We start from the raw sequence: 51981 nt of genomic DNA, 5'->3' as shown, positions 1-51981 counted from the left end.
CTATGGCAGTAAGCGGTATATCGAATTCAGCAATGCCAAAGAATTGCGGGATGGGAAATATGCACGGAGGGACTAGGAAAACATCGTTAGATCACCAACATACTGAAACAGTGCATCAGCAGCACAAACCAGAGAAGCAAGATCAATATCGCGGACAAAACATAGATACTAAAGCTTAAAAGTTTAAATACCCTTGATTGTGAGGCAGGGATAGGTAGCCAGTCGTCAGATTTCAGTCGACGGCTGGTTACGCATTCCTGACTGGTTGTTTGACTAACAAACAAAAAGAATAGCATCTACCCTGTATTGGCTAAAGGTGCTATTCCCGGTTTTCTATATCAATACACATGGACTTTATAATATTCCTTTCAATTTTGCTTTTTTGGCAGCTTCTCTACCGGTATGAACCTTTAATTTTCGAATCACTCGGTTTACATGCTTTTTGGCCGTACTTTCCGTTATATGCAAATGTTCCCCAATTGCGGAACGGGTATGACCATTATGAATAAAACGGAGGATTTCAACTTCGGTTCGCGTCAAATTTTGGCGCATTTCTTGTTGCTTCATTCGAACAAATTCGGATCGAAGCACGCCTGCAGCCGAAGCATGAATGGAGGATAGTCCCGAATGTGCAGCTCGAATAGCCTCCGGAATATCTTCGAGCGCCGTTTTGACAATATAATTGAAAGCACCGTTGCCGAACGCCTCGGAAACGATCTCTGCCTGGTCTAATACCGTAAGCATGATGACTTTCGCCTTACTCATGCAGACAATTTCGAGCGCTGCGTCAAGCCCGTCTGCTTTTTTCCCATCCAACACCACATCCAATAGTACCACATCAATGTCTAACATACTGACAATGCGAATTGCATTGACTTTCGTCCGAGCCGTTCCGACCAAAAACAAATCCGGTTCTCGATTCACCGTTTCGGATATATATTCGTTCCACACCGGATCGTCTTCCACCAATAATACTTTGATCTTGCTCATGGTCTCCCTCCCATCGGTTCAATGGCGGTGAATGACGAATGACTCTTTGGATGGGAAAATGAAGCGTAAATGTCGTACCGATTCCGATTAGACTTTGTACCTCGATGGATCCTTGATGGTGACGCATGACTTCATGACTGTAGAATAAACCCAATCCATCGTTCTCTTCGTTCGACTTGGTTGTAAAATGAGGTTCAAAAATATACGGCATTGCTTCCGGAGCGATGCCGCAACCGGAATCACGAACAGAGATATCCAGCGTTTCTTGCGACAGACTCGACGTTATTGTCAGACACCCTCCTTCGGACATCGCTTCAATGGCATTATAGAAGAGGTTCTTCATGACTTGCTGCACGTGAACAGAATCACAACACAAAACAATCGATTCATCCAATTTTTTTCGGACGATAAGATTCTTGCTGCAAAATTCTCCCGTCAAGCTATTCAATAGTTGCTCAACGAGTTCATTTATAATGCATGACTGCTCGTACAATACCAACTGTTGTGATGAATTACGAAAACGGAAAGCTATTGCCATAATCCGCTCGGTAGCATCGATCAAATGAGATGTATCCCGATACAATTCCTGTTGCTTGGTCCGTTGGGCAAGATAAAATATACGTCTGGCTGCAATCTGTATTTTTCCAAGTTCACTTTTTAAAGCATGATAGAATTGAAATGTAAGCGGAGTCTCCCCATATGGCTCTGGGGATGTGGAATACTTCTCCAATCGGATTCGGACGCCCAATACACCGTAACGTACAACAAATACAAAAAAGAAAATGCACACGGCTGCTAAACCAGCACGTTTGGTATCAAAGGGCGGGTGGAATTGGAGCAAAGGCAGAATATAATCGAAAAGCAGTACAAAACCGATCGACGGTACAACAATCCAACAGACCACACGGTGTTGCTGCCTGATCCTCTTATCAACTTCACGGTATGCCAACCTCAAGCATGGCACTGCTGCGGTAGCGTAATAAATCATTGCCCAGAACGGTATCGGTCGTGTATCACGTGAAGCCTCTGAAGGTAGAAGAAACATGATCAGAACCGGTATCAGTGCCCCGACGATTATGGAGCGCTTCCAACTCTTTCGCCGTTGAAACCACCCCGCATAGCTCAAGCTGAACATCAATAATGAATAGGGAGGCAAGTATAAGGCTAAGAAGTAAAAAAAACCTTTTACCCACTCTAATCCGGCTATAATTGGACCGTTTGCCAAGGGGACAATTACGGGAATTATCTTCTCATCTATGGCGATAGTCAACTCTCCGAGTACAGAGAAAAAAGCGACTGAACCGGCCCAACGATTTGGCTCTCTTGTCGGATGGGCGAATAGCAGAATGGCGGTCATCAGCAATAATGACAGTACAAGCACCACTTCAGTTCCCTCCCTCGATGAGGTTCCTCGGCTTATTCGGAATCGGACATAGACGACAAAAAAGACACGTACCCTAAACGTGCCTTTTCTCCGGAAGCCAGCCTTTTAGGGTAACCCGGCGATCATAGCCTTACGGCCGCAGACCCGTGGCTTTGCGTCCCCGTCTTTCGAGCGGGTTTGCCATTTTTCCTTCAGCTCATATTTATTTGGACAACCAATAGGAGAATAGTTCATAACCCATTCGTCCATGGCGATGTTCGAATCCCTCACCTGACCTCATAATGTCATTTAACAGCCACCAGGTACTACCTACATAGATTTGACATCAGATCCCTCCTCTTTTTCAGTCTTTCTATAGAAAAGTACTAGAAGCACAGTTTCGACCGAAAAACGGACCTTTGTCCTAATAACCGAGCCGAAAAATATGGTCCAAATTCCTGTCTAATCCTCGCTTTATAGACATATTATACTAGAAGATTCCAGCTTTTGCGAGAATATAGTTGCTAAAACTTTCCTTATTTATTTTCATTTTGGGTCACATTCATTCGAATTGGAAATATAGGTATCGAACAGCAGTGTCTTTTAGTTTTTTGTAACATGTGCAAACGTTCATACATAAATTAGAAGCAAAGAACGTCACCTGCTTTTTAACCCCTCGCCCTTTTGGCTTGGGGCTCTTTGTTTTTTCTGTAACAGGCCATCCGTACGCAAGTTTCGAATAGTCCCAATATCTTGGGTTGATTCGCCGACCTGTAGGCGTCAGCGAATCTGAATTATGTATCAAATAAATCATAAAAAGGGCGTTTGACTATAGGCATTCGCCGGATACGGACTAGGTATCTAACCATAGAATAATGTTGTAAAACAACTCAAACGGGAGAGATCGACCGGAATCAAGTTCTGAGTTGGCCTACAGTTACAAGTTTACTGAAGAAAGAATTGCGTATCGCAATATTTAGGCTGAGGATGTTTAAAAGATCGGAAGATTACAAAAATAATCAAAGTAAGCACTAGAGCCCCCAACTTCGAGAAGTTGGGGGTACTTTTTGAGTCTGGACTAACTAAAAGGAACTTATGATCTTACTATCAGTAAATGATAGTCAGGCGACTCCTCTGTTTTAAGAACCTCTTGAATAATTGGACTATTAGGGACATTAGTGAAGCCCAATTTCCTTGCCAATCCAATACTCGCATCCGTGTTGGCATTTTCGATACAAATTCGGTCAAAACCTTTGTTTTGGGTATAATTTTTTAACCACTCGATCACTTTTGTCCCAATCCCCATCCGCTCAGAGACCAATGAAATAACACCAATCTCCGCTCCCGTAACGACAGCAAAACAACATGATCATTATTCCAAAAATAGAGAAAGCAACCGTGCCGCATAAAACCTGTAAAGGTTGTATCGCTTCAAGAAATCGGGTCTTAATGAATAAGTTTCGGCTCCTTAGGTATATGCGAACAAGCGTTGTACTCCCTGCTTATTATTTACTTTAAATGCGAAGAAAACCCTGATCATTGAATTTTTCAACGATCAGGGTTTTTGTTTTAAGTATATGGTACCGGTGAGAGGACTCGAACCTCCACGGGTCTCCCCACTCGATTTTGAGTCGAGCGCGTCTGCCATTCCGCCACATCTACTCCCTTAGTACCTGCTGTTCTTTTATCAGAATTGTTGCCTTCTTCAAATTGATCGCTTACTTCTCCCAAATTATGCCCTAGCGTTTTATAGCCCCTCACTACCTCGATTTAGTTACTTCTAAATTCTCTACTTAATTAAGTTTCTCCAGTAAATAGGAAAAACAGGAGTGCGAAAATGCCGAAAAGACAGAATACCCATAATCGGGAAAGATTCTTCAAAAAAAGAAAATTCCACCTTCTCCATAATCTCTTTCATCTCTTCACAAACCATGGCTCGGTACTGTTCAAAACTCTCGGGCAATTTAATCGTCGTCAGCATTGCCCCAGAGTCGAATAGAGCATTCGATTTAAACATGTGCTTCTCTGAAAGCTCATCTGGAAACCATATTTGAAGATCTACGTTTTTAAAAATCTGATGAATCATGTCACGTGCTTGAACATATTGTTCTGGCACATCAAGTACGACTGTCCATTCTAGCAATATCGGTAATAAAGTGGACGAGGACGGCTCCGCACTCTGCAGTCCCAACTCAACTTCTATTAAGTCATCGTAAGAATCGCTTAGTAGTGGGAACCTTCCAAGTAGTTGATATCCACGACCAATATGCACGAACAATTGATTAATCCACGTCTTCGTTGCACCTAATTGATTTGTCCTGTAAAGTAGGATAAGTGCGGTTGAAATTTCATTGACGTGGGAATCGTATACCGGGAACCGACTGATATTATTATTCTGTATAAGTTTTTGCAAGACATACGCAGCTTTTTGAGCTACTTCTTGAAAATGGTCATTCGGCTCATCCTGTCCAAGTGAATCTTCTGCATATACAAAATCTAATCCGATTGACGCAATGATTCCAATTTGTTCAAATACTAACAATGGATATTCAATCCGCTCCGATCCGTACCCGCTAAGCCCATCGCGAACTAAGCAATGTGGGAGGATCTTATCCAGATACTCATTATTGATTTGACGGCGGGTCTCATCGATCGCAAAAAAAATTTCCCAGAGCTTTTTGTTATCTTTCAAGCCTTCTTGGTGTATCCATTCCCACATACGCAATATTACCCGCTCAGCAGCAAAGACAGCATGCTTAAGATTTCTAGCTTCCCGACTCCAGTGATATACAAGGTTTAAACATAAATGGAGGCTGCGAAGAATCTTTAATGGTTTATTTTGAGATTGCAACGTATCGTTGAATAAAATTTCCTCGACCATTTCATAAAAGTGAGACAAATCGTACTCCACCAAATCAAGAAAGGCTAACGTTTTCCGCATCTGCTTTTGAAGCGATTCCGGTATTACAAACTCATTTAGCAAGTAACGAACAACTAAGGAAGATAGTACATCACCACCCCAAAAATCGAATTCTATCTTGCCTACAACGCTATGATCGTTGATGTAATTAATCCAATTGATAGCCACATCCTGTTTCATATCTCCATTTGTACATATGACAATTTTTTTGGGGAGATCTCGGAATCGGTCATCCAGCATGCTCCGCATGTAGACATCAAAAATTTCGTTCAGTGTGGGCCGAACAGCCTGGGGACCGGTATCCCAATTATTGCGATCAATATCCTTTTGTTTTATGACAAAAAGAAATAGCTTCTCTCGCTGATCCTCAGGATCAATACCAATTGCGGATTGATCGACTCCATATTGCCGAACTCCGCGTTGGGGTTTGAAAATAGGCTGAATATCCATTGAGAGCAGAAGATCGGGAAGGAGATTGTCCAATTCGTTTGACTCTCTTAGCATAGACAAGTATTCACGGACTATAAGTCTCATTCTATATCCTCCCTTCTGCAAAGCCGCCAATCCGCTCTAGTCATGACTTGACCTATTGGGTCCAAATATTCACCTTTAGGAAATTCTATAGCCACCGAGAACTCAGAAAGCCCTGTTTTATTTGTCAGTTTCCCCTGTACTCTAGAGAATGAGGACCTTCCACCCTTCAAAACTACACGATGGACAAGCTGTAATAAAATTGAATTCTTATTGGTGCCTTCTTCGATCTGACGGCTCATTTGTTTTGATTGCATTTTCTCGAATTTTTTCGCCCTCCCTTCTGGCGGGAAGAACTCTTTTATTTTCGGGAGACCACTCAAATCCTGCAGATAGCTGTCCAGGTCGCTAAGGATGACACTTGCAACTTTTCTTTCCGTATCCGTGTATCCGTGCCATTTTCTGTTTTATCAGTAAGAATCTCACGAGTAGCCCCCGGATAATTATATGCTATATAATCCCTGAACGCGGCTCTTACCAACATATTGATCGTTTCATCCTCAGGTGTTCTTTGTAACACAGAGAATGTGAGATGGCATAAATTTTTATTATCTGCGACGAACCCCAAAATTTTCATTAGCACATACTTGGTGTCTTTAAAAGTCCATTCGCTGATGATTTCTGGATCCAAATGTAAAGTCACACCGTGCACAGTTAAATGATGAAGCATTTCTTGAATATGCAGATGGAATCGCTTGTCATCCGCAATAAACCAAGACGATAGCAATTTCTCAAACCATGGCTTGTTCTCTTTTACTAGTGATAGAAGTAACATGTCAAAGAGCTTAGCAAGAGATTCTTCTCGTTTCGGAGCCTCGTGCTCTAATATCCAGTTCTCTAGTAATTTTTTTACGCAATCTAAATTACTTGAAGCTAGGCGAGTTAGGATAAAATCTAAGTTATTAATAATATCTTTTTGTTCCACCTTCACTTTTGTCAACTGTAGTAATGTTTCCTGAAACCACGTTTTATCCAATTGATCTTTATTATAATTAAACAAAATAAGAGCTACTTGGGCCTGAACCTCTGGCAAAGACTCTGTAGATAATATTTGTATGGCAAGCTGTGCACGTTCCGACAAGGGGACAAGTTGCCCATACGCATATGCCAAGGCTTGACGCACTTGAATATTTGGTTCGTCTTTAAGTAGTTTATCAAACTTCACTAACGTGTTATTTATTTGATCGTCATTAGTTTCGCTGTAAGGAAGGAGTCCTAATATGCGCACGCCAGCATCGACTAACGATTCCTGATGAGAGTCCACAAGATTCAATGTTTTGCTAAACACACTTTGAATTCCTTCACTTCGAGCAAGACCAACAGCAACTGCTGTAATGAGCCAAACGGACTTAAAGTCAGGAAATGTCGACCAAGTTTCCCATAACTCTCGACCAATATCAGGATAATTTGTAGCTAGTATTTCCACACCTTTAGCAAGGACCTTTATATAGGGAATTTGAGTATCGTGCAGATCTTCCAAAAAGTTTATAATACGCTCTGGTTTCAAGTGTAGGTAAGGCAGCACATTAGATACGGTTTGCAATAGCAACCAATGGTCTCTTTCCGTATCAGTCTTTAGAATTAAGACAAGTGACTCCAAAATATCTTTTCCATAATGACGCTGCAATAGTATCAACAGCATCACTTCTATATACTGCAGCTGTTCGAACGACACGTATTCTAATTGTAAAGAATCAATTTCATCCCAGAACTCTTCTTTATACACCCATACTACCTCAAGACGTGATAAGATCAAAGATTTTGCCCAAAAATACAAAAAATATTGAGAGTCCGTAAACGATATAGCATCATCAGATGTCTTTACAAGGATACCTTCTTGAATAGCATAAATTATCTCATTGCTCTTTAATTCATCTGACCAAGATACACTAGGAGATTTAGCATGGTAAATACGTTTTGCTATTTCACCTAGTACCACTTCACCTTCTGGATTAGCCGCAGAATATTTTTCTAGAGTTACGAGCTTTGTCTCATCTATTTCTAACACAAGCTCCCCCTCCCCTTTTAAGTATTTACCTCAAATTAATAGTTCTATGTAAATGAATAAAAACCTGTGGAAGAGGACTTAAAATTGACGAATGTCAAAAATACTTTTTACTTTTAGAATTTTCAATTTTATTACGCTATACGTTAATTACGTTAGGATACTTTTAATCTTACATTAATTCCGTCATAATTCATGCGCTTGACTGTTGATTCAATAGGAGCTATGATCCTTTCAGCAGCCTCGTATATCTTGTGAAAATCAGGTGCACATATCTTTTTCCGCGTATTACCTTCAAGAACCTGATTCGTATATCTTGGCTGAAAAAATTCAAGTTATGCGAAGACAAAGCGACAAAAGCGAAGTGGGGAATTAGTGAAAAGCCTTATGTGATAAGGGTTACAAGTATTTCTGAAGGGCCGGAAAATGGCTCGTATAATACGGTGTTATGTGAAGTTCCTGACCTCTTGAATAAACTTCGAATTTATTAATATGCATTTATATCGTTCTACTCCAGGATATTTCTCTCCCAAAGTCGTAATGTAAAAGCCAATCTTTCTATAAAAATCTACTGCATCCTTATCGGTTTCGGCTTCTATTCTTCTTATATGATTCTCTTTCAAAAATTCCATTATTAATTTAGTGCCTAATCCTTGTCTTCTATTACTAGATTTTATTGCTATATGTTTTAATTCAACTTCGTTATCTGATTGAAAAACGATTCCGAGTAACCCAACTAATTTTTGGTTCTCAATTCTTCCTAGTAATATTCTAGATTGATCATTCTTATATTGTTCATATTCCTGAACTACTCGTTCTTCCTCTGAGAACATGCATTCAGCTAATAAATTTATGATTTCCTTTCGATCATTGTAATCTTTTAGATTAATCATTGATTTGGATTTCACCTAATTTCATTTTTCTTTTCTCTCAGGAATTTCGCATAACGTTGTTGTATTCACGAACCCGAGAGGCTTAAGGTCCGCTAGGACCGGGTGGCTCCGCCACTTAGCCTCACAGGGTTGTCTGCAGAATCCACTTCCTCGAAATGCCCCTTGCAGACCAAGGGCTGTAAGGCCCGAAGCGTGAATACTGTGTTATGCGTAGTTATTGGCCTCTTCGAATATTCCCCCGTTTCCTTACTCTTCTTTGTTTTTTATCTGTCTACTTTTGTTAGTAATTAAGAATGGTGATTTCGTTTTAAATTTATCTTTAAAGTATGCAAAAGAAGATATAGCATAAATTACTGTGATAAATCCGAGCACAACTTCCAGTAAAACCAATAACCTTGGAAGGCTTCCTACTGGGCTTATATCACTAAAACCAACAGTAAATATAATAGTACTGAAATATAAAAACGAAATGAGCTGACTTAACATTCCTTCTCCTACATTACCTTGAAAAGCAGTATTTCCTGAAACTCTATATACGATTGTATAAATTAAAGCAAAATATATGCACGAAGATGCAGCGGCATACCCAATTCTAAATAGTGCTTTTGTTACATTATCATCAATAGATGACTGAGCAATTCTTTCAAATATATATAGAATATAGAACCCAGTAATTATGAAACTAAAAATTAACACACAAAAAATGGTTTGATTTATATTACCCGCAAATATATCGATAACTGAACCGAAACTAACTAAGTTAGCAAAATAAATTAATAATGGAAGTAGAATAGGAGTAAAAATCAAGGCCCTAGCAGAAAGAAAGCGTTCCAGTTTATTAAAAATAAATATTACAAGCATTAAAAGTAGCAAAGCTAGTATTGTTTGAAAAAATCCCACAGTTGACACCTACTTTATATTCTTTGATCTTCCAATAATTACGCATAACGTTCCCGTATTCACGACGCCCAGCGAATGCTGGGTGTGTCCGGCTCTGCTTCTACTTCCACGAAATCCCTCTGCCGGACCGAGGGCGTATGCCCGATGCGTGAATATAATGTTATGTGATGTCAGCATCTTCTTCGAACTACTTAAGTCGGTTCTTTGATTTCTTTGCGATGGTTTTAAACTCTTCGTATTTCTCTCTCGATGCTTTAATTTTACTCTCAACAACATACGGGGCAGCAGCTGCTAAGTTAGGTAACTTCTCATTTATGTAACTGTATAATGATCTTTTCTCACTATCGGTTGGAACTATTGGAGCAACAGGTATAGGTAATGGTTTATCATCTACTTCTACTTCTTCGAGTAAACTCGGCATTCCAAAAGCAAAGAAATTATGAAAAGCTCTTTTCCTATCTACTTCTGTTTCTTCATAATTACCATTGGAATCTAATCGGAATCGGTCAAATTCGACCGTAAGCAATTGATGTGGCTTCCTGTCTTTATTTTTGTAAAATAAAATGACCTCAAGTACATTCTGATTTGCTAATTGAGGTACAGACTTATATTTGTGATTTTTGGGTTGAGAGATCTTTATAATCTTATCTCCATTAGAAGAAATGAATAAATATCTGCATCCAGTCATTCATACCACTCTTTCAATTTTTTATTTATGCTGATTTCACATAACTCCCTTATCTCTGCACGTCACAAATACCATCTTGACCTGGGGATTTGCGTAATCGATTACATCTCCTTAATTATACCTCCATTCCTTAATTCTGTAAGTTGTAATTTATCCTCCTCCCGGAGTCTGCTATTCCCCCCTTCGATCACGTAAAATCCGATCAAGCGGACTCTTAATCCGTTTCAGATTCTTGGTGCTGACGTGAGTGTAGCGTTCGGTGGTGGAGGGATTGGCGTGGCCCAGCAGTTCCTGGATATAGCGGAGGTCGGTGCCGTTCTCAAGCAAATGGGTGGCGAAAGAGTGCCGAAGGACGTGAATGCCTACCTGTTTCCGGATGCCGGAGGTTTGCAGGGCTTCCTGAAATACCTTTTGCAATGAACGTTCATGCAAGTGGCTCCCCGAATGCTGCCCCGGAAACAACCACATCGAGTTGGAGAGTCGCTCCGCTTCTACGTATTTTTGGATCATGTCCCAAGCCGTTTGCGATAGTAAGGTATGCCTGTCCTTTTTGCCTTTTCCTTGCCGGACTCGAAGGATGCCGCGTTCTGGGTCGATATCCGTGACTTTCAGCCGGACGACCTCGCTCACGCGCAGCCCTGAGGCGTAAGCCAGATACAACATCGTGCGGTGCTTCAGATTCGTCGGCGCTTGGATAACGCGGAGTACTTCCTGCTCCGATAGGACATAGGGCAGTTTTTTCTCTTTTTGGGGTCGGATATATTTCATCTGTTCGGAAGGTTGCTTGAATACCTCGACGGCCAGGAAACGCAAAGCACTGATGGCTTGGTTCACATAAGCAGGAGAGTGCCCTTGCTCAAGGAGCTGCAAAGCATACTGTTGTGTACGGGACGAGTCGATGATCGCGGACGTCATTTTCTCATCCTTGAGGGTTCCTGGGCTTTTCATCTTCAAATGATCAGCCAAGTTCTGTAAATATCGCCGGACATGCCCCCTGTAGGCCTTGCTGGTTTTGAGGCTGTATCCCTTCAGCTTGAGCGTGGTGAGCAGCTTTTGATCCAGGGCCTGAATGAGTTTTTCATTACTGGATAGCTTTGACGACACGGCTAACCCGTCCATTCGAATCTCCGCTTCCGGAAAGCACTCTGCGAATTGCCTGATTTTCTCCTCTGTGCAAGGAAAACGCCAGAACTTCCCATTAGGATCCCACTTCCCTCCCCCAACCGCACGCAGCTTACCTACATCCTCTTTCGAGAAATCCTCCAATTTCACGGAAACCTGATCATGTTCGATCCGATGAATATGAATGTACATCCCTGATCCCCTCCATTATTCTGTCTAGCTCGAAAAAAAGAGACAGCCCCTCCCGGGGTCTGTCTCCGATTCTTTCGGATGAATGGCGTTACTTTATCGGTATGAATCCATTAGATTCTATTACTGCATAAACCACATTTTAAACATATGCTTCGTGGTCGCCTTGTTCATTTCGGCGATGGAGGTGGTCAGCGGGATGCCTTTCGGGCAGGCGCGGACGCAGTTTTGCGAGTTGCCGCAGCCTTCGATGCCGCCGGGTTCCATCAGGGCCTCCAGACGCTCTTCGGCGTTCATCTCGCCTGTTGGATGCGCGTTGAATAAGCGCACTTGGGAAATGGCTGCCGGACCGATGAAGTCCGTCTTCTCATTGACGTTTGGACAAGCCTCCAGGCAGACGCCGCAGGTCATGCACTTGGACAGTTCATACGCCCATTGGCGCTTCTTCTCCGGCATCCGCGGCCCGGGTCCCAGATCGTACGTGCCGTCGATCGGGATCCATGCTTTCACCCGCTTGAGCGCATTAAACATCCGGCTGCGGTCGATCACCAGGTCACGCACGACCGGGAACGTCCGCATCGGTTCAATGCGAATCGGCTGTTCCAAATTGTCGATGAGTGCCGCACAAGCCTGGCGCGGTTTGCCGTTGATCACCATCGAGCAGGCGCCGCACACTTCCTCCAGACAGTTGGACTCCCAGCAAACCGGCGAGGTATGCTCGCCCTTCCGGTTCACCGGGTTCCGCTGGATTTCCATCAAGGCGCTGATCACGTTCATGCCAGGGCGGTAATCCAGCTCGAATTCTTCCGTATAAGGCTTCGAGTTCGGATCATCCTGGCGTGTAATGATGAATTTAACTTTTTTGGCCGTTTGTTGTTTGGCCGATACATCCGTTTCCGCCATTGCCATGGGTATCCCCTCCTATTTGTCCTTCGAGTAGTCGCGAATCCGCGGTGGGATCAAGGAGACGTCGACCGGTTCGTACGAAATTTCCGGGCCGTCCGGCGTCCACTTCGCCATTGTCGTCTTCAAGAATTCCTCGTCGTTCCGGTTCGGGAACTCCGGTTTGTAATGCGCGCCCCGGCTTTCGTTACGCAGCAGCGCACCCTTCGTCATGGCTTCGGCCAGCTCCAGCATATTCCACAGCTGACGGGTGAACGCCGCTCCCGTATTGTTCCAGCGGGACGTATCGTTGATGTTGATCTTTTTGTAACGTTCTTTGAGTTCTTTGATTTTGCCTATGGTTGCTTCCAAGCGATCGTTGTGACGAACGACGGTCATGTTCGCGGTCATCCATTCGCCCAGTTCTTTGTGGATGACATAGGCATTTTCCGTGCCATCCATCGCCAGGATCCCTTCGTATTTCTCTTCTTGGGCCTTGCGGTAACTTTCGAAAATGCTTGGGCTCAAATCCTCTGCCGATTTCTTCAGGCCGCGAAGATATTCCACCGCTTTCGGTCCGGCCACCATGCCGCCGTAAATCGCCGACACCAGCGAGTTGGCGCCAAGACGGTTCGCCCCGTGATATTGGTATTCGCATTCGCCAGCCGCAAACAGGCCAGGAATGTTGGTCATTTGGTTATAGTCGACCCACATGCCGCCCATGGAGTAATGGACTGCCGGGAAAATTTTCATCGGAATCTTGCGCGGGTCATCACCCATGAACTTCTCATAAATCTCAATAATCCCGCCGAGTTTCACGTCCAGCTCTTTCGGATCTTTGTGGGACAGGTCGAGATACACCATGTTCTCGCCGTTAATGCCCAGCTTCAGGTCCACGCACACATGGAAAATTTCCCGTGTCGCAATATCCCGCGGTACAAGGTTACCGTAAGCCGGATATTTCTCCTCCAGGAAGTACCACGGTTTGCCGTCCTTATACGTCCAGATCCGTCCGCCTTCGCCGCGTGCAGATTCCGACATCAGACGCAGCTTGTCATCGCCCGGAATCGCCGTTGGGTGAATTTGAATGAACTCACCGTTAGCGTACGTGACGCCTTGCTGATACACGGCACTGGCCGCGGTCCCCGTGTTGATGACCGAGTTCGTCGTTTTACCAAAGATAATCCCTGGGCCACCTGTCGCCAAAATGACCGCATCGGAAGGGAACGTGGTGATTTCCATCGAGCGAAGGTTTTGTGCGGTAATGCCGCGGCAGACGCCTTCATCGTCCAAAACAACAGACAGGAACTCCCAGTTTTCATATTTCGTGACCAGGCCGGCCGCTTCATGACGGCGTACCTGCTCATCCAGCGCGTACAGCAGCTGTTGTCCGGTCGTTGCTCCGGCAAACGCCGTGCGGTGATGCTTCGTCCCGCCGAACCGGCGGAAATCAAGCAGCCCCTCCGGCGTGCGGTTGAACATGACGCCCATCCGGTCCATCAAGTGAATGATGCCAGGTGCAGCTTCGCACATCGCCTTCACCGGCGGTTGGTTGGCCAGGAAATCCCCGCCGTATACGGTATCGTCAAAATGCTCCCAAGGCGAGTCGCCTTCGCCTTTCGTATTCACGGCCCCGTTAATGCCGCCTTGCGCGCACACCGAGTGGGAACGTTTTACCGGCACAAGGGAAAACAGCTGTACCGGCACGCCTGCTTCGGCTGATTTGATCGTAGCCATCAAGCCGGCCAAGCCGCCGCCAACGACGATTAAGCTTTGTTTAGCCATTTGCTTTCAACTCCTAAAAGTTTTGTGAGCGATACTTCAACGGAAATGCTTCGTACAAAACTTGCACCGGAAGCATTCGCTTAGTTTTGTGAGCGTTACTTCAAACGAGTCATCTACGAACAAAGCCTAAGCCATCCAAGCCTTTGCCGTCTCCAGCAAGGCAGTGCCTTCGGCTTGGAATTCCGAGCCGCGGAATGCGATCAGCGACCACACGAACATGATAGCAACGATCGCGAACAAGCCCATGCAAATATAGGAGGACACACGTTGCGACCGCGGGCCGACTGTCACGCCCCAGCTGACGAGGAACGACCACAATCCATTCGTAAAGTGGAAGGCCGCCGACACGACCCCAATGATATACAACGTGAAGAGAAGCGGGTTGCTGACGATCTCATGCATCAAGCCGCCCAATTCCTCATGCTCCACATTGCCCAGCGCTACCTGTACACGGGTCTCCACCACGTGCCAGATCACGAACACAAACGCGATAACGCCGGTAATCCGCTGCAACAAATAACGCAGGTTGCGCTCGGTTGGGAACCGCCGATTGTTCGGCTTCGCCTGAAACGCAATATAAAGCCCGTAAACCCCGTGATACAAGAGCGGCAGCCAGATCCCAAAAATCTCCAAAACCAAGACGAGCGGCAGGCTGTTCAGGAACGCGACAGCTTCCCTAAAGCCTTCGCTCCCGCCTTCCACCGCCGAAAAGTTGGTGATCATGTGCTCCAGCAGGAAAAATCCCAGCGGAATGACGCCCAGCAGCGAGTGCAGTTTTCTGGAATAAAACCCTTTCATAAATGCGTATACCCCTTTCTCATTCCATCATCCGTTTCAACTTGCGCAATTTCACTCAAGATTCGACCTTACGGGGGCGCGGAGGTTGAATATGATAAATACCACACCGCAGTCGGTAAAACCCCTTTGTACCTCCAGTTACTTGTGAACAACTTGTGTCACTTTTCATGTTACTCCTTTTTATCTTATAATGGAATTGCAATATATTTATTAATCATTATAACAAATTCGCATAAGCTAACCTGTCGAATCTTGTCCTTCACCCAGAAAAAGGAGGTAACCCATGCTGGAAGAGTTGCTGGTGTTCACCACCGTCGTGGAGCAATCCAGTTTGAACAAAGCATCCAAGCTGTTAAACCTGTCCCAGCCTGCCCTTTCGCGCAAAATTGCAAAATTAGAAGAGGAGTGGGGGGTCTCCCTGTTTCACCGCAAAGGGAAAAGACTCGAGCTGACCCGCGTCGGGCAGGAAGCTTACCAATATGCGCTGGAACAGCGGCAACGCCACCAGAACTTCCTGCAGACCGTGTCCCGAATCAAGGCAGCGGAGCGCCGTATCGTCACGTTAGGCGCCAGCCTGACGACGATCCAAACCACCCTGCCGCCGCTCGTGACCTCATTAATGGAGAAGTTTCCAGATATCGAATTGAAGCTCGTTACCGGCAAAACCCATGAAATCGTCTCTTATGTCCGCGAGAAGAGAGTGGACTTCGGCGTCGTGGCCTCCCTGGTAAATGAGACGGGCTTGAAATGCTTGCCGCTGTTCAAAGACCACCTCGAGTTGGTCGTTCCCAAAGGGCATGAGCTAGCCGCCGCCGGGCAGAAGCGCCGTCTGATCATGGACGATCTGAACGGTCGGCCGATGATCGTATTTTCCAAGGGAACTTGGTATCGCCGGCTGATCGACGACCTGTTTGGACGCTACAGCATCGTGCCCGATATTCGCATGGAAATCGATTCGTTTGAAGCGATCGTCCGCCTGCTGCCGATCTGTAAAGCAGCCGCGCTATTGCCCAAATCGTACCTGCGTATGCCGCTGCTGCGGGATAACGGCCTGCTGACCGTGCCGATTCCAGAACTGGCCCAGACACGGCGCGAAACCTGTCTCGTATATGGCGACAAATCGGAGCTGACGAGCGAAACGAAGGAATGGATCACGCAAATCCGCGAAACCCTCGTGAAAGAATTGCCGCTCTAACGCCACCATGATCCACCCGAACCTAAACAGCTATTCGTTACACCAAAAAAGCTGCCGCTCCTTCAGGCTAAAACCTGGATTAGCGGCAGCTTGTCTATTTTAAATGAAGTATCGCAAATAAACGTAGAGGCTGGAGATCAAAATGGTGACGATCATCAGCGGCAGCCCGTATTTCAAATATTTTAGGAAGCTGATCGGTTCCCCTTCCTTGGCGGACATCCCAGCAGCGATCAAATTGGCGCTGGCTCCGATTAATGTTCCGTTTCCACCGAGACAAGCGCCAAGCGATAGGCTCCACCATAGCGGCTCCAGGTGCTGAATCCCCATTCCGCCCATGTCTTGGATCATCGGAATCATCGTCGCCACCAGCGGAATATTGTCGATAAACGCCGACGCCAAAGCACTCAGCCAGAGGATCAGCATCGAGGTGGTTAGCGGATCGCCTCCAGTCAGGCGCATCACCTCTTCGGCCACTCTCGTAATGATTCCCGTTTCAACCAACCCTCCGACCAATACGAACAAACCCACGAAAAAGAAGATGGTGGGCCATTCCACCGAACGGAAGGCTTGTTCCATCACGTGCTCGCCGGTCATGAGCAGCAGCAAGAAGGCGCCAGCCAGCGCAATAGTAGCCGTTTCCAGATGTATGTATTGATGAAGGAAAAAGCCCAACAAGGTCAACCCCAAGGCGATCAGGCATTGGGTGAGCAGCTTTTTCTCCGTAATCAAGCCCTCCAGACTGATCTCCATCAAGCTCTGTTGATGAGCATAAGCCTTTTTCAACTCTTTGCGGAAGATCACGATCACAAGCGGCAGAATCACTGCCAAAATGATCAACACGACTGGCGTCAAATTTTGCATGAAGGCTACGAAGGTCAGTTCCTTCACGGCGCTGCCAATCATAATGTTGGGAGGGTCTCCGATTAAAGTCGCCGTCCCGCCGATATTCGTGGCAAGAATCATAGAAAAGAGGTAAGGGAACGCCTGAACCCTCAACCTCCGCGTAATGCTAAATGCCACCGGGACCATCAAAATAATGGTCGTTACGTTATCCAGGAATGCCGAACCTATCGCGGTGATCAGCGCCAGCAACCACAGCAGAGTGATCGGATTGCCTTTGGCCAGCTTGGCCGTCCATATGCCGATGTACGTGAATAAACCGGTCTTGGCTGTCGTATTCACGATGATCATCATCCCGATCAAGAGTCCCAGCGTATTAAAATCAATATGATGCACTGCGCTCTCCTGATCAAGGATGCCAAAGATTATCATGAACGCCGCACCAGCCATAGCCAGCACCGTTCGGTGAATTTTCTCAGATATAATGAGTGCGTAGGTCAGCAAAAAAATGATTAAAGCCCAAATGGCCTGTTGTTCCATACTTCTCTCCGTTCCATGCTAGTAAGCCATCTTACCATCTTATTAAGGATTGATGATTGATTCAAATTGCTCGATATTTTTCTTTGCTCCTATAATAACCATAATGTCGCCTTCATTTAACTGATCCATCGCAGTGGGAGCAACCAAAATACCGCCATTGCGGTGAATCGCCACGATGCTGCAGCCAAAGCGTGCCCGCATATTGAGGTCACCTATGCTTTTATGGTTCAAGCAAGTGGGAACTTTCATTTCTACGATGCTGTATTCCTTCGACAGTTCAATATAATCCAGCAAATTTGGAGTAACCAGCTGATGGGCCACACGAACCCCCATGTCGCGTTCTGGATAAATCACCCGATCCACCCCCAGCTTCTCCAGAGCTCGGCCGTGCAGAAGCGAGATCGCTTTGGCAACTACCGTTTTAATGCCAAGATCTTTGAGGAGAATAGCTGCCAGGATGCTCATTTGAATGTCGGTGCCAATCGCTACGATCCCGCAATCGAAATTACGAACCCCCAGCGACTTCAGCACCTCTTCTTCTGTAGCATCGGCGACAACCGTATGCGTGAGCCGATCGCTAAGTTCTTCCACGATCTCTTCATTCCGGTCGATGCCCAGAACCTCATATCCTAACTCCATCAATTCCAAGGCCAGACTCGAGCCGAAGCGCCCCAAGCCGATGATCACAAACTGCTGCTTTTTCATTTTTGCCCGTTTTCCCCTTATCCAATAATGATTTTGCCTTCTGGATGGCGGTACAGCTCTTTTCCTTTCTTCGGACCGAGCGCATAAGCAAGCGTCAGCGGCCCGAGCCGACCGGCGAACATGGTGAAGCTGATGATAATTTTACCGATAACCGTTAGTTTCCCCGTCAACCCCATCGTAAGTCCGACCGTGCCGAAAGCCGAAGTGGTTTCAAACAAAATCGATAAAAAGCTCGCGTCCTCCGTGGTAGACAATACCATTGCCACTGCTAAGACCAGGAATAAGGCAAGCATCGTGATCGTAAGCGCCTTAAAGACCCGTTCCCCGGCCATCCGGTACCTGAACAGGACTAGGTCAGTCCTTCCGCGAATCATCGAACCAACCGAGCCGACCAGAATCGTAAATGTGGTCGTCTTAATTCCGCCCCCCGTAGAGCCTGGGGAGGCCCCGATAAACATCAGGATGATCATGAAGAATTGCGTTGCCTGCCGTAATGACCCAATATCCAGCGTGTTGGCTCCCGCCGTACGCGGCGTCACCGATTGGAAAAACGAACCCCAGATCTTGCCGCTCCAACTGAGCTGAGCAAGCGTACGCGAGTTCGTGAACTCAAAGATGAAAATGACTAACGCCCCGATCACGATCAGCACCGACGTCATCGACAATACCACCTTCGAATGCAACGACAGCTTCCGCCGCTTCCGAAACTCGAATACGTCGGACAGTACGATAAATCCGATCCCGCCCGAGACGATCAGAAACATCGCAACGAAGTTCACGATCGGATCAGCAACGTACTTCGTGAAGCTTTGATATTCACCAAACAGGTCAAACCCTGCATTATTGAACATCGAGACCGCGTGCCAAACTCCGAAATACAGCGCCCTACCAATCGGCATATCGAATGACCATCGAATCGCAAACATCAGCGCCGCACTGGATTCAATAACGAGCGAATACAACAGAACTTTGCGGATTAACCGTACGATTCCTTCCACAGAGTTTTGGTTCATCGCTTCTTGGAGGATGAGACGGTCTTTTAGCGATATTTTTCGTTTCAGGACAAGGGAGAACAAAGTGGCCATGGTCATAAACCCAAGCCCCCCAATCTGGATCAGCAGGACGATCACGACTTGTCCAAAGGTTGAAAAATAGGTCCCGGTATCAACCACGACCAACCCCGTAACACAGGTTGCTGAAGTAGCCGTGAACAGTGCGTCGACGAACGGGAGTGTTTCCCCGGTCGTACTGGAAATCGGCAGCATGAGCAGTAGCGCACCCAGCAAAATAATGATCGCAAACCCAGTCACCAATATCTGCGGCGGAGAAAGGTTAATTTTCTTGGTATGCAACGCGTTCACCTCATCATCGTTCTGAAAAAAACACAAAAGAAAAAAAGCACTGGAAATCCAATGCCTTTCGGTGTTTGGTTCCTGATGCACAGGCCTACGAGGTTAGCTGACGGATTCGGACATGCCCAGTTGCCCTATTCGCGGAACATATCCCCTTGCTGGGAGTTGAAGCTCCGTGAAATTCACCCCAAAATATACGGTTCCCCCGTTTTCATTGCGAAATTCGGCCAATCTTTTCAATTGTTTTCAATCATTTTTCGTCAAATGGATTATATCCCTTATTCCGTCCCGCCACAAAGCTCTATTTTCAAGAAAAAGACCAGAAAAGGACGAAATCAGGGATTGTGCAGATTAAGTTCGCCCCCAATCTAAATGATGCGTAGACTTGCCGAAGTTTTTGCCGTTTCTCGTCAATTTTGCCCTCCGTCTGGCGCAGGGGGGATAGCTGTGTTATCTTTACTTTGACGTACTTGAGGGAAAAACATACCTCATAATATAAGAAGAGTACGTGTTCCCGATTTCATTCAACTTAATAACAAAGGAGTTTTGCGAGTGAGTTCCCCTTTGACGTCAAATGGCCGCCGCAGGATGAAGACCAAAAATCTGTGGCTGCTGGCCGCCCTAGGATTCATTGTGTTCGTCGCCGTTCAACTGTTTCCGACCACCGATTCGGAGTCCTTGCAGCTGCAGCAAGCAAATGAGGTGATCAGCAAACCGGAAGCAGCTGCCCATGCAAGTGAATTTGTCCAATCCGTACTTGGGATCGACCTGCCGAATCCCACGAAGGATAAAGCATTGATTACATACGAAACGCGTTCCGATCTGTTTGGTTACTTAACCAAAGCCGATCTGCTCGCCCCATACTTAAAAACGTATGACAAGCAATTTCCATATGACGTATTTCGCGTCCGTTACACGGACCCCACCGAATCGTTAAGCGCCGTGACCGTGGATGTCCATATGACCACCGGTCAAGTCGTCGGCTTCGAGGAGATCAGTTCCTCCAGCAACGCCACCAAGCAGATGATGCTTAATGTAGGATCGGAAACCACCGATTCCATGAAGGCATGGGAGGGGGATTTAACGTTAGCGGAGAAAGAAGAGCTGGCACAGCCTTACCTGAACGCCTTTGGATTTAAACCAAGCGATCTGGAGCTGGCCTCCGGTGAAGGGGATGTGGGCCTCCTCTACCATATCAATGGCTACACGTTAGGCGAATCGCAAGCGGAAATCAAGCTCAGCTTCGAATACGGCAAGGTTTCCTCGTTGGAGAGCTATTTTACCGTACCGCAGGCTCATCAGGACTACGTCGCCGGACAGACGAAAATCGCCAGCTGGCTCACCTATGCCGGATACGCCCTGTTGACGTTCGTGCTGGCGATTCTGGCGATCGTCTACAGCGCGCTGACGCGGGCCCATACCTCGTTTAAGCGGGGTATTTTCCTGGCTTCGGCTTACTTCGTGCTATCCACGATTGGAACGATCAACATGATCCCCGTGTTCCAAAAAGACGGTCTTGAATCCGGCGTGCTCATCTTTGGCCTCTTCTTCCAAGGTCTGGTGACGTTGTTCCTCGCCGCTTCCGTGTACTTCTCGCTGGTGGGCGGCGATGGACTGTGGCGGAAGAACGGCATCAACTTGTGGGCGCGATCACGGGAAGAAGGGTACGGCCGTTCCATCCTGACCTCCGTGGCTGACGGGTATGCCTGGGCATTGATCCTGTTAGGCGTTCAATCCGTTGTTTTCTTCATTTTAGAGCAAACGATTCATACCTGGTCCACGACCGATGCGACGCAATCGCCTTACAACATGGTGTACCCGCTATTGTTTCCGCTGCTGGCTTGGGTGGCAGGGATCGGAGAAGAAGCGGTGTATCGCTTGTTCGGGATCCCAATGCTGAAGAAAATGTTCCGCAGCACCTTTGTCGCCTGCCTGCTGTCGACCTTAATCTGGGCGTTTGGCCACACGTTGTATCCGATTTATCCGGTCATTTCGCGCCCGATCGAATTAACCTTTATCGGACTGCTGTTCAGCTTCGTGTTCCTGCGCTACGGCTTCGCGACCGTTGTCTTCTCGCACGTCATCTTCGACAGCATCCTGATGTCGCTGAGCCTGATGTTTATGGGCGGAGCGCTGAACATCGTCGCCGGGTTGTTCTACATCGCCTTGCCGGCGATCGTTGCGTATGTGATTTACTTGTTTAACCCGCCAAGCAAGGAGCGGAAGACCCCGACGCCGCAACAAAAAGAGGAGCCGTATGTTATGACTCCTCTGGCGGATCTTCGTCCCGAAGGGCATTAAGGATTTGACGGGCTAATTTATCCCCGATAGAAAGAGGCCGAAAGTCTTCGACGGAGGCCTCTTTAATTTTTTTCAGCGATCCAAAGTGCTTAAGCAGCGCCTTCCGGCGTTTCTCCCCGATGCCGGGGATCGAGTCCAGCCGTGAGGCGACCATCGACTTGGCCCGCTGTTCGCGATGGAACGAAATGGCGAAGCGGTGCACCTCGTCCTGAATCCGCTGCAGCAGGTAGAACTCCTGGCTGTCGCGCGGCAGATAAACCGGCTCCGGCGGATCAAACGCCATCAGCTGTGCGGTTTTATGCTTGGCGTCCTTCACGAGGCCGCATACCGGGATGTGTAGGCCCAGCTCGTTCTCCAGCACATCGGTAGCCGCAGAGATCTGCCCCTTGCCTCCGTCGACCACGATTAGGTCAGGCCGCGGTAAATTCTCCTTCAGCACCCGCTCATAGCGACGGCGGATGACCTCGCGCATCGTCTCGTAATCGTCCGGGCCCTTCACGGTTTTTACTTTATATTTGCGGTATTCCTTCTTGGCCGGCTTGCCGTCAATGAACACCACCATGGCTGAGACCGGGTTCGACCCTTGGATGTTGGAGTTATCAAACGCTTCGATCCGCGACACCGACTCCAGGCCAATCGCTTTGCCGAGGTTCTCGGCCGCCTTCGAGGTGCGTTCCTCATCCCGTTCGATCAGGCGGAACTTCTCGTCCAGCGTCACGCGCGCGTTCTCCTCGGCCATTTTGGTCATTTGCCGCTTTAAGCCGCGTTGCGGCACCAGCGTCTTCACCCCCAGCCATTCCTGCAAGGCGGTTGGAGCATCGAGCGCGCCGGCCTCCTCTTGATCCTCCGGCTTCTCCGGCAGCAGAATCTCCTGCGGCAAAGCCGGGTTATCGCTGTAATACTGCGTCACGTAGGACATAAAATCGCCGTAGGCGTCGCCGTAAAACGGAAAGACCGACGCATGCCGTTCGATCATTTTTCCCTGACGCATGTACAGAATCTGTACGCACATCCAGCCCTTGTCTACGGCATACCCAAACACGTCGCGGTCCTTCGCATCGGTCACCGTAATCTTCTGCTTCTCCATCAGCGCATCGATGTTGATGATTTGGTCGCGCAGTTCCTTGGCCCGCTCGAATTGCAAGGCTTCGGCCGCCTCGTGCATTTTGCGCTCCAGCTCTTTCTTGATCTCCTCATGCCCGCCGCTAAGGAACGAAACAATTTCTTGAGTCATCTTCTCGTACGTTTCCTTCTCCACCTCATGCACGCAAGGCGCCAAGCACTGGCCGATGTGATAATACAAGCACACTTCCTTCGGCATCACATTGCATTTGCGCAGCGGATACATGCGGTCGAGCAGCTTCTTCGTTTGCTGAGCCGCGTAGGCGTTCGGATACGGACCAAAATATTTTGCTTTATCTTTAAGCACCCGCCGGGTCACTTCCAGCCGGGGATGCGGTTCATTCGTAATTTTGATATAGGGGAAAGTCTTGTCATCCTTCAGGAGGATATTGTAACGCGGATGATGTTCTTTAATCAGGTTACATTCCAGGATCAGTGCTTCCATATTGCTCGCGGTCACGATGTATTCGAAGTCGCGGATCTCGGATACGAGCAGCTGGGTTTTCCCGTTATGGCTGCCTGTAAAATAGGAACGGACCCGGTTCTTCAGCACCTTGGCTTTGCCGACGTAAATGATCTTACCGTCTTTGTTCTTCATTAAGTAACAACCCGGGGAATCGGGCAGCAGCGCCAGTTTATGTTGGATTCGCTCCATCGCTTTCTCGTAACTTAACGTTTCATTGGCCGATGTGTCCAAGCTTCCTCCTCCTTTCTCCACGCCAAGTTAACGCAGAAAACGCCTCCGGCCCAAACCGGAGGCGTCATCCAAGGCGTCAAGCGACGCGCCTGATCGTCTGGATTATTGATGTTTAGCGATCAGGTTCTTCAGCGTATCCTTCGAGTTCAATCCGACGATTTTATCGACCGGTTGACCGTCTTTGAACAGGATCAGTGTAGGAATGCTCATCACGCCGAAACGGGAAGCTGTTTCCGGGTTATCATCCACGTTCAGCTTGGCGATCTTCACGGAGTCACCTACTTCTGCATCCAGCTCCTCCAGAATCGGAGCGATCATTTTGCAAGGGCCGCACCATGGAGCCCAAAAATCAACAAGAACCGGACCTTGTCCTTCGATTTCAGCATTGAAGGACTGATCGGATACGTTCACGATAGCCATGATAATTTCCTCCTTATTTGGGTTGCCCGGCCTGGCACTTTAGTGACACAAGCGCGAACAACTGGATAGTTAGACAAAAAAATTGGAGCAGTCAGCCCAAAAAGCTGTTGCCGAACTCATTATACCACACTACACTGAAAAAAAGAAAGTGTATGGTAACGCCTTCTTTACAAAACGAAAAAAGTTTGGTTATACTAAGAATAACCTGAAAACGGATTGTCTATGACATATTTCATTGACGAGACGATAATTTCCTGAGGAGGCCCGTCGCCATGGATGCTAACACGCATGCGAACGATCCGCGGCAGCATATCAACGAAGAACCCCGCAACGATCTGTTTGATTTGATGAACGGCTTTTTTGGCATGTTGACGTTTATGATCGTGATTTTCTTCGGCATGGTCATCATTAAATTTATCGCCAGCTAGGCGGTAACCAGACCTCGAATTAACGAAAGAGCCAGGCGATCCCCCGATAAGGGATGTGCTCGGCTCTTTATCTTTGTCCGCAGTATTCCGTTATTAGGCTTGGCCGCGCTTATTCGTCCCATTCACCTGAACAACGTTCACGAACGGGGCAATCCGATCCATTAACCGTTGGCCCTTATGCCGCTCTTCCCCGTCCTTGCTCGTAAAGCTCAAATGCTTCTCCAACGCACTCAAGGAATAGTTTGACGTGTAGAACGTGGGCTTCCGGTTCATCCGATAATTCAAAATCGCGCCCATGACATGGTCGCGCACCCACGGATTCAGGTTCTCTGCACCGATATCGTCAAAGATCAGCAGATCCACCTGCTTCATCATTTCCACCGTTTCGCGCAGCTTGTCGCTGTCCTGCAGCATGCTCTTCAGCTCTTCCACGAATTCCGGCATATAAACGATGGCGCCGGAGTAACCTTCCTTGGCCAGTTCGTGCAGCAAATAGCACATCAAGAACGTTTTGCCGGTGCCAAACGGACCTTCCAGATACAGCCCTTTCGTTTGCAGGCCGGATTCCTTCGTTTCATTAATATAGCGGAACACTTGCCCTACCGCCGGCGCACGCATGGCATCCTTCGTCATGATTTCCACTTCGTCATAACCGGCTTCCAGCGCCCGCTCATCCACATAAAAGCTATGAATCCGTTTCTTGACGGACAATTCGCGCTCATATTGCAGTTGCTTGGGGCATGGCACCTGACGATCTACAAGCTGCGGGCTCCCGCCCACCTGCTCGACCGTCAGCTTCGTGAAATGGCCGGGGAAATCGTTGGGACATTGCTCCAAGCCCGGGCAGTTGGCGCAGTGCTTGCTGTCGTTGATGTATTGATACAGCTTGGCCATCCCGCGCGTCAGCTGCTCCTGTTCCAGCTCCGGATGTTGGTCCCGGAGTTCCCTTACCAGCGGGTCATTCATCAGACGTGCGGTCAGCTCCTCGGAGCGTTGTTTGAATTGCGTGCTTTTCATCTGCGTAAGCAGTTCCCCAAGTGATTCCATTGGTTGTGTCACCTTCCTTCCCCAAGCCTAAACGGATTCAGACTTCTTTTTTATGCTTTCCGGATTGCATGCGTTCCGCCATCTTAATCAGCTCAGCAAATTCTTCTTCCGATACGGCGGTCTCCTGGCCAGTCCGTTCCACAATCGGGATTTCCGGCTTCGGCTTCGCTCCCCGGCTGCCGTAGGTTCGCGCCCGTCCTCCACCGGAGGCGGCGCCGCCCGCCTTCTCCTTGACCTTCTCCTTCACCTTCGATTGGTCGCGGATATATTGTACGGCCTGCTCATACGTGTTGATCTGCTTAAGCAGCATGTTGGCTGCGATCGCATCGATGAAATTGCGATTGATCCGCTGCTCCCCGCCAGAAGTGAGCAAAGACATCAAATAATGGATCAGTACGTTGATTACTTCGCCGGGCAGCTTGTAGTTCAAATCGATTTTCTCAAAAATGTCCAGCAGGTTGTCCGGAATCGATCCCGGAAAGAACGTCTTCAGTAACCGGGTATACGGCTCATTGCGAAGCATCATATTATATTGGTGAATATCGCATTTGCTTTGGAATTGCGGCGGTACGTCAACGTAATACTCCATCTGTACCGCAACCTCCTCGGCCACGTTCCCCGCTTGAGCGGAAGCGGCCGCCGCTTTCGGATCCTCGCCGCGCAACGCGACGATTTTGCCGTAAGCTACCTCGCGTTCCTCCTGACGGCGCTTGCCTTGGCGGAACTGCAGGTTGGCCTTGTGCTGGAGTGCATCCAGCAGAATCCCGCCGCCCGGATCAAAGACGCCGTCTTCATCCAGCAGCCGGCAAATATCCTGGACGCTTAAATCGTACTTGCGGGCAACATAATTCACCACGCCCATCCCTTCCGGGTCAAAGCGAAGCGCCTCAACGAAGGAGCGATTCTGGGACTCACGCGGAAAACGCAGGATGATGTCCGCATAGTTGATCGCATCCTCTTCCAAAGCCAGCTTGAGCCCCGGCTGCCTGGCGATCGACGTCTCGGCAATCGCCTGCTCCAGCTCGTAATCAATGGAATGGGTGTTCAGCTCAAAGATCTCATAGAACGGAACCGTAATATTTTCCTTATTCAGGCCAACCCCTGACCACGCCTCCGGTTCTCCGCGGAACAACTGCTCCCGCAGAGACAGGACCGCGAATTTCCCGATCTTGTCTCGTAGCAGCAAAGTCAGGTGCTGAGTCCGGAAAAATTCCGCCGGCGCCAGCGGTGCCTGAAGCTCATATTCGTAGATATAATCGTCGCTGTCCGGAACATAGAGCCGGTTCGTCTGAAGCAGCCCCACCGCCTCCAACCGGGAAGTCTGCTCGATGAGAAACTTCCGCCCTTTCTCGCTTGGATCGAGGCCAAGAGTCAGGAACAGCTTCCGCTGCTGCTCGACGTCCGAATATCCAACCTGCTCCTGGGGAACATGCTCTACCAGCAGCCGGTACAGCGAAATCGCGAACGCCCCGACCATCGGTTGATAGATCAAACCTAGCATTTTGCCATCGACGGGACTGAGTCCGAAGTCACGGTATACGCAATAACGGTGATTTTCGGTAAAATGCAGCATGTTGTTCATGCGCACGGCTTCATCGCTCCTTCCCTATCACGTACAAATAGACTTCCTCTATTTTAGCATAAAAGACGCCGTCCTGAATCGCCCCCAGCTTACAAAAATCTCCCTTTTTCTTCCTGAGCCTCGCCGGGACAATGTTTTACGCCGGAATAAGCACAAAAAAGAACCGTCCCCCTGATGGGGCGGCCCTTTACTCCCTCTTCTTTATCATCTATTTGTTATGTAAATACCACTCTTTTAAATAAGGGCGATCTCCGGCTAAAAAACGCCGAACCTCATCAATGGAGACCCCCTCCTCCTTTGCCATGGCGAGCAAAATCACCCATTCCGGGTCAACGTTTCCGGGGAACCGATCATAAGAAATAACCTGGGCGGACTTCTTCAACAACAATCTCCTCCTAAGATCATTTTTTTGGTTTTGTCCCCAGGCAGTCCAGCCATCTTAGTATTCCTACCTTAGATCTGAGACTTTGTGCCCCTGCTTTTCAACAGGTTTACCCTTATCTGGTGCTTCTGATGCCAATGGATCTCCTTAGTCAGTATGCATCTTGGTACTTATTATAACGTCTCAAATTTGAAAAGTATGTCATTCCACGTAAGTTCGGCATACCGTTTTCATCGAAAAGGTTAGCTTTTTTTGTTTAATCCCTAATGTTCTTGTCATATTGAACCACCGCTTGTCAAGTACTAGGAATTGTTTCTTATAGAGAACAATAAATCGTGAAATCCCGTGAATTAGTCAGATTTTTAAAGAAAACAATAGATAAATGTTCTTTATTAAGAACAAATCACTGGATTTACGCCTTTCCTAACGTTAACCATTTCAGGTATATTCAAATCACGGTGTTTGTTCTTAATAACGAACATATTAACGAACAGAACGGACCATACCTAGAAAGGAGCGACTATTCTGCGAAGATCCCGAGCTGAAGTAATACGTAAACTACGCAAAAAACGGAAGAAGCAAAACATGGTCAAATCGCTGCAGTCCGGATTAATTCTCTCAACTCTGCTCTTGTGGACTTCTCAGCAGGTTGGCACAACCTTCGGCGAATTCACCAGCACACGCGAAGATAACACGGAAATCAATGCGTGCCGAGTATTTCCGAGCCAGATCGAAAGCCAGCTTGCGCTTTTGGCCGAGCATCTGGATCGGGCTGCTTCCTTAAAAGGAAGACTTATCGGAGCAAGCCTAATCCGCGCTTCGATAGATACAACAACTCCGATCTCGTCTCCGGCTCTTCCGAATGCGAGTGATCCGGCCACCAGTCTTCCGCTGCCCCCGTCTTCAACCGATGCGGTGTACTCCAGCGGCGACGGACCGGTCAGCTCGGAAGGTTCCGCAGATTTCTCCGCAAGCCTGCAGCTGGACGCAGCCGAAGGCTTATCGGCACGGATTAGCGAGCTGAACGCCACAATCCAGCAGCTGCAGCAGCAACTGGCGCTGAATCAGTCCACTTGGCAAGAGCTGGTGCAGGAAATCACGGCAGCGACCGCCGTGATTCAAGGGCTACTGACTTCATTAAACGGCCTGGAGCCGAATTGTGCCGAGCTCACGCAAACTACGGTGCTTGACCGGATTGCGGATCTCCTGAAGGGCAGCGGTTTGCTATCCGGCCCGCTTCGCGGGACGTTACAGGAGATCTTAAGCTACCTGCGCTCCGTCCATCAATCTGAGTTTAGCCTCTCGACCAACGGCTTTGTTGCTATCGCTTTTGCCAGCCCGTTTTCGTCCCGGTCGGCCGATGATTTAAGTGCCTTCAGCAATCCGGTCGCCGGCGAAGAGCGCACGTACTTTGAGAGCGTACATGCTTCTCTGGAATCGGCAATCGCAGGCTTAACTGCCGAGATTTCCAGTCTCGAAGCGCAGCGGGCTCAACTGTTGGCAGAAGCGGAAGCACAGCGGCTGGCGGAGCTGGAACGATTAAAGCAGTTGGAGGAAGAACCCCCTCCGACGGTGGGCGATTCCGGTGATGGAGCAGTCCAACCTCCTGCAGAAGAAGATGGTGTTGCAGAGGATGAATCTGCAACCCTTCCGCCGGATGCGCCGGCTAGCAGCGGCACACCGGGGCTAGAACCTCTGCTGCCCCCCGAGCAGCCAAATCCATTGGACAGTCTTATCCTGACGAAACCGGAGGATGAACTGCCCATCGATTTGAACGACGACGGGGATGAAGAGGATGACGATGACGAGAATGAGGACGCGATTCCTTCAGAAGTAGGTGAATAACATGCGTATTCGTAAATGGTTAGGAAACGCGCTGACGTTCCTGATGGCGGTTGCCTTTTTTACCGTGGCAGGCTCGGTGGTCCTCTCAAAGATTTCCGGCAGCGAACCGAACTTCTACGGCTATCAGTTGAAAACGGTCTTGTCCGGCTCGATGGAGCCTTCCATCCCTACCGGTTCCGTTGCGGCCATTAAGCCGGGCGGCGATATGACCCGTTTCAACGTCGGCGACGTCATCACCTTCCGGTCAGGCGATAACAAGCTGATTACCCACCGCATCATCGAGGTGACACAGGACGAACAAAACGGCCAGGTGCTGTACCGGACGAAAGGCGATAATAACGATGCCGCCGATTCGGAATTGGTGCACCCCGCGAATGTGACCGGCGTCTATACCGGATTTAACGTTCCGTACGTGGGCTATTTCTTAAGCTTCGCTGGAACGAAGACGGGGAATGTCACCCTGTTGATCATCCCAGGGATCCTCTTGTTCCTGTACGCGGTGGTTACGCTGTGGAAAGCCATCGCCAGTCTGGAAGAAAAAAAACCGGAAAGCGAATCAATCGCAATCGGACACCAAGCACCCTGACGTCATTGACGCATCATCCTAAGCTCAGCACTAATGATTTGGTTGTTCTCCTTATGTATACATAAGGATGCTATATATAAAAAATTTATTTAAGATCAGGGAGGAATTCAGGAATGGGTATCAAAAAGACATTAGGTTTTGGGGTAGCAACTGCAGCACTCGGTTTGACATTGATCGGCGGAGGAACGTTCGCTTACTTTAGCGATACGGTCGAAACGACTGGGACGTTCGCCGCAGGTACATTGGATATCAACGCTGATCCAACAGCGATTGTAAATCTTAACAACTTGAAACCAGGTGACACGATTCCTCGTACGTTCAAGCTCAAAAATGACGGAACGCTTGACATTAAAGAAGTTCTGTTGAAAACGAGCTACACGGTGACGAATAAAGCCGACGCTCCAGACAACACGGACGATTTTGGTAAACATATTAAGGTAAAATTCCTGAACAATATCGACAAGCTGAATGACGTCATTTGGGAAACTACGCTCTATGACCTGCAAAATCAAACACCGGACGCCGTTGAAAGAGGCTTCTTCCTCGGCGAGCGCAGCGGCTTAAGAGCCGGCACTACCGACACGTTGGCCGTTGCTTTTGAATTCGTGGACAACGGTCAAGACCAAAACCAATTCCAAGGCGACACGCTGAACCTGACTTGGACGTTTGAAGCGAAACAAGGCGACGGTCAAATTAGATAATTTGAGAAATTTAAGCAGAACACCTTACCCCGATCTGGGACTAAGGTGTTCTTTGTTTGGTTGAATTTCCGACTTAACACCTTTGTCCGATCCCGGTTATTCTGATATAATGACATCAAATTATTTCTGATAGAAGGGCGACGGCTACATGGCAGAACATATTGGCGAGCGTATTCAGAAACTTCGGCAGGACCGAGGGTACTCCTTGTCCGAGCTGGCGGAGAAGGCAGATGTGGCAAAATCCTATCTCAGCAACGTTGAGCGCAATATTCAATCGAATCCCTCTATTTCCTTCATTGAGAAGATAGCCGACGCTCTTAACGTCTCGATCAACCTGCTATTGTATGGCGACCGCCCCGCACCGGAATTACTTGATCCGGAATGGTCGGAGTTGGTGCAGGAAGCTATGACTTCGGGCGTCAGCAAGAAGGAATTTAAGGAATTCCTTGAATATCAGAAATGGAAGCGAGGCCAGCAGGAATAACGGTACACAGAGAAAAAGTACACACAGAAAAAGCGCGAGACCTCAGGGTTATCCCCCGACGGTACTCGCGCTTTTTTTAAAACATTTTGTACCCGCCCAACCGCAGTTTTCGGATCGTCCATCCGCTTAGGATCGCCCCGCACAGCCCGGCGAACGCCGTCAAATAATCGACCAGCCGGAACGATGCGAGATAGGTCCCAAAGCTCTGTTCATGGTCCCACAGCGTATAGACCACAATGGGCAAAATCACGATGATAAAGACGTATGCCGGAAACCAGGTTGTTTTCATTAACATATTCAAAATGAAACCGATGCCGAACATCATCACGAAGAAGAGAACCATCAGCACCAGTACGATGAGCCAGCCCATCGATCGCTCCCCCACCCTTCTTAGAGGTAACTATAACATTCATCACACTAAATCAAGCTAGTAGTTAGTTTACTAGATATTATGTAACGAAGCAATGAACTTTACATGAAAATGGAGTGAATCGATTTGCCCCGTCTAGGCTCCTTGCGATACAATAAGATACGTATTGGCAATTCGTAAATGAGGATCAGATTGAATCTAGGAGTGATTATACATGAACGAAGCTACCCTAACCTTAGAAGGTTGGTATGCGCTTCACGATTTCCGCACCATCGATTGGACCGCCTGGAAAGCGGCGGATGACGAAGAACGCGCCGGAGCCCTGGAGGAGCTGCATACGTTCCTGAAAGAATGGGAATTGATGGAGGAATCCAAAACCGGCAGCACCGCGGTGTATTCGATCGTCGGACAGAAAGCCGATCTCGTGTTCATGCACCTGCGCGAAAGCCTGGAAGAGCTGAACGCCCTGGAGACGGCCTTCAACAAAACAACCTTTGCTGAATATACAACCAAAGCATACTCCTACGTCAGCGTCGTAGAACTTAGCAATTATCTCGCATCCGGCGGCGGTGACCCGAAGGCGAATCCGGAAGTGATGGCCCGTTTGCAGCCGATCCTGCCGAAGACCAACCATATCTGCTTCTATCCAATGAACAAAAAGCGCGATCTCACCGACAACTGGTACATGCTGACGATGGAAGAGCGCCGCGAAATGATGCGCAGCCATGGCCTGATCGGCCGCAGCTATGCAGGTAAAGTGAAGCAGATCATCACTGGTTCCGTAGGCCTCGACGATTGGGAATGGGGCGTTACCCTGTTCGCCGACGATGCCTTGCAATTCAAGAAGCTGGTCTATGAAATGCGGTTTGACGAGGTCAGCGCACGTTTTGGCGAGTTTGGTGCCTTTTACGTCGGCAATCTGCTGAATGCAGAGCGTTTGGACGAGATGTTGAAAGTGTAATTCCATATAGATAAGAAAAACGTCTATCGACGTATATTCTAGGAAGACAGACCGCGGTTAGCGGTAGTTTTTCTTGTGATATCAGGAAGCGGAAGCTCCGAAGTTTATACTTTCTGATATCTTAAAAAAGAAGGGTGTGCCAGCCTCGGGCGGCACACCCTTTTGTTCGTTTAATCTTCCCTTTCGGCCTCTGCCTCCAGCGACTTCAGGAACTCCGCGGTCGCCCGGTCGCGTTCGCGGCTCTTCTCCTTCAGCCGTTCGATGGCCGGCTGGATCAGAAGGTCCACTTCCTTCTGCACCGTATAAGCCAAATCGTAACGCTGCTGCGATTCCAGGTAAGATCCCACTTCCATCAAGGCGTTATAGCGATCCAGCTCGTCCCGCGTCAACAGCCCCCGAACCTGTACGCTGCAGTGACGCATCTTAGAAGAATCTTCCTTTCTTCAACACCAGCGGAATCCCACCGATAATGAACAGGTAACGCATATCCACCAGCTTCTTTAATTGGGCAGCAACCCAACCTTTATATTTCTTGCCAAACGCGCTGGCGATGGCTTCCCCTTTGCCCAGCGAAGCCACGGTTCCTTTATTGCTGAACACAAATTTCTTGAGCTCTTTGCCGCGAATGGCCGCCACCACGTTTTGCGCACAGGTCACCCCTTGCTGCATGGCAATTTGCGCCGTAGGTGGGTATGGACGCCCTTCCGGATTAAACATCAGCGAATTGTCCCCGATGATAAAGACGTTATCATGGCCAGGTGCCCGCAAATAATCGTCGACCTTCACGCGACCGCGCGCTGTCTCGAAGCCTGCCGCTTCGATAAGACGGTTGCCACGGATGCCGCCTGTCCAAATGACGGTTTGCGACTTAATTTCCTCTCCGGTGGCCAAGATAACACCATCCGGCGTGCATTCCTTGATCGCTACGCCAATCTTGAACTGTACGCCCTTCTTCTTCAGCACGTCCATCGCGTATTCGACCAGCTCCGGATCGAAGCCTGGCAGAACCGTTGGTGCAGCTTCAACGTTGTACACGTTAACAAAGTTCGGATCAACGTCGTATTCCTTGCACAGCTGCGGGATCCGATCAGCCAGCTCGGCAACGAATTCAATGCCGCTGAAGCCCGCGCCGCCAACGACGAAGTTCAATCGGTCGGTCCGGCTTTCGTCCATTTTGTAAAGCGCGAATTGATATTCGATATGCTGGCGAATTAAGCGAACGGAATTGATACTGCGGATCGTCATCGCATATTCCGTCAGGCCCGGGATGCCAAAGGATTCCGGTTCGCCGCCCAGCGCGATCACCAGATAATCATAAGAAAGGGTTCCGTCCTGCAGCACGACCTTCTTGTCGGCCAGACGAATCTCCTGTACATTCGATTTCACAAGGTCGATTTTAAATTCGTCAATTAATTTGGATATTGCCACTCGGGTATGTTCAATGGAATCCGTCCCGGCAGCCGGCATATGCAGATGCGTCGTGAAGTAGTGATAGTCGTGCCGATTCACCAGAGTAACGTCTGCTTCATTGTAATTCAACTCTTTCTGCAGCCGCTGCGCGGTAAGAATGCCGCCATAACCCGCACCAAGAATCACTATTTTGGGTATGGTACTCATGTAATTGTTCTCCTTCCAATATTACGCACTCTATATTTGATTAAAGCCAAAAACGCAATGTGAAAATTAACACATAAAAACCCAGTCTATACCAACTCAAACCGTTTCAGTCATCCCATTAGGTCAATCCAGAGACATTTGTCACATTTTAGTATTAGTTTAAACCTTATTTGTAGGATGAGCAAAAGTCTTCTGTCGTATAATCATAAATGTACTTTTTTCGTCACAAATATGAATGCATACATTTGAATGATATCGGCTTTTGCCTAAAAGATCAAGTCTTATTTTACCCGTAATTATAGGACTTTCAACGGATTATATTCCAGATTTTCGACAGTTTTCATCTTGCCTTTCCAAACTAGGGATACGACGATTATAATAAAGTAGAATTGACATTATAGTTGCAGAAAGAAAAAGAAACCATCTGGAGGTGTTTGACACGTGTCAACCCAAAATAACGCCGAATTCACGGATCTTCTGATTGTCGGTGGTGGACCGGCGGGCATGTTTGCTGCATTTTACGGCGGAATGAGAAAAGCTTCCGTCAAACTGATTGAAAGTATGCCTCAGCTTGGGGGGCAAGTTGCTGCCCTTTACCCTGAGAAATATATTTACGACGTGGCTGGCTTTCCTAAAGTGACCGGCCAAGAGCTGATCAACAACCTGCATGAACAATTAAAGCTTTTCGAGCCGGACGTGCGTCTGGAGGAACGGGTGCTGCAAATTGAGAAGAAAGAAGAGCGCCATTTTGTGGTGACCACCGATAAAGGTGTTCACTATGCGCGCGCCATCATCATTACCGCAGGAGTCGGCGCCTTTGAGCCTCGTCGTCTGGATCTGGAGAACGCCGCCCGTTTCGAGAAAACGAACCTGCATTATTTCGTTAGCGACATGAACCGCTTCCACGGCAAGAAAGTGCTGATTAGTGGCGGCGGCGACTCCGCTGTGGACTGGGCATTGATGCTTGAGCCGATCGCTGAGCAAGTGACGCTGATTCACCGCCGCGATAAATTCCGGGCGCATGAGCACAGCGTTGAGAAGCTGATGGCTTCCCGCGTCCAAGTCATTACCCCAACGGAAATCGCAGAGCTTCACGGTGACGATCGCATCGAACGCGTCACGCTGGCGCACGTTAAGACGAAGGAGACTCAAGAGATCGTTGTGGACGACGTGATCGTCAACTTCGGATTTGTCTCGTCGCTCGGACCGATCGCAGAATGGGGCCTTGAGATTGAAGGCAACGCTATTGTCGTCGATTCCCGGATGGAAAGCTCGATTCCAGGCATTTTTGCGGCCGGTGACATTACGACATATCCCGGCAAATTGGACCTGATTGCGGTCGGATTCGGCGAAGCACCGACAGCGGTCAACAACGCTAAGGTCTATATCGATCCGGAAGCGAAGTTGTCCCCAGGTCACAGCAGTAATTTGAAGCTGTAATTTAAGCAGCTTATTCACGTTCTTACATGTTCTAGCAAACAAAAGGGTATCTTACCTTTACGGAAGATCATATCGTAAAGGAGAGATACCCTTTGCCATATATATGCCCGTTATGCAACGGTTTGGCTTCATTAAACGCCGCCTGCCCCGATTGCGGACACATTCTAGAGAATGCTGGAAAAAAAGAAGATTACGCCGGGCCTTACAGCCCCTACGGATCCGCTGATCAGTATACCTCAGCCATCTCCGCGCGTATTCCTTCGGGCTGCGAACATGTCGTTCAGTGTCCGCATTGTCATGAAGCTTATATTTATCATGTCAACGCCTGGCAGGCGCCTTGATGGTTGGGGATAACTATATCCTTCTTATTGAAGTAAGCCAGGTTGTCCACAATTAGTGCAAAACGGACGGCGCGGTAAGCTCTAATTCGCGTTTGCGAATTTCTGCTAACAGCAGTGCGATAAACTCCCGATCCAACTGCAGTTCGGTTGCTTTCTGATAGGATTCGAGGAGCAACTCATCCGTTAACAGCGCCATTGATAACACATCCTTTCTAGTATTTTCCCCATCATAACAGGAAAAGTTTAGTAGAACAAGTGTTCTTGTTATCCACAAACCCTTGTGGAAATCCTGTGAATAACGTGTTAGTAAATATCGAAAACCGTTGAAAAAGCTAGTGGGATAATGTGGACAAAAGTTATTCACAGGACACCCGTTCCCATTTTTCACCAAAAATTTTTTTATTTTCCGACAATCCGAGCTTATTGTGGCCGCGTATTGACCTCAAAAATCCAGATCTTCCCGTTCCGATCCACGCCATAATCAAAACCAAGCTGCCCGATCCCCGGAAACCGAGCCTCTAGAATCTGTACACAAAGATTCGTTAACGTACGCATCTCCCGTCGCTTGCTGGCGGCGATTTTGCGGCCCAGTGAGCGGCTGAGCCCTGCGCGGGCACTAAGCATCGTCCCTCCCTTGGACAAGTTGGTCACGAACAGCCCAGGGCGGGCTAACCGGCCGACCATGGAGCGATAGACCCAAACTTCGTTCTCTTTAACGACCTTCACGCGATAGTCGATCGGGCGCCCGGCGATGCGGGCCAAATGAATACCTTGCTGGATCATATACTTACGTCCGACCTTCACTCGGTTTAAGGAACGAAACATCGCCTCAAAGCTGGAAAACGCGCGTGTTCGGGACAAATAGGTATAAGCATAAACTCCGCCTGCGTAAGTTACCTTAATCACACCATAACCTCCGCCGCCGCGGAGGGGTTTAATGACGACCATGCCGAACTGATGCAGCATGCTCCTTAACGAATCGGCACTGTACAATCGGGTTTGCGGTATGTGGGCGGCCACGACCGCGTTGCTGAGAAGCGCTTCGGTCTTGAGCCACTTATTGGCCAATTGTCTCCCCGCCATGACACCATCCCCTTCCTCTCACTATACGGTATAGTACTCATTTGTAGATTCGTATTCTTGGATGATTGTCCAAGGCTTAAGCCCTTTCTCCGGTAAGGCTGTCAGGCAGGCTCTTTCTATGCAAAGCGAGGGATTTCGCGTATATTAAGGGGAGACGTTAGTCTATGACTAGCAGAGGAAGGAGAGTTCACAAGCTTTGAATACAGAGGGTTCTTCATTTGAGGCAGCTCTGTTCGAGGTCCTCTATTGGTTTGCCATGATCGCCATGTCGTTGGTGCTGGCCGGCATTACCGTCGCATTGTTCCTCACGGGCATCAAAATGGCCAGGACAACGCGTAAGGGTCTCGGCATCGGCTGTATCGTCTTTTCTCTGGCAGCGGCCTGTATGGTCGTCATGATGGTGAATCGTCAATTTTTCTAAAGCAAGTCGGGAGTGCCTGACCGCACAGGAAAAGCTCGGAGCATCGCTTGCGGATGGCATCCGGGCTTTTTTCCATAAAAAAGATGGGAACCAAAACCCATTTCTGCGTATTACTACATAGAAATTATCGTTACTTGGGATAGTAGAAAGATACAGGAGGTTCTATTGGCATGGGAAGTACGCAACCTTGGGGGGACCGATTCAAAAGGTTTTTTCTAAATAACCGTTTCGTAGTGTTTTTGCTCGTCGTCTTGCTGATTGGCTTGAATATTCTGGTGTTCGCCCATATTCCGTTTGTGTTCAAACCCATTACGGTGCTGTTCAAAACCGTCTTGCTCCCGATTCTGCTCACCGGAGCGATCTATTATCTGCTCAACCCGCTGGTGGATTGGCTGGAAACGAAGCGCATTCGCCGGGTATACACGATTACCGGGTTATATTTGTTGATCGCGGGGATCCTCACGGTGCTCATTATGACCGTTATCCCGTTGGTTCAGGCACAGATTCTGAGTTTGATCGAAAATTTACCAAGATATACGTCTGAGGTGCAGCGGCAGTTCGAAAGCTTGATCGGCAGCAACTTCTTCCATCAGGTCCAAGAGTCGACCGGCTTTAATCTGGACGACCTGTCCAACACGCTGTCGGAGCGAGGGACCGCTTTGTTGAACAACGCCTGGTCCGGCATCGGCGGATTCCTTGGAGCCGTCAAGAACGTCGTCCTGGCGATCATCACCATGCCGTTCATCTTATTTTATCTGTTAAAGGACGGCAAGAAGCTGCCGGAGTTCATCCTGCGTTACGTGCCCGTTCGCTTCCGTGAACAAACGCACCATGTGATGACCGAGATGAACAGCCAAATTAGCTCTTATATCCGCGGGCAAATCATCGTCAGCTTCTGCATCGGGGCGCTGATGTATGTCGGCTTCGTGATCATCGGCCTGGATTATTCGCTGACGCTGGCGATCATCGCTTCGTTCACGAGCGTCGTCCCGTATCTCGGGCCGGCTATCGCGATTACTCCGGCGATCATTGTGGCCATCGTCACCTCGCCGATCATGCTGCTGAAGCTGATCGTCGTCTGGACGGTTGTCCAGCTCGTTGAAGGCAAGTTCATTTCGCCGCAAATCATGGGCAAGACGCTGCGCATTCACCCGATCACGATCATCTTCGTGATCCTCACCGCCGGCAATCTGTTTGGCGTCCTGGGCGTGATTCTCGCCGTGCCGGGCTACGCTGTGCTGAAAGTAATTTTCACCCATCTGTTCCAATGGTTCGAACGGCGGTCCCATTTGTATGAGGAGCCGGATGCGCCTGCCCCTGATCAGCTTGACCTTCGCGAGCCTCCAGCTGAAACGCAACCATGAAAAAAGGACTCTTCCAGATGGAAGAGTCCCTTATTATTTTCCAATCAATCGCAAGGTTGCGGCGCGCCTTCCTCGTCCTTAAAGCGGAACGATTGACCGCATCCGCAGGTGGCGATGGCGTTCGGGTTGTGGATGGTGAATTTGACGGATGGCTTGCGCTCGGCTAAAACCGCGTCAGATCAACGTTTTCACCGCGCAGGCCGGGATTGTTAATCACCGAATTGACTCGTTAATCACACGCCCCTATGGCGTATAATCTCGTTAACCGTATTGTACCCTAGTGCGGTCAAATTTCGCAATAGTAGGCGCGTTTCTTCTATAGTAAAATTCCGGATTGGCGCGCATAATTATTTACATTAATTACCACCCGAGTTAATTTTGCTATGTCGATTGTGCGGGGGCCTGATGAGCCGCCGGCGAGGGGGTGGCTTGGGGGTCAGCGGCCGGCCTTATCCGTACACGTTACGATATACATTCGTATGCAATCGCGCGGGGTTGATAATGTGTAATCCGCAATCCATTCCGTGCGCCGCGAACCCGCACCACTACGCCATTTCCGCCGATCTTGCATAAACAGGCGTTATTCACTGTATATACATTTCCAGTAGATTTCGCGTAGTGGCGCGGATTATCGTAATTTCCGCTGGTAAATTATTCATCGCGGATTGAGGCGTTTATACATCGTTTATGCAGCGTGAACAGGCGAAATATAACCGCTGAACCCCCGAGTTTGCAGAGGCGCACACGCCACGCGCCCGCTGCAGGTTATTTACGCTAAGTCCGAAAGAATCCGAAGTAAAAGCGCCTGTAATCCGCATGGTTACACGCCATCACAAGCGCAATCACTTCGGACTCATTACGCCTTAACTCGCCTTTGTACCGTCAATCATCGCGTTCAATTCGTCAATCTCCGCGCGAATCTCCTCGTCTGTTTTGCGTCGCGTCTCGACCGTATCTCGCATGTCTTCTACGACAGTTCGATCGGTGAGCAATCCGTAACGACGCATGAATAAATCGAGCGCTTTAACGGAAGGAATCCCGTTCGCTCCACCGCGGATCGCACGCATAAGTTGAACGTACACCTCCGACCGCATAGCGTCAAGGTTGCGCTCGGCCAGATAGTTCACGTATGCCGCGAAATGTTCTTGCGACTTCCACTCAAACAACGTACTCCGCGCGATCCCGATTTCGTCCGCCAGTTCTTGCATCGTCTTCTTTTTGCCGTTCTCGCCGAGCAATTCTCCCCACTCGTTCGCGACTAAAAGCTGCGCGGCTCTCCGTTGCTGTTCAGTTAGTTGCGCCTCAAGCGCTTTGCGTTGTCTGCTCATAGATATCGTCCTCCTCTATTTCTTTAAACGCTTTATCAATCGCGGCCTGTAGCGCGACCGGATCGGATAACAAGCGCTCTGCTTCCTTCCGTGCGTCGAAATCGTATTTATCGCGGTGATCGAACGCATCATGTCGTAGCCCTTCATCTTTTGTCATCAACTCAATACAAAAGTGGACGCCGCGCATCTCCTTGTTTGTGTTGATCTCGTCAATTCTTCCGGCGTCAATCAACGCATTAATTCGCTGCATGGCCGCAAGCACTCCGTCAGCTCCGAGCGCATGTAGCCCGCAGAAGAAGCCCACCGAGTGACGCAAGAGGCGCGCCATTTCACCATATTCCGCAAGCTTATCCGTATCAATCCGCATAACCTGGCCAGCCGCAAGAATCGACGCGTACTTTACTGCAATCGCTCGGAACGGTTGCAACCGCTCAACCAACGCGAGCGATAACGGAATATCAACGCATTTCTTCCGTTTTGGTGGATCGGCCGGCCGCCCTTGTTCAATACGGATTTGTCGCAGACGCTCCGTTAATGCCGCAATGTCAATGCGTATTTCGTCGTTTGTCATATGACTCTTCCTCTCCTATCCCGTCTTCTAATGTAAGCAGCGACGTTGTAATCTCGTCACTAAGCGCATGTAACACGGCTAGGCGCTTATCAACGTCTGGATGCGCCGAGAGTACCGCGGAGATAACGGTGGTCAACCCCGGCAGCGGCTGCGATAGATCAACCGTACACTCAAGTAAGTTACGTACTTGCATCGTGTCCCTCCATTAATTACGGTATATGGACCTGCGCCATCAAGTCGCCATATCGATTGTACATCTTAAGATTGCGTGTACTTGTATCGAACGTAAGATTATAACCGGCATCCTCTACGTTTGCTTTACCGCCGAGGTCCGCCTGCATGACCAGGCGATTACTAGACGAGGCTGACCCGAGGTAAGTATTAAACGGGATTATGACGCGGTTTGCGTTAACGTTAACGTCATAAGCCGCATTTAGCGATACATTAAGGCCGCTATTGATGCGGATATCGTTTGCCGCGTAGAGTTCAAGCTGTTTCGTCGCGTTAGTAAACCCGACATACGACCGATAAGGCCCGCTATCGACAAACTCAATACGCCGGTCATTCGTTTGACCGGTCAATCCGAGATAAATGTTGTTACCTACCCGAATGTCGCGCGTAATATCGATGTCCGTGTTAGACGTAATGCTGCCGCCAATAATCTGCGCGCCGTTGATTTGGCCACCGTTAATAACCGCGGCTGTGATTGTTGACGTATTGATTGACGAGTTCTCAACCGTCCCCGTCAGCGTAATCTTCCGTGCGACAACGTTCCCCTGCATATCAACCCGAAACGGCGCGCTACTAAAGTTCGCATGACCGGCCGCAATCCCATTCGGATTGATGTACGTAATGTTGTTTCCGCTGCCGATCGATAAGCCGACGCCGTTAATTTGTTGCCCGACGATCCTCTCCGCGATTACGAGCTCGGCAACCGCCTTTTGTAGCACATCGCGAGTCAGCCGCTTAGTACCTGGTCTCTCCCGTATCGTATGCCGCAGGCTCTCCCGCACACCGGCCGCATCAATCTCGTACACCGTCAAGTTGCCGCCGATCCCCTCGTAACTGATTGCGCGAAATGCGTATTTGTAGGTAAAGTTAACGTCCAAAGTCTCCCGAAATTTCGCCATCGCCGCGTCGGTCGCCTGCTGTGTCCGGATGCCGCCCGCCCATACCGCGAAGTCCATCGGACTATTAAGCGTACGCTCGACGATCTCAAAATCGTTGTGATACGGCGAGATGCTGGCGACTACCGTTTTGCCGCGCCCCTTATCGTAATAGGCAATCATTAGCTCGACGAACATGCCACGCCGCTCCTTAACTTCCGGGTGTTTGGCGGTATATTCCGCGCATTGTCGGCGCGCAATCTTCTGCAGTTTTGCGAGTGAGTGGTCCGCGGCCGCTTCGTATTCCGCCATAATCGCGGCTGCCAGTTCCATGATCCCGGAGCAGAAAATCACCTTGTCGCCGACGTGAAATAATTTTTTGCCGTCCTCGTGTAGCCGATAAGTGTTACCCCCGATTTGCGTCGATACCGCGCTGTCCGCTCCGATCCATACGCGGTCATAAGTCTGAATAGCAATTACACTGCTCAATTATTCAATTCCTCCTCCTATATCGCACAATCCAGCGAGGCACAGCGCCGCCCCGCATCGGCCGCGAGCTTTATCGTATCCGGGAACTTGCGCGGAACCCGTATATCATAGTTAATCTTCACCGTAACACCCTGACTCGCAGCAAACACGTTAATCAACCGCTCATAATGCCGCCACTGCCGGAAATGAGGCACGTTAGAGCGCATAACAAGCCGCTTTGTCTCCGGATCAACGCAGCGCAATATATCCGCGGCAATCACCGGTATCTGTTGGCGAATTGAACCGGTGTAATAGAGCGATAGCACATGATAGAGATCGTAGTATGGCCGCCCGTCCTCCGCGATTCTGCGCTTGGATAGTTCGACGCCGGCGGCGATCTGGCCCGCTTCGCCTGTTAAAATTAAAATGTGCGCGAATGTAATTTCGTCAGGTTGGTATTGCATCGCACCCTCCCTCAAAATTAAAAAGAAGCCAGCGCGTTTAGCGCCAGCCCCCTCGATACTTATTTAATTTCCGCTCGGACCGCCAAGCGCTTTGGGCTTCGGTTTCTCAACTGGTATAAATAAATAATTGCTCTTGTTCCGAAGCTCCTCGATCGCATCATCTACGCCCCACACTTTACCGTTGTCGTCGATAGCAACGCCGGACAAATCGGCGAGTTTATACGCAGCGTCTAGCGCCTCCGGTCGAACGCCGGCATTCCGCGACGCAATCAAAAACTCCGCCCGGACAAGTCGTTTATTCGCGAGTTCCAGCGCTTCCTCACTCATTCCGCGTCACCCCCTCCGGCCCCAACGTTCAACGTCGGATTTTCATCGTCTTTGTAGATCCAAGCGATATCTTCCGCTGTTTGGCGAGCGAGTTCGCCCTCCTCGTCGATAAACGGCTCCGGCGTGTGCTCCGGATGTTCCGCGAAAAATGATTCGGTATCATTGATATACCGCGCATATTCTTCGCCGAACGCCTCTTTTGCCGCGTCATTAACGATCGGGCTGCGGTGGATGCGCGAATCCTCGGCGAGCATCTGCGCAATTTCAAGGACTTCGCCGGCCCCGCGGAAATCCTCCGTCTGGTACGGTTTGAGTAGATTATCGTACATCTCACCGAGCTCGGCGCGCACAGATACTTTGATGTCACCCTTTGCGATAGTGCCGTCGCCTGGTGCCGCTAGTAATTTCGGCGCGATGTCCGCAAAGTCATCACGTACCCGCTTGGCAAGATACGGATCGTCAAGTTTATCAATAAATCCGCGTAACTTTTCAAGCGCAGACCTTTGCGATGTGGCGAACATAAGCTCCGTTTTAAGCGATCTAAGGGCGTCCTCAAAGCGGCCGAGCTTCGTCGCGTCCGGTTTCCGGGGAGGTGCGTAAAGCACCTTTTCGGCCTCGCGGATCGCCTTCCTGATATTTGCAACGTACTCCTGCTTCATCGTGTGCGACTTCTGCAGAAACTCGATCGCGTGTTTCTGACGGACTTCGGCTTTGGCCTCCTGTTTACCCTCCTCCGTGAGCCGGCGGTCTAAATCAATTTTGGATAGTGCCGCGGCAAGATCTCGCTTAAATGCCAGCATCACGCTACTTGAAGATTGTTCAATCTCACGCGCTCTTTCTAAACTTGCTTTCGCCTTATGATAAGACATATATCATTCTCCTTTAAAATTAGTTTTTACCTTGTAACCTTCCGCGGCCAACCCGTCAACAAAGTCCTGTTCCCGCGGTATAATTGCGCTCAACATGACCGGTTGCCGGGTCCGCATTGACTCCGCGCGGATTACGGCTCCCGCCTGGTCTAACGCCTCAAACGTCACCGTCGCAAACAGATCGCCCGGGCTCGTATTAATTCGGCGGCGCACCGTTACAATCTGCTTCGGCCGCTCTATTGGTTGCGGCGTGATCCGGCGCGTCGTAACACCGGTGTCCCCGCCGATTAATCCCCGCGCGGTAATCATCGTGCTAACCTCACGTTTTTAGCGGTTGGCTTGCCGCGCTTATCTTCGCCAATCTCAAACGTTACCCGGTCTCCGGTACGCAATTTGTCCGCCCCTTGTACAGCGTTGATATGAAAATGAACGTCTGAACCATCCTCGCGCCCAATAAATCCGAAGCCTCGATCGTCATAATACCGTCGGACATAGCCGCTCAGGCGCTTATCTTTCGACTTATTAGGTAATTCACTCCTAGGTGAATAACCCAAACTCGGGCCGATGCGCGAATAAACCTCTGCCATCTCCTCACCGTTAAGTCCGTCCCATGTTTTTGCTGGTTGATACAACATAATTACTCATCCATCTCCTCTTGCTCGAAGTCATCGTCCTCATCTTGCTCGTAGTCTTCCGGATCGTCCGCCCATTGCAGGCGCACGCTATCTGCCTTATCCAGACGCGGATGATACGTTAATTTACCGCTAAACCCGCTCTCCGTCGCCGTATATTCGACGCGCCCCCGAACGTTACAGTCGTAAATAACGCGATCCGGCGCTAGGCTGCGCTTTAGGACGCGGAGCATGTACTTAGCGTGCTCGTCCGCAATTTGCTTGAGCGGATACGCCTCATAATTCGCGATATTTCGGTTTAGTACCGCGCCGGCGTCGTTAACAAGCGTCGTGTGTACGCGCGTCTTATCGCGGTCCACAAAAACGTACTGATAGACTGTTACGGTCATTCCGCGTCACCTCCGGCATATTTGTGTATCCAAGTAGCGGCACCGGGTCGAATCGGCACCGCGCCAAACCTTACAGCGCACATCCGACTTGCTCATCGCCGCCAACAACGCGCAAGTACATCCGTCAACGCCGCGAAAATAAGGACAGTAACGTTTCGCATCGTCTTGTTTCTCATTCATCCGTCAACCTCCCCTCCGTGAAATCAGCGCATATTCGGTACCCTTTTCTGCAATTTCCGCATTTAGGATTTAAGCTAGGGTAATTCATCCTATCTCTTAATCTAGTGTCTACAAACCCACATCTGACGCGGATTTCAAGCGTCTAAATGCGGAATTATAGGGCGGTCTTGCGTCCCTTCCGCGCCCGATCCGACTCCCTACGCCGGGCCTCCGCACATGTCGGACAATACCGCTGCCTATTAGATCGACGCACGAATGGTAATCCGCACGTAGCGCATTTATCGCCCGGTCCTGCATCCGCGGAAAAGTATGCGTCCGATAGCGCGGGATCGGTCGGCAATACGGCGCGCTCAAAATAAAGGCAGCGCAAAGAACCCGATTCGATATACGGTCGGGCTTGCTCGTCCTCGCGGAAGAAGTTGCAGCGCGGTTGTCCGTTTGGTTCGAGTTGGCAACCGTTAGTGCCGCAGAAGTTAGCGCACTGATTACGCGCGAGTGTCTTAATTCGGTTATTCATCGCGGTAACCCCTCAAGAATTGCACGAAAGTGCGGTCAGTACAGTGATAGGAGTCCAACCACTCCCCGGCTTCGGTTGCGGCTTGTAGCACAAATAAAACAATGCCCCTAATCTCTGACTTATTAATGCCGTATTCGGTTTTAGGGGAGAACGCGTAGCAAATCTTCGTCGCCAGTAATTCAACCAGTGCAAAAAAATTCGCATCCTCCATCTTAGCGATATGATGAGGAGAGTTTGCCTCGACGTGGATAAATCTAATGATGTCTTGTAAGATATCTGCATCCTCTGCGGATGTTACAACGAAAGGCTCGATCTTTATTGGGCGCTTACCCTCCGCGTAATGAATAATGGTAATGTGTTCGTCCTCTGTAATTACTACGGCCATACTGATCATCCTTTTTGCGGCTTAGCAGTTTTGCCTTTGAATTTTTACCTGCATATTTCCCGTAGTTACCCGCTCCGTACGGCGTTCAACTTAAACCGTAAGATGTTCGGACATTTTTGCGCGACGGATCATCTCAACTGCGTTATCGTCGCCGTAAAGTTGACTGACGCGGATGCGTACTCTATCAGACACCGGCCGACGTTCTTTCTCTATTTCGCACAACCACGTAGGACTAATGCCCAACGTCTTCGCAAATTCCGGCTGTGTCATCCCTTTACTGATTCTAATCGCTCTGATCGCAAACCCGTTCATTCTGTTTTACTCTCCTTTCTTATACAATCTTCGCTTTGACCCCAAATAAAAAATCACAAGTACCGACGGGTTTTGCCCGTCTATATAGTATTGGGATTTGGTTTGATTACGCGGCTGCCTTCTTGCGCTTACCGATAAGGGACAGCGCGCGGTTGCGCTCTACTTTGCAAAAATATTTCTTCTTATATTGCGGATGCACCATAATATCACACAACTTGACGCGTCCTGGCTGCTTACTGTGTGAATAAAAGGCGTTCCCACACACGACACACGTACGCACGCGGCGCATGTCCAGCGCTTCGATCGCCGCCCGCACGTTTTCCGGTGTTCGCCGCTTTACGGTGTTACTCCGGTTCCATGCGCTTCCGTCCGCGTATTTCTGGATGAACGCCGCCGGGTTACGCTTAATCTGCGATAACATTCCGATTAGGCGGTCGGCCGCCATCGTCACCGGTTCGTCAAACAGCGCGGAATCGACGGGCCGGTCCGTGATAAACGTATCTTCGTATATGCCGCGCTCTTCCGGGTCGCCCTCGTCCGGCCGCTCCGTCAATAGCTGCGATTCTAGCGCCTGTCGACGCAGCGCTCCGCGATATTCAAACTCCGGACCGTGTACCGGATGCTCCGCTTTTCGTTCGGGGATCTCGCGTACGTTCATAATATAATCCGCGAGAATATCGCCGATCGTCTGATGAGGCGCGCCTTTCCGGATTAACGCCGGATGCGTCATCTTCCACGTCCAGAACGCCTGCCGCGGGCATCCTTTATCGAATAGCTCGTCCGTAAATTGGCGGACAAGTTCGGCGCGCCAGGCGGTTGGAACATCCTTATTTTTGATCAAAAATTTCTGCACAGCTTCGTACGTCTCTTTTCTTGTCATCATAAGACGCCTCCTTAACTGGTCAGCGATTCCCGCAAACAGGAACCGGCCGTATCTATCGTTTTTATTCTTCGAATACACTCTCTTACGCGCATAGAAATCTATTAATATATCTTCAATCCGGTCCGCGAGGTTCAATGAGCGTAAGCGAATTTAACCGAAGCGGTATATTTATTCTTGTTATTCGTTGTTGTTAAGTTCGTTCTTATTACTATCCTAATAACGGGAATTAGCCGGTTCCTGAAAACAGGAATTATGCCACCCCATTAATGGGAATCACATCGCTTATCGGGTAAAATAGCGGCAGATACATCTTCTTTTGATTCCCGTGCCACTTAGTCATTTTTGTAATCAGCAGTCCCTCGGTTTCGAGAATCCGGCATAGCGGCTTAATCCGGTCTTTGTGAATACCGGTTTCTTCTTGTATCTGCTCAACAGTCGGAAACGCCCACATATAGTATTCGTTCGCCTCGGTTCCGTTCACATACGCGTGAAGATATAAAAGGAGAATTATTGCGTCGCGTGCCGCCCTCTTTTCGTATTTCGCGCCTAATTCCGGCAACTGGACGCGGAATAAATCGTGAAGGGACGGTGAATATCCGCCCTTACCTCGTTCAAGTACGGTTTCTTTCTGTTGGATCGCAATTTGCGCCAAGTGTTTTAATTCGCTCATGGCCGCACCTCTTCTTCATAGACAAAAGAACATAAACCCATTCTCTCTATTCTCTTTAATAATTGCTCTTCGCACCAATGACATCCTAATACAATCGCCTCCTCAACATCGAAGTTGGCCGACTCGATTAGTTCATCATCAATGTTGTTAATCCTTACGATCTCTTGATACGCGTGATCGTTGACAATTTTTGCGATAATAGAACTGACGCAAGTTACTTTACCAGTTTCGTCTTCTATCCTCTCCTTTTCTACCCATTCATCAAGTGTGATGTATTTTTGGTATAAATACCTCCAACTCACCTTATCTTTACAATTTAAAATAATTGTACGTCCTAATTCTTTAGCGTAATCGATGTAATAAACATAGCCGCCCTTTAGCCAGTTCAAGTATAGATTCTTCACTTCCTCCTCCATTTCTCTGAAAAAACGTTCTCCTGGCATTTGTAATGTGTTCATAATTGTTCTTCCTCCTTTTATTGGCGTTTATCCTTTAGCGCGATCCCAGCAGTGGCATATATCGCTTTATTTGGGCCTGCCAGCGCCTGAATCCGCCTTAATGCGCTATTTTTCCGCGCAATTTCTTTACGGAGTCGCTGAATTTCTGCGACTGCTTCCTCAATGTTGTGGTATTTCATTTGCGCGTCTCCTTTAATATTGAGATACGCGGCAGCCGGCGGGACCACCGCGCTCGTTTCAATTTCGTTTAAAGTACCCACGCGTAAGGCTCGCCCATCTTCTGGCACAATTCTTCTGCGAGAGAACAATTACGTTCATAATCGCCGGTATCAAACTTTGCAACTTCGGTTCCGTCTCTTTTCGTAAGAATAACTGCTGTATCCTCTGTACTGAAATCGATCAAAATACTCGCATTTTCAATCGCCTTCGTATTTTCGTGCAGTACCATATAACCCTTCTTAGCAAGAACCTTAGCGATAAATTGTTTGAACATTTTCATCGTCTCCTTTTGAATAATTTATAGTGAGCGGAAACTCCGCCTTCACTTACTTAGTTGCCGATGAACGCCGTTTCGCACAGTTTCGGCGTCACCTTTCACTTAAAATGTTGCCGGTACCCGCTGTTTTTCACATCCCGCGGCCAACTTTTTTTTCGCGGCCATCACTTATACCGACGGAGCCCGATGTGCTTTCGCACACTTTTACATTCATAAAAACGACGACCGATACGACTTCGCACAGTCAACGTATTATTGCCGCTAAATTTTAGGTTCGCACACTTAAAGTAACGACGCTCGATTTAATTTCGTACACTTTCCGGAGACTTTTCGCCCACAATATTTTATAGAACATCCGCACACCCGCTCGCACATCAATTACGCATTTTTCTTCTCACTTAATATAAGCACAAAAACTGAGAAGTTTGGGACATCCCTCTGATATATATAAGGACAAAAGTCTATTGATTTGGGACACTCATAATACATACGGACAGAAATTTCGGAGATTGGGACGTCCGAAAAAAAAAGAAAATTGAAACCGCACGAAAATACGAACGTATATTCCTATATAAAACGCAAACGAGCGGTGCCCTATACCGGATTTAACCGGCCGCCCGCTTGCGCAATCTATATCGATAATCGCGGCTTCACGTTCCGGAGTTGCCAGCTCCGAGCCGCAGGATTTTGCGATAGAGAAGCGCCCGCCCGTCGCGCTCCTCTCCTCTAATTGTCCGGCCGATAACGGAAACGTTGGCGCGATCGTTACCGACCGGATTTCCGCCGAGCATTTGGCGCTACTCGACGATAAAACTCCCGCATGGCGATCCCACCGGTTGGCGGCCGGCAGGTACGGGATATAACGCGCGTCTCCTCCGCTTATCGACCGTTGGCGCGGTCGGCATCATCGGAGGGCGCGGCCCGTCTTATGCGAGATACTCCGCTAAGTCCCCGTCCTTATCCGCGTCGTAATACCGCCGAAGTCGCCGGAGGGCCCGAAACGCGGTTTTTTGGTGGAGGCCGACTCGTCCGGCAAGCGCGCTGATTGACTCCTTACCGTCCGTTTGACGCGCCAGGTCTGCAATAAGGGCTGCGACCGGCTCATTACTCCGATCGAGGAGTTCGCGGATAAACCCGGCCCGATCCGGTTCGGTACGGTCAGCGGTCGCGCCGAACTCCTCGTACTCTTGCGGATAGTAGACGCGACTTTGCCAGCGGGCATTTTTGCGCCATAGCTCAATCCGCTTGTATCGTAGATGTACATATAGCAGCCGCCGAAAGTCCGTAATATCGTCCCTTGCCGCGAGCCGGAGGACCACATCATCAAACGATGCGTCAGCGTCGTAAACGTCACCGGCCCCGGAGGATACGACACACCGCCGATGCCAGCGCTTGATATCGGACAATGACGCGTAAAGCTCACTAAACGTCAAGGCCGCGCACCCCTCTCCGCGAGAATCAACCGAGTCACGGCCGCCTTGTACGCCATCAGGCGGTTAAATCGCCCAGCTGGCGGCCTCTTAGCGGTACGCCCTCGAAGGAAGTCATAACGGCGCGCCCCGTAATGATTCGCCTTGCGCGTGAAATATGCGATGCGATCGGCGGTCGTTTTAGTCGACATACGGCGTCACCTCCCGAAATCCGACCGGCTCGAACTCGTCAGGCTGCGCGTCAATACCAGTTATCGCTAAGTGGTCAATTGCGCGATCAATCGCAAGGCCGCGTAACTCGTCTTTCGTGACTGGTCGCGGGGTAAATACGTTGACGGTGATCCGCCATCCGTCGCGGTCGAGAACGCAGATATAGCGGTGTTCGGTCGCAGACTTAGGCCGATAGTTCATCTGCCGCCACCTCCTCTTGCGCGATAATGAAGCCGAGGGCGCGCGCCTGGTCCGCCGTTAACGAAATCGATCCGAGAACCGCGCGATTCGATACGCCGGTCACATGTCGGAAGTGCCGCGGATTAGACGATAACTCTTGGCGCGTCCCAAGCAGGCGCGCAATATAGCGGTCGATCTGCGGCGCGTAGACATAGCGCACTTGGTACGGCATGTCGGCGAGCTTGACCGTCATCTCTTTGCGCGGCTTAGGTCCGAGGCCGAGCGCGTAGAGTTGCGAAGGGTTTGCGTCGATCGTGCCGCCGGTCCAGCGCCGGTCTACGTCCGGAAATATCGCGATAAATAGCGTTGGGTGTACGGTGATGCGTTTGGCCGCGCGGCCCACTCCGAGAGTGACTTCGATAAGTTGCGTGCGCGCGTTGCGGTAATATCCGATGGTTGCGGTTGGGGTAATAATTGCTTTGGTCATAGCGTAATAACCTCCTCTAACGAGAGTGTAACGTTCAGGTTTCTACGGATTTCTTCCGACTTTTCAACGCGTTTTTGATAATTGTCGATTAGCCCGCCGGTGTGGTCGCTCAAAAACTTGAATAGCGGGTCCATGCGGGCGATCTCGTCCTTAACTACGCGGCGACGGCGAAGGACATCTTGTAACAAGACAGCGGCTGCGAAACCAGAATCAGCGTCGAGTTCGCACTTCTCTAATTCGTGATAGATAGCGTTGATCTGGCGGTCGAGTTCGGACAGCTTGCGGTTTAGAAGCGTAAAGGCCGAGTTTACCTCATCGCGGAGAGAAATTAACGCGTCGAAATAAGTTTTAGATTTGGACATTTCGGAACCTCCCCATACTCTTATACGTATATACGATTATCTGATTCAAAGTATATACGGGTTTTAGTATAATGTCAACTATTAATTTACGAATATCCGGATATTCGGTTATAATTGTTATAGGGAGGTTTGAACGTGAGAAAAATAACGATTAGATTAAACGAGGTAATGCAGGAACGCGGATTGACCCAAACAAAATTGGCGGAATTGAGCGGAGTTAGGCAGGCTGCCATATCAGAAATGTCCCGTAATATTCGCGAACAAATCAACCTAAGGACGCTTGAAAAAATCGCCGACGCGCTAGATATTGATGACATATCCGAATTAATTACAATCGAGAAGTAACACCATTTCACTTGCCAGTGAA

The 51981-nt window shown here is 49.0% G+C and carries 59 protein-coding genes, 1 tRNA gene, 1 pseudogene and 3 riboswitches; of the genes and pseudogenes, 12 read left to right on the top strand and 49 right to left on the bottom strand.

Annotated features, from left to right (window positions below):
- Positions 1–354: 354 nt before the first annotated feature.
- The 12 genes from POTG_RS10680 to POTG_RS10625 form a co-directional block, all read right to left on the bottom strand.
- Positions 355–924, bottom strand: coding sequence for a LuxR C-terminal-related transcriptional regulator (locus POTG_RS10680; protein ID WP_232282278.1), 570 nt, complete (start codon positions 922–924; stop codon positions 355–357).
- Positions 839–2374 (bottom strand): sensor histidine kinase, encoded by a 1536-nt coding sequence (locus POTG_RS24795; protein WP_009224837.1) that lies wholly within the window; start codon positions 2372–2374, stop codon positions 839–841. The genes POTG_RS10680 and POTG_RS24795 overlap by 86 nt, the downstream gene beginning before the upstream one ends.
- A 106-nt stretch (positions 2375–2480) precedes the next feature.
- Positions 2481–2566: riboswitch (cyclic di-GMP riboswitch) on the bottom strand.
- 1365 nt (positions 2567–3931) lie between these two features.
- Positions 3932–4015 (bottom strand) — tRNA-Leu (locus tag POTG_RS10675).
- Between the two features lie 127 nt (positions 4016–4142).
- Positions 4143–5807 (bottom strand): hypothetical protein, encoded by a 1665-nt coding sequence (locus POTG_RS10670; protein WP_036644980.1) that lies wholly within the window; start codon positions 5805–5807, stop codon positions 4143–4145.
- A gap of 316 nt (positions 5808–6123) precedes the next feature.
- Positions 6124–7812 carry a hypothetical protein gene (locus tag POTG_RS10660; protein ID WP_009224834.1) on the bottom strand — a complete coding sequence of 563 codons (1689 nt, stop codon included), beginning with the start codon at positions 7810–7812 and terminating at the stop codon, positions 6124–6126.
- Between the two features lie 443 nt (positions 7813–8255).
- Positions 8256–8702: a GNAT family N-acetyltransferase gene (locus POTG_RS10655; protein WP_009224833.1), complete on the bottom strand. Its 447-nt coding sequence runs from the start codon at positions 8700–8702 to the stop codon at positions 8256–8258.
- Between the two features lie 246 nt (positions 8703–8948).
- Complete coding sequence (locus tag POTG_RS10650; RefSeq protein ID WP_036644978.1) at positions 8949–9602, bottom strand: ion channel; 654 nt, start codon at positions 9600–9602, stop codon at positions 8949–8951.
- Positions 9603–9789: 187 nt separating this feature from the next.
- A complete protein-coding gene (locus tag POTG_RS10645) occupies positions 9790–10290 on the bottom strand; it encodes a hypothetical protein (RefSeq protein ID WP_009224831.1) in 501 nt (166 codons plus the stop codon).
- 171 nt (positions 10291–10461) lie between these two features.
- Positions 10462–11604 (bottom strand): tyrosine-type recombinase/integrase, encoded by a 1143-nt coding sequence (locus tag POTG_RS10640; protein ID WP_009224830.1) that lies wholly within the window; start codon positions 11602–11604, stop codon positions 10462–10464.
- 120 nt (positions 11605–11724) lie between these two features.
- Positions 11725–12510, bottom strand: coding sequence for a succinate dehydrogenase iron-sulfur subunit (gene sdhB / locus POTG_RS10635; protein ID WP_009224829.1), 786 nt, complete (start codon positions 12508–12510; stop codon positions 11725–11727).
- Positions 12511–12522: 12 nt separating this feature from the next.
- Entirely contained in the window at positions 12523–14268 is a 1746-nt protein-coding gene (gene sdhA / locus POTG_RS10630; RefSeq protein WP_009224828.1) for a succinate dehydrogenase flavoprotein subunit, read from the bottom strand.
- 126 nt (positions 14269–14394) lie between these two features.
- Entirely contained in the window at positions 14395–15066 is a 672-nt protein-coding gene (locus POTG_RS10625; protein ID WP_009224827.1) for a succinate dehydrogenase cytochrome b558 subunit, read from the bottom strand.
- A 283-nt stretch (positions 15067–15349) separates the two neighbouring features.
- On the opposite strand from POTG_RS10625, the gene POTG_RS10620 reads away from it, so the two are divergent.
- Positions 15350–16261 (top strand): LysR family transcriptional regulator, encoded by a 912-nt coding sequence (locus POTG_RS10620; RefSeq protein WP_009224826.1) that lies wholly within the window; start codon positions 15350–15352, stop codon positions 16259–16261.
- Between the two features lie 99 nt (positions 16262–16360).
- Here the strand turns inward: POTG_RS10620 and POTG_RS10615 are convergent, their stop codons facing one another.
- Genes POTG_RS10615 through POTG_RS10605 form a run of 3 tightly spaced genes read right to left on the bottom strand, consistent with a single transcriptional unit; the run spans position 16361 to position 19707 of the window.
- Positions 16361–17641, bottom strand: coding sequence for an ArsB/NhaD family transporter (locus tag POTG_RS10615; RefSeq protein ID WP_009224825.1), 1281 nt, complete (start codon positions 17639–17641; stop codon positions 16361–16363).
- Between the two features lie 42 nt (positions 17642–17683).
- Positions 17684–18346 (bottom strand): potassium channel family protein, encoded by a 663-nt coding sequence (locus tag POTG_RS10610; protein WP_009224824.1) that lies wholly within the window; start codon positions 18344–18346, stop codon positions 17684–17686.
- Positions 18347–18363: 17 nt separating this feature from the next.
- A complete protein-coding gene (locus POTG_RS10605; protein WP_009224823.1) occupies positions 18364–19707 on the bottom strand; it encodes a TrkH family potassium uptake protein in 1344 nt (447 codons plus the stop codon).
- 67 nt (positions 19708–19774) lie between these two features.
- Positions 19775–19937: riboswitch (cyclic di-AMP (ydaO/yuaA leader) on the bottom strand.
- Positions 19938–20286: 349 nt separating this feature from the next.
- On the opposite strand from POTG_RS10605, the gene POTG_RS10600 reads away from it, so the two are divergent.
- Positions 20287–21999 (top strand): type II CAAX endopeptidase family protein, encoded by a 1713-nt coding sequence (locus POTG_RS10600; protein ID WP_036645020.1) that lies wholly within the window; start codon positions 20287–20289, stop codon positions 21997–21999.
- On the opposite strand, the gene uvrC is transcribed toward POTG_RS10600, so the two are convergent.
- Both uvrC and trxA read right to left on the bottom strand, forming a co-directional pair.
- Positions 21959–23776 (bottom strand): excinuclease ABC subunit UvrC, encoded by a 1818-nt coding sequence (gene uvrC, locus POTG_RS10595; protein WP_050769744.1) that lies wholly within the window; start codon positions 23774–23776, stop codon positions 21959–21961. The two genes, POTG_RS10600 and uvrC, sit on opposite strands and share 41 nt — an antisense overlap.
- A gap of 144 nt (positions 23777–23920) precedes the next feature.
- On the bottom strand, positions 23921–24238 hold the full coding sequence (gene trxA, locus POTG_RS10590; protein WP_009224820.1) for a thioredoxin: 318 nt from the start codon (positions 24236–24238) through the stop codon (positions 23921–23923).
- A 272-nt stretch (positions 24239–24510) separates the two neighbouring features.
- Here trxA and POTG_RS23450 point away from each other — a divergent pair, with 272 nt between their 5' ends.
- The gene (locus POTG_RS23450) at positions 24511–24666 is read left to right on the top strand and encodes a hypothetical protein (RefSeq protein WP_009224819.1); all 156 of its coding nucleotides are present in this window, start codon (positions 24511–24513) and stop codon (positions 24664–24666) included.
- A 93-nt stretch (positions 24667–24759) separates the two neighbouring features.
- Here POTG_RS23450 and dnaI read toward each other — a convergent pair whose 3' ends face one another.
- The 3 genes from dnaI to POTG_RS23170 all read right to left on the bottom strand — a co-directional run bounded on the left by dnaI (position 24760) and on the right by POTG_RS23170 (position 27677).
- Positions 24760–25713 carry a primosomal protein DnaI gene (gene dnaI / locus POTG_RS10585; protein WP_009224818.1) on the bottom strand — a complete coding sequence of 318 codons (954 nt, stop codon included), beginning with the start codon at positions 25711–25713 and terminating at the stop codon, positions 24760–24762.
- Positions 25714–25750: 37 nt separating this feature from the next.
- Positions 25751–27301: a DnaD domain protein gene (locus POTG_RS10580; protein ID WP_009224817.1), complete on the bottom strand. Its 1551-nt coding sequence runs from the start codon at positions 27299–27301 to the stop codon at positions 25751–25753.
- A gap of 202 nt (positions 27302–27503) precedes the next feature.
- Positions 27504–27677 carry an anti-repressor SinI family protein gene (locus POTG_RS23170; protein ID WP_157273400.1) on the bottom strand — a complete coding sequence of 58 codons (174 nt, stop codon included), beginning with the start codon at positions 27675–27677 and terminating at the stop codon, positions 27504–27506.
- Positions 27678–27716: 39 nt separating this feature from the next.
- A riboswitch (cyclic di-GMP riboswitch) is annotated at positions 27717–27801 on the bottom strand.
- Between the two features lie 461 nt (positions 27802–28262).
- Between POTG_RS23170 and POTG_RS24790 the strand changes: the two genes are divergently transcribed.
- The 4 genes from POTG_RS24790 to POTG_RS10560 all read left to right on the top strand — a co-directional run bounded on the left by POTG_RS24790 (position 28263) and on the right by POTG_RS10560 (position 31293).
- Complete coding sequence (locus POTG_RS24790) at positions 28263–29522, top strand: hypothetical protein (RefSeq protein ID WP_009224815.1); 1260 nt, start codon at positions 28263–28265, stop codon at positions 29520–29522.
- A gap of 1 nt (position 29523) precedes the next feature.
- Complete coding sequence (sipW, locus tag POTG_RS10570; protein ID WP_036644977.1) at positions 29524–30108, top strand: signal peptidase I SipW; 585 nt, start codon at positions 29524–29526, stop codon at positions 30106–30108.
- 113 nt (positions 30109–30221) lie between these two features.
- A complete protein-coding gene (locus tag POTG_RS10565; RefSeq protein WP_009224813.1) occupies positions 30222–30809 on the top strand; it encodes a CalY family protein in 588 nt (195 codons plus the stop codon).
- A 148-nt stretch (positions 30810–30957) separates the two neighbouring features.
- A complete protein-coding gene (locus POTG_RS10560; RefSeq protein ID WP_009224812.1) occupies positions 30958–31293 on the top strand; it encodes a helix-turn-helix domain-containing protein in 336 nt (111 codons plus the stop codon).
- Between the two features lie 76 nt (positions 31294–31369).
- Here POTG_RS10560 and POTG_RS10555 read toward each other — a convergent pair whose 3' ends face one another.
- Entirely contained in the window at positions 31370–31663 is a 294-nt protein-coding gene (locus POTG_RS10555; protein WP_009224811.1) for a YuiB family protein, read from the bottom strand.
- Between the two features lie 214 nt (positions 31664–31877).
- On the opposite strand from POTG_RS10555, the gene hemQ reads away from it, so the two are divergent.
- Positions 31878–32624, top strand: a complete 747-nt coding sequence (gene hemQ / locus POTG_RS10550; protein ID WP_009224810.1) for a hydrogen peroxide-dependent heme synthase — start codon at positions 31878–31880, stop codon at positions 32622–32624.
- Between the two features lie 170 nt (positions 32625–32794).
- On the opposite strand, the gene POTG_RS10545 is transcribed toward hemQ, so the two are convergent.
- Both POTG_RS10545 and POTG_RS10540 read right to left on the bottom strand, forming a co-directional pair.
- On the bottom strand, positions 32795–33046 hold the full coding sequence (locus tag POTG_RS10545; protein ID WP_009224809.1) for a hypothetical protein: 252 nt from the start codon (positions 33044–33046) through the stop codon (positions 32795–32797).
- A gap of 1 nt (position 33047) precedes the next feature.
- Positions 33048–34241, bottom strand: a complete 1194-nt coding sequence (locus POTG_RS10540; protein WP_009224808.1) for an NAD(P)/FAD-dependent oxidoreductase — start codon at positions 34239–34241, stop codon at positions 33048–33050.
- A 441-nt stretch (positions 34242–34682) separates the two neighbouring features.
- Between POTG_RS10540 and POTG_RS10535 the strand changes: the two genes are divergently transcribed.
- Complete coding sequence (locus tag POTG_RS10535; RefSeq protein ID WP_009224807.1) at positions 34683–35681, top strand: NAD(P)/FAD-dependent oxidoreductase; 999 nt, start codon at positions 34683–34685, stop codon at positions 35679–35681.
- A 393-nt stretch (positions 35682–36074) separates the two neighbouring features.
- Here the strand turns inward: POTG_RS10535 and POTG_RS10530 are convergent, their stop codons facing one another.
- Positions 36075–36218 (bottom strand): sporulation histidine kinase inhibitor Sda, encoded by a 144-nt coding sequence (locus POTG_RS10530; RefSeq protein ID WP_016310959.1) that lies wholly within the window; start codon positions 36216–36218, stop codon positions 36075–36077.
- A gap of 224 nt (positions 36219–36442) precedes the next feature.
- Positions 36443–37105 (bottom strand): YheC/YheD family protein, encoded by a 663-nt coding sequence (locus POTG_RS10525; protein WP_009224805.1) that lies wholly within the window; start codon positions 37103–37105, stop codon positions 36443–36445.
- Positions 37106–37301: 196 nt separating this feature from the next.
- On the opposite strand from POTG_RS10525, the gene POTG_RS10520 reads away from it, so the two are divergent.
- Positions 37302–37526 carry a hypothetical protein gene (locus POTG_RS10520; RefSeq protein ID WP_009224804.1) on the top strand — a complete coding sequence of 75 codons (225 nt, stop codon included), beginning with the start codon at positions 37302–37304 and terminating at the stop codon, positions 37524–37526.
- Between the two features lie 170 nt (positions 37527–37696).
- Complete coding sequence (locus POTG_RS10515) at positions 37697–38890, top strand: AI-2E family transporter (protein ID WP_009224803.1); 1194 nt, start codon at positions 37697–37699, stop codon at positions 38888–38890.
- A 44-nt stretch (positions 38891–38934) separates the two neighbouring features.
- On the opposite strand, the pseudogene POTG_RS24785 reads toward POTG_RS10515, so the two are convergent.
- From POTG_RS24785 to POTG_RS10415, 24 genes and pseudogenes are all read right to left on the bottom strand, one after another.
- A pseudogene (locus POTG_RS24785) lies at positions 38935–39030 on the bottom strand (iron-sulfur cluster assembly accessory protein); the annotation flags it as partial.
- Between the two features lie 723 nt (positions 39031–39753).
- Positions 39754–40218, bottom strand: a complete 465-nt coding sequence (locus tag POTG_RS10510; protein WP_009224801.1) for a phBC6A51 family helix-turn-helix protein — start codon at positions 40216–40218, stop codon at positions 39754–39756.
- On the bottom strand, positions 40193–40789 hold the full coding sequence (locus POTG_RS10505) for a hypothetical protein (RefSeq protein WP_009224800.1): 597 nt from the start codon (positions 40787–40789) through the stop codon (positions 40193–40195). The genes POTG_RS10510 and POTG_RS10505 overlap by 26 nt, the downstream gene beginning before the upstream one ends.
- Positions 40764–40982 (bottom strand): hypothetical protein, encoded by a 219-nt coding sequence (locus POTG_RS23820; RefSeq protein ID WP_009224799.1) that lies wholly within the window; start codon positions 40980–40982, stop codon positions 40764–40766. Before POTG_RS23820 ends, POTG_RS10505 begins: the two co-directional genes overlap by 26 nt.
- Positions 40983–40998: 16 nt before the next feature.
- Positions 40999–42384, bottom strand: a complete 1386-nt coding sequence (locus POTG_RS10500; RefSeq protein ID WP_009224798.1) for a hypothetical protein — start codon at positions 42382–42384, stop codon at positions 40999–41001.
- Positions 42385–42401: 17 nt separating this feature from the next.
- Positions 42402–42827, bottom strand: coding sequence for a hypothetical protein (locus POTG_RS10495; protein WP_009224797.1), 426 nt, complete (start codon positions 42825–42827; stop codon positions 42402–42404).
- A gap of 63 nt (positions 42828–42890) precedes the next feature.
- A complete protein-coding gene (locus POTG_RS10490) occupies positions 42891–43154 on the bottom strand; it encodes a phage scaffolding protein (protein WP_009224796.1) in 264 nt (87 codons plus the stop codon).
- Positions 43151–44023 carry a hypothetical protein gene (locus tag POTG_RS10485; RefSeq protein ID WP_009224795.1) on the bottom strand — a complete coding sequence of 291 codons (873 nt, stop codon included), beginning with the start codon at positions 44021–44023 and terminating at the stop codon, positions 43151–43153. The genes POTG_RS10490 and POTG_RS10485 overlap by 4 nt, the downstream gene beginning before the upstream one ends.
- A 3-nt stretch (positions 44024–44026) precedes the next feature.
- A complete protein-coding gene (locus POTG_RS10480) occupies positions 44027–44332 on the bottom strand; it encodes a hypothetical protein (RefSeq protein ID WP_009224794.1) in 306 nt (101 codons plus the stop codon).
- A complete protein-coding gene (locus POTG_RS10475) occupies positions 44329–44658 on the bottom strand; it encodes a cold-shock protein (protein ID WP_009224793.1) in 330 nt (109 codons plus the stop codon). Before POTG_RS10475 ends, POTG_RS10480 begins: the two co-directional genes overlap by 4 nt.
- Before the next feature lie 2 nt (positions 44659–44660).
- On the bottom strand, positions 44661–45044 hold the full coding sequence (locus POTG_RS10470) for a hypothetical protein (RefSeq protein ID WP_009224792.1): 384 nt from the start codon (positions 45042–45044) through the stop codon (positions 44661–44663).
- A 6-nt stretch (positions 45045–45050) separates the two neighbouring features.
- Complete coding sequence (locus POTG_RS23815) at positions 45051–45224, bottom strand: hypothetical protein (protein WP_157273399.1); 174 nt, start codon at positions 45222–45224, stop codon at positions 45051–45053.
- A 509-nt stretch (positions 45225–45733) separates the two neighbouring features.
- Positions 45734–46126 (bottom strand): hypothetical protein, encoded by a 393-nt coding sequence (locus tag POTG_RS10465; RefSeq protein WP_036644976.1) that lies wholly within the window; start codon positions 46124–46126, stop codon positions 45734–45736.
- 90 nt (positions 46127–46216) lie between these two features.
- Positions 46217–46438 carry a helix-turn-helix domain-containing protein gene (locus tag POTG_RS25355; RefSeq protein WP_009224790.1) on the bottom strand — a complete coding sequence of 74 codons (222 nt, stop codon included), beginning with the start codon at positions 46436–46438 and terminating at the stop codon, positions 46217–46219.
- Positions 46439–46544: 106 nt separating this feature from the next.
- Positions 46545–47321 carry a hypothetical protein gene (locus POTG_RS10455; protein ID WP_036644975.1) on the bottom strand — a complete coding sequence of 259 codons (777 nt, stop codon included), beginning with the start codon at positions 47319–47321 and terminating at the stop codon, positions 46545–46547.
- 250 nt (positions 47322–47571) lie between these two features.
- On the bottom strand, positions 47572–47991 hold the full coding sequence (locus tag POTG_RS10450; protein WP_009224788.1) for a hypothetical protein: 420 nt from the start codon (positions 47989–47991) through the stop codon (positions 47572–47574).
- The gene (locus tag POTG_RS10445) at positions 47988–48449 is read right to left on the bottom strand and encodes a hypothetical protein (protein WP_009224787.1); all 462 of its coding nucleotides are present in this window, start codon (positions 48447–48449) and stop codon (positions 47988–47990) included. The genes POTG_RS10450 and POTG_RS10445 overlap by 4 nt, the downstream gene beginning before the upstream one ends.
- Before the next feature lie 17 nt (positions 48450–48466).
- Positions 48467–48628 carry a hypothetical protein gene (locus POTG_RS23810; RefSeq protein WP_157273397.1) on the bottom strand — a complete coding sequence of 54 codons (162 nt, stop codon included), beginning with the start codon at positions 48626–48628 and terminating at the stop codon, positions 48467–48469.
- 68 nt (positions 48629–48696) lie between these two features.
- Positions 48697–48942 (bottom strand): hypothetical protein, encoded by a 246-nt coding sequence (locus tag POTG_RS10440; protein WP_036644974.1) that lies wholly within the window; start codon positions 48940–48942, stop codon positions 48697–48699.
- A gap of 929 nt (positions 48943–49871) precedes the next feature.
- Positions 49872–50378 carry a hypothetical protein gene (locus POTG_RS10435; RefSeq protein ID WP_009224784.1) on the bottom strand — a complete coding sequence of 169 codons (507 nt, stop codon included), beginning with the start codon at positions 50376–50378 and terminating at the stop codon, positions 49872–49874.
- Complete coding sequence (locus POTG_RS10430; protein WP_036644973.1) at positions 50375–50566, bottom strand: hypothetical protein; 192 nt, start codon at positions 50564–50566, stop codon at positions 50375–50377. The genes POTG_RS10435 and POTG_RS10430 overlap by 4 nt, the downstream gene beginning before the upstream one ends.
- Positions 50556–50786 (bottom strand): hypothetical protein, encoded by a 231-nt coding sequence (locus POTG_RS10425; RefSeq protein ID WP_009224783.1) that lies wholly within the window; start codon positions 50784–50786, stop codon positions 50556–50558. Before POTG_RS10425 ends, POTG_RS10430 begins: the two co-directional genes overlap by 11 nt.
- Positions 50770–51252: a hypothetical protein gene (locus POTG_RS10420; RefSeq protein ID WP_009224782.1), complete on the bottom strand. Its 483-nt coding sequence runs from the start codon at positions 51250–51252 to the stop codon at positions 50770–50772. Before POTG_RS10420 ends, POTG_RS10425 begins: the two co-directional genes overlap by 17 nt.
- Positions 51249–51614, bottom strand: coding sequence for a hypothetical protein (locus tag POTG_RS10415; protein WP_009224781.1), 366 nt, complete (start codon positions 51612–51614; stop codon positions 51249–51251). Before POTG_RS10415 ends, POTG_RS10420 begins: the two co-directional genes overlap by 4 nt.
- Positions 51615–51749: 135 nt before the next feature.
- Here POTG_RS10415 and POTG_RS10410 point away from each other — a divergent pair, with 135 nt between their 5' ends.
- A complete protein-coding gene (locus POTG_RS10410; protein ID WP_009224780.1) occupies positions 51750–51959 on the top strand; it encodes a helix-turn-helix domain-containing protein in 210 nt (69 codons plus the stop codon).
- Positions 51960–51981: the final 22 nt, after the last annotated feature.

Source organism: Paenibacillus sp. oral taxon 786 str. D14 (assembly GCF_000159955.1).
Lineage (GTDB): Bacteria > Bacillota > Bacilli > Paenibacillales > Paenibacillaceae > Fontibacillus > Fontibacillus phoenicis.
The sequence above is the reverse complement of the archived record's forward strand: the minus strand, read 5'-3'. Positions and strand labels throughout refer to the sequence as shown.

What these genes read in the sequence shown, in the direction of transcription:
- sdhB (WP_009224829.1), bottom strand. Translation starts at nt 12,510, where the DNA reads ATGGCAATGGCGGAAACGGATGTATCGGCCAAACAACAAACGGCCAAA.
- POTG_RS10610 (WP_009224824.1), bottom strand. Translation starts at nt 18,346, where the DNA reads ATGAAAAAGCAGCAGTTTGTGATCATCGGCTTGGGGCGCTTCGGCTCG.
- POTG_RS10565 (WP_009224813.1), top strand. Translation starts at nt 30,222, where the DNA reads ATGGGTATCAAAAAGACATTAGGTTTTGGGGTAGCAACTGCAGCACTC.
- sdhA (WP_009224828.1), bottom strand. Translation starts at nt 14,268, where the DNA reads ATGGCTAAACAAAGCTTAATCGTCGTTGGCGGCGGCTTGGCCGGCTTG.
- POTG_RS10530 (WP_016310959.1), bottom strand. Translation starts at nt 36,218, where the DNA reads ATGGCGCTGTTAACGGATGAGTTGCTCCTCGAATCCTATCAGAAAGCA.
- POTG_RS10425 (WP_009224783.1), bottom strand. Translation starts at nt 50,786, where the DNA reads ATGAACTATCGGCCTAAGTCTGCGACCGAACACCGCTATATCTGCGTT.
- POTG_RS10670 (WP_036644980.1), bottom strand. Translation starts at nt 5,807, where the DNA reads ATGAGACTTATAGTCCGTGAATACTTGTCTATGCTAAGAGAGTCAAAC.
- sipW (WP_036644977.1), top strand. Translation starts at nt 29,524, where the DNA reads ATGCGTATTCGTAAATGGTTAGGAAACGCGCTGACGTTCCTGATGGCG.
- POTG_RS10450 (WP_009224788.1), bottom strand. Translation starts at nt 47,991, where the DNA reads ATGAGCGAATTAAAACACTTGGCGCAAATTGCGATCCAACAGAAAGAA.
- POTG_RS10495 (WP_009224797.1), bottom strand. Translation starts at nt 42,827, where the DNA reads ATGCAATACCAACCTGACGAAATTACATTCGCGCACATTTTAATTTTA.
- POTG_RS23450 (WP_009224819.1), top strand. Translation starts at nt 24,511, where the DNA reads ATGGATGCTAACACGCATGCGAACGATCCGCGGCAGCATATCAACGAA.
- hemQ (WP_009224810.1), top strand. Translation starts at nt 31,878, where the DNA reads ATGAACGAAGCTACCCTAACCTTAGAAGGTTGGTATGCGCTTCACGAT.
- POTG_RS10640 (WP_009224830.1), bottom strand. Translation starts at nt 11,604, where the DNA reads ATGTACATTCATATTCATCGGATCGAACATGATCAGGTTTCCGTGAAA.
- POTG_RS10545 (WP_009224809.1), bottom strand. Translation starts at nt 33,046, where the DNA reads ATGCGTCACTGCAGCGTACAGGTTCGGGGGCTGTTGACGCGGGACGAG.
- POTG_RS10620 (WP_009224826.1), top strand. Translation starts at nt 15,350, where the DNA reads ATGCTGGAAGAGTTGCTGGTGTTCACCACCGTCGTGGAGCAATCCAGT.
- POTG_RS10510 (WP_009224801.1), bottom strand. Translation starts at nt 40,218, where the DNA reads ATGAGCAGACAACGCAAAGCGCTTGAGGCGCAACTAACTGAACAGCAA.
- POTG_RS10440 (WP_036644974.1), bottom strand. Translation starts at nt 48,942, where the DNA reads ATGTTCAAACAATTTATCGCTAAGGTTCTTGCTAAGAAGGGTTATATG.
- POTG_RS10470 (WP_009224792.1), bottom strand. Translation starts at nt 45,044, where the DNA reads ATGACCGTAACAGTCTATCAGTACGTTTTTGTGGACCGCGATAAGACG.
- POTG_RS10480 (WP_009224794.1), bottom strand. Translation starts at nt 44,332, where the DNA reads ATGATTACCGCGCGGGGATTAATCGGCGGGGACACCGGTGTTACGACG.
- POTG_RS10475 (WP_009224793.1), bottom strand. Translation starts at nt 44,658, where the DNA reads ATGTTGTATCAACCAGCAAAAACATGGGACGGACTTAACGGTGAGGAG.
- POTG_RS10600 (WP_036645020.1), top strand. Translation starts at nt 20,287, where the DNA reads ATGAAGACCAAAAATCTGTGGCTGCTGGCCGCCCTAGGATTCATTGTG.
- POTG_RS10615 (WP_009224825.1), bottom strand. Translation starts at nt 17,641, where the DNA reads ATGGAACAACAGGCCATTTGGGCTTTAATCATTTTTTTGCTGACCTAC.
- POTG_RS10515 (WP_009224803.1), top strand. Translation starts at nt 37,697, where the DNA reads ATGGGAAGTACGCAACCTTGGGGGGACCGATTCAAAAGGTTTTTTCTA.
- POTG_RS10445 (WP_009224787.1), bottom strand. Translation starts at nt 48,449, where the DNA reads ATGAACACATTACAAATGCCAGGAGAACGTTTTTTCAGAGAAATGGAG.
- trxA (WP_009224820.1), bottom strand. Translation starts at nt 24,238, where the DNA reads ATGGCTATCGTGAACGTATCCGATCAGTCCTTCAATGCTGAAATCGAA.
- POTG_RS10485 (WP_009224795.1), bottom strand. Translation starts at nt 44,023, where the DNA reads ATGTCTTATCATAAGGCGAAAGCAAGTTTAGAAAGAGCGCGTGAGATT.
- POTG_RS10560 (WP_009224812.1), top strand. Translation starts at nt 30,958, where the DNA reads ATGGCAGAACATATTGGCGAGCGTATTCAGAAACTTCGGCAGGACCGA.
- POTG_RS23820 (WP_009224799.1), bottom strand. Translation starts at nt 40,982, where the DNA reads ATGCAAGTACGTAACTTACTTGAGTGTACGGTTGATCTATCGCAGCCG.
- POTG_RS25355 (WP_009224790.1), bottom strand. Translation starts at nt 46,438, where the DNA reads ATGAACGGGTTTGCGATCAGAGCGATTAGAATCAGTAAAGGGATGACA.
- POTG_RS10645 (WP_009224831.1), bottom strand. Translation starts at nt 10,290, where the DNA reads ATGACTGGATGCAGATATTTATTCATTTCTTCTAATGGAGATAAGATT.
- POTG_RS10525 (WP_009224805.1), bottom strand. Translation starts at nt 37,105, where the DNA reads ATGGCGGGGAGACAATTGGCCAATAAGTGGCTCAAGACCGAAGCGCTT.
- POTG_RS10465 (WP_036644976.1), bottom strand. Translation starts at nt 46,126, where the DNA reads ATGGCCGTAGTAATTACAGAGGACGAACACATTACCATTATTCATTAC.
- POTG_RS10415 (WP_009224781.1), bottom strand. Translation starts at nt 51,614, where the DNA reads ATGTCCAAATCTAAAACTTATTTCGACGCGTTAATTTCTCTCCGCGAT.
- POTG_RS23810 (WP_157273397.1), bottom strand. Translation starts at nt 48,628, where the DNA reads ATGAAATACCACAACATTGAGGAAGCAGTCGCAGAAATTCAGCGACTC.
- POTG_RS10430 (WP_036644973.1), bottom strand. Translation starts at nt 50,566, where the DNA reads ATGTCGACTAAAACGACCGCCGATCGCATCGCATATTTCACGCGCAAG.
- dnaI (WP_009224818.1), bottom strand. Translation starts at nt 25,713, where the DNA reads ATGGAATCACTTGGGGAACTGCTTACGCAGATGAAAAGCACGCAATTC.
- POTG_RS10625 (WP_009224827.1), bottom strand. Translation starts at nt 15,066, where the DNA reads ATGAAAGGGTTTTATTCCAGAAAACTGCACTCGCTGCTGGGCGTCATT.
- POTG_RS10420 (WP_009224782.1), bottom strand. Translation starts at nt 51,252, where the DNA reads ATGACCAAAGCAATTATTACCCCAACCGCAACCATCGGATATTACCGC.
- POTG_RS10540 (WP_009224808.1), bottom strand. Translation starts at nt 34,241, where the DNA reads ATGAGTACCATACCCAAAATAGTGATTCTTGGTGCGGGTTATGGCGGC.
- POTG_RS10655 (WP_009224833.1), bottom strand. Translation starts at nt 8,702, where the DNA reads ATGATTAATCTAAAAGATTACAATGATCGAAAGGAAATCATAAATTTA.
- POTG_RS10555 (WP_009224811.1), bottom strand. Translation starts at nt 31,663, where the DNA reads ATGGGCTGGCTCATCGTACTGGTGCTGATGGTTCTCTTCTTCGTGATG.
- POTG_RS10455 (WP_036644975.1), bottom strand. Translation starts at nt 47,321, where the DNA reads ATGATGACAAGAAAAGAGACGTACGAAGCTGTGCAGAAATTTTTGATC.
- POTG_RS24790 (WP_009224815.1), top strand. Translation starts at nt 28,263, where the DNA reads ATGGTCAAATCGCTGCAGTCCGGATTAATTCTCTCAACTCTGCTCTTG.
- POTG_RS10490 (WP_009224796.1), bottom strand. Translation starts at nt 43,154, where the DNA reads ATGAGTGAGGAAGCGCTGGAACTCGCGAATAAACGACTTGTCCGGGCG.
- POTG_RS10505 (WP_009224800.1), bottom strand. Translation starts at nt 40,789, where the DNA reads ATGACAAACGACGAAATACGCATTGACATTGCGGCATTAACGGAGCGT.
- uvrC (WP_050769744.1), bottom strand. Translation starts at nt 23,776, where the DNA reads ATGGAGCGAATCCAACATAAACTGGCGCTGCTGCCCGATTCCCCGGGT.
- POTG_RS23815 (WP_157273399.1), bottom strand. Translation starts at nt 45,224, where the DNA reads ATGAATGAGAAACAAGACGATGCGAAACGTTACTGTCCTTATTTTCGC.